Here is a 55,608-nt window from a genome sequence, read left to right as displayed (position 1 = left end):
GGCAAGCTCGACTGGATGTTTCCGGTGCAGACCGCGCGGCAGACCCAGGCGGCGCTGTCGGCCGCCGGCGCCGAAATCGTCTATCGCGAGATCGACGATCTCAGCCACACCTATCCGCGCGAGATCAATGCGGAGCTGGTGGCATGGCTGAACGGAGGATGAACGAGCCGTCCTTGCCTGCGCCGCACTGCCGCGGAACCATCGCTCCGGGCCGACGTTATCGCCGGTCATTGGAGGTTAGCCATGCGGATGTTTCTGGGAATGATTTTGGGCGCGCTGCTGCTCGGCTGCGGCGTTTATGTCTATGACTCCATGCAGACGTCGTCCGTTGCTAACGGCGAGGTCGCGACCGCCAATCGCACCATCGTGAACTGGGATGTCGCGAAGGCCGATTGGGATCTGCTGCGCGATCGCGCGCACAGGGACTGGGTGCGCATCTCGTCGAAGTAGTTCGATCGACCAAGTCTGAATCGACCAAGTCTGAACAAGGCGCCGTCGCGGATCCGCGGCGGCGCCTTTGTCTTGACTGCGAACGGCGCGGTACGCCTCAGTTCATCTTGGCCTTGCGGGCGTCTGCGATGACCTGCTCGAATTCCTTCATGCTGAGCACGCCCGGCACGCGGTACTTCCCGACGATGAACGCCGGTGTGCCACGGAAGCCGAAGGCTTCGGCCTGCTCGTTGTTGCGCTTGAGGACGGCATCGATGTCCGTGGCGTGATCGGTCAAGTCTCGCTTGAGGCGGTCCATGTCGACGCCGGCCGCCGCAAGCAGCTCGTTGATGCGTGGCTCGGTCAGACGCGAGCTGACGCCCATCATGGCGTCGTGGGCCTGATGGTACTTGTCCTGGAATTTGGCCGCGAGCGCGATCCGCGCCGCCGTGACCGAGACCGGCCCGAGGATCGGCCAATCCTTCATCACCAGCCTGACCTTGCCATCGTCCTGGACGACCTGGCGCAGCTCCGGCTCGAGCTTGCGGCAATAGGGGCAGTTGTAGTCGGACCATTCGATAATGCTGACGTTGCCGTCGGGATTACCGGCGACGGGAACGCCGGGATCGCGCAGCACTTTTGCTTCGGTCAACACTTCGTCATCGTCGGCGGCCGCACGTGCCAGGCTGATACTGCCCACCGCGAGAGCGCCCGCCCCGATCAACGTCAACGCCCTACGGCGCGTCCGCACAAGGCCCTTATTCCTGAATCCAGCCATATCTCGTCCCATTTCAGTCCCATCGCCGGACTTACAGCTCAGGACCGGGAATTGCTACGGTCTATATAGAGTGTCGCGGAGGTCATGTCATCGCACCAGCAGCGTGACCGCCAGCGGCACCAGAAACGAGGTCACCAAGGCGTTCAGACTCATGGCGATGCCGGAGAAAACGCCGGCGATCTCGTCGACCTGGAACGCACGCGCGGTGCCGATTCCGTGCGCGGCAAGGCCGGCGGCAAATCCACGAGCGCGGTAATCGGTAACGCCGGTGCGGTTCATCAGGGGCGTAACGATGATCGCACCCATGATGCCGGTGAAGATGACCGCGACCGCCGCCAGCGAGGGATCCGCATGCAGCGATCTCGGCGATGCCCATGGCAACGCCGGCCGTGACCGATTTCGGTGCCAGCGACAGCACCACCTCGCGCGGCAGGCCGGCGAGCTCGGCCAGCAGCACGACCGACACCACGGCCGTGACCGATCCCGCGATCAGCGCCACCAGCATCGGCACGATCGAGACCATGACGCGCTTGCGGTTCTCGTAGAGGGGAACGGCGAGCGCGACGGTGGCAGGCCCCAGCAGGAAGTGCACGAACTGCGCCCCGGCGAAATAGGTGGTGTAGGAGGTCCCGGTCAGGAGCAGGAACGCGCCGATGATCCACATCGCATGCAGCACGGGGTTGGCCAGCGGATGGCGACGCGTTCGCAGCGACACCGCGTCCGTGCTTGCATAGACCAGCAGCGTCACCGTCAGCCAGAGCAGCGGCGACTGGGAGAGATAGACCCAGAGCGAGAATGGATTGTCGCTCATCGCGCATCCTGTTGCTTCAACAGGCGGCTGACGAGACGGAAGGTCAGCACGGTCGCGAGCAGCGTGACGACCACGGAGACCGCGAGCACCAGGACGATCGCGATGCCGTGAGACGCGAGCAGGTCCAGCTTCTGCACCACACCGACGCCGGCCGGCACGAACAGGAGCGACAGATGCGCCAGCAAGCCTTTGCTTGCCGTCTCGACGCCGTTGTTGTCCAACGGACCGAGTGCGAGCCACTTGAAGCGGTCGCGGACGAGCAGCAGGATCAGGAGCAGCAGGAGGCCGAGCACGGGGCCCGGCAACGGCAGACCGAGACCGCGCGCGACGGCTTCACCGATCAACTGGCAGAGCAGGATGAGGCCGAGGCTGGCAAGCATGACCGGCGCATCAAGAGATGTGTCGGTGATGCTTGTCAATCGCCGTGCACCGCATGTCGTGCAGGCACTGCCACGGATAGACCGTGCCGCGACAGGTCGCCTTCTGAACTATCGCAAGGGCTGCCTGCGCTTGTCCGCCGTTTGATTTGCGTATCGGGCCTGCGCCGCGCTAGCAATACGGCACCGTATCAAGGGCCGGTGAGGTTTTCTTATGAGCGATGGCAAGGGCGACGTCTGGGTCGAGGCAGGGTTTGGCGAACTCGCACGCTCGGGGGTCGAGGGCGTGCGGGTCGAGGTGCTCGCCAAGAACCTCGGCGTCACCAAGGGTGGCTTCTACCGGCGCTTCGCCGATCGCGCCGCGCTGCTCGGCGCCATGCTGGAACGCTGGCGCGACGGGCGCGTAGCGGCGATCGCACATCAGACGAGCCTCGACGGACAGGAGCCCCGCGAGCGGCTGAAGGCGGTGATCCAGCTCTATTCCGAACGGCTGAATCCGGAGGCCATGGCGGTCGAGCTCGCGATCCGGCAATGGGCCCGCTCGGATGAGAACGCCGCCGCGGCGGTGGCGAGCGTGGATGCGGCACGGCTCAAGCACGTCGCCGAGCTCTATCGTGCGACCGGCCGTGCGGCCGAGGAGGCCGAGGCGCAGGCCTTCCTGTTCTACTGCTTCATCTTCGGCCAGAGCCTGCTGTTCGTCGAGCGCGGTCCGCGCAAGCGATCGCAGCTCGTGGCGAAATCGGCCGAGAAGCTGTTGGACTGAACGACAGGACTAAGAGAAATGGCCGGAGCTTTGCTCCGGCCATCGCATCAGGTCAAAGCTCAGGCGGCGCCCTTCAGCTTCTTGTTGCACTCGCTGTAATAGCCGCCGCCCTTTTCGATCCACTTCATCCCGCCATTGCCGTTGGTGGTCTTGTTGGCGTTGTACTGGTCGACGCAGGTGTGGAGACGCGCCTTGCCGGCGGTCTCCTTGGCGTATTTCGGATCGACCGCGTTCGGATAGACCGCGGGACCGGCCGGCAGGGTCGATGCCGGGGCAGCAGCGGGAGCCGCCTCCTTCTTCGCCTGCTTCGGCTCGGCGGGAGCAGCGGGCGCAGCCGCGGTCGACGCAGCAGCAGGCGTCGCGTCCGCGCCGCACTGGGCCTTGCGGAAGTCATTCCACTTCGTGGTGCCGAGCGAGCCGTCCTTCTTGGCGGCCTGATATTTCGCGCTGCACTCCTGCGAAGTCAGCGCCTGCGCCGGCGCGGTCGCCACCAGCGCGGCAAAGCCCGACAGCGCAACTGCACACAGCAATTTTGATTGGATGGTCATTCCTGGGTCTCCTCCTTGATCTTTCCTGACGAAAGTGAAACGAGGGTTGCTATCCTAGCGTGTCGCCTGCGCGCGACAAGGAAGCGATGGCGCCTACTGCCAAAATATAGTGATCCCACCTGCTCGGATTATTCATGTCGCGTTCAGCAACCCAAGCCGACGTTCCAGCCCTTCGCAATTCTCGCAAGACAGAGCGCAACATCATGACCTTCACGTCTCGCCTCGCCGCCGTCGCCCTCGCCTCCCTGCTTGCCACCGGCGCCGCCTACGCACAGACCGCCGCGCCGGCCGCCAAGACCGACACCAAGACCGACGCGGCAACCACCGCCGACAAGAGGGTCACGAAGGAACGCACGGCCGAGTCGCTCGGAGTGCTCCAAGCAGGCGGACGCAAAGGGACTGAAGGGCAAGGAGCGCAAGAAATTCCGCCGCGATTGCAAGAGGGACGCGAAGGCCGGTACCACCGCGCCCGCCGCCCCCGCTGCTCCCGCCGCCGACAAGAAGTAAATCCGTCACAGGCCGCTCGCGAACATCTGCGAGAGGCGCACGCATTGCGGCATGACAAGCCTGCAATTGTGCGCCTCTTGCTGATTTGCGATAAGGTGGCGTGAAGCAAATCGCCGCCTCCCTGACCTTCGAATGGCCGAGCCGTGCCGAGATTTTGAGCACGGCGGAAACGCTCGTCATCGGCACCGCTGGCGGCCTCGTGTTTCTCGTCGCCGGCCTCCCCGGCGGACTGATCTCGGGCTCGATGATCGCGGTCGGGATCGCCGCGATCGCCGGACGCAAGCTCGCGCTGCCGCCGATCCTGACCCAGACCGTGCTGGTGCTGCTCGGCATTTCACTGGGCTCCGTCGTCTCGCGTCACCTGATCCAGCAGGTCAGCGCCTATCCCGTCACGATCGGCCTGCTTGCGCTCGCCACCTTCTGCTCGACTTTCGGCTCGAGCTATTACCTGCAGCGCATCCATGGCTGGGACCGCACCTCCGCCTTCCTCGCCGGCAGCCCCGGCGCGCTGTCGCAGATCACGATCCTGGCGGTCGAGCGCGGCGCCGACCTGCCGGGTATCGCGGTGGTGCAGACCATGCGCGTCATTATCCTCACCGCGGCGCTGCCGATGGTGCTCGCGTTCGCGGGCGTCGCGCCCTCCGCGGCCCCGTCGCTGACGACGGCGACCGCCTCGCCGCTCGACCTCCTGGCGCTCGTCGCGGCCTCGGTGGCAGCGGCACTCATCCTGCGGCTGATCAGGTTTCCGGCGAGCTGGATGTTCGGCGCGATGATCGCCTCCAGCGTGCTGCACGGCGCGGACTGGGTCGAGGGCGGCCTGCCGAACTGGGTGCGCGGCGTGGCGCTGATCGGCATCGGCGCGCTGATCGGCAGCCGTTTCGCGCGGATGCGGATCAAGACGCTCGCCGGCCACATCAATGCGGCGCTGGGCTCGTTTGCGGTGGCGATCGCCGTCTCCGCCATCTTCGTCGGCATCGTGGCGCTCACCACGCAGGTGAAATTCTCCGACGTCGTCGTCGCCTTCGCGCCGGGCGCGATGGACGCGATGCTGGCGTTGGCACTGACCCTGCACATCGACCCGATCTTCGTCGGCGCCCATCATCTGTCGCGCTTCGTATTCGTGACGATCGCGACGCCGGGCATCGTGCACCTGTTCGGGCGCACGCAGGACGATGTGGATGATTGAGTCTTAGCGCCTCGCGGTCGCCACGAATCCCCAGGCGGCAATCGCGGCCATCAGCAGCGAGATCAGCACGTTGTAGCCGGCGAGCGAAAGGCCGAGAAAGCGCCACTGTACCTCGTCGCAGCGCACCACCTTCACGGTGTCGAGCCGCGACAGCAGGTCGGTGGCGCTGCCGAGGTTGACGACCGGGCCGGAGCAATCGGTCGGGCCTTTCCAGAGGCCCCATTCGACACCGGAATGGTAGGTGCCGAGCCCGGCATTGGCGAGCGTCGCCAGTGCGAGGATCGCGAGCCCTGCGAGCAGCAGCGGTCGCGGCGCGCCGCCCCGCGCCGCAAGCGCCACGAGCGCGCCAAGCGGGATCGCGAGGTAATAGGCGTAGCGCTGCTCGAGGCAAAGCGGACAGGGCACGATCCCCAGCACGAGCTGGAAGAACCAGGCGCCCGCGATGGTCGCTGCGGCGATCAGCGTGACGAGAAGCGCGGCGGTCAGCGCGGGGCTCGTGGCCGCCGGTTTGAACGCAGGTATTGCGGCACTCTGGGTCGTCACGGCAGCCTCTTCCGGTGGGTCGCTTCCCTAGCCTCTAACCCCGGCCCATGCGGCTGTCGAGAACGGCCGGGATCACTTTGGCGCGGGTTGACCCCGCTTTGCCCATGGCTATAGTCCGCCGGCTTCGCGACGCCCGCTTTGGGGGGCCGACCGGGGGCCCCTGTGGCGGAACTGGTAGACGCGCTCGACTCAAAATCGAGTTCCGCAAGGAGTGCTGGTTCGATTCCGGCCAGGGGCACCACGCTTCGCCCTTTGGGCTTCGCGTGGCGCGGCCACGCAAGACCGAAGGGCGAAGCGTGTCCGGCGAAGCCTCTTGGCGAAGACGGACTGTTTCAGCAAAGCTCCATCCCCCTCTCTTCCAATCGTCACATCCCGCCTGTATAAACCGGTAGCTTCTTCCATCACTCGAAGAGGCTCATATGAACGACCTGCACGCGTGGCTTTCAGAGCAGCACCACGGCCTGCGCACTTTCCGGACATTCCAGCAGAAGCTCGAGACGCTCGGCCGGGACGATCCCGCCCAGCGCGGCCTGTGCCGCCTGCTCAGCGGACTGGTCGGCAGCTATGTCGAGGCCTTTGACGAGGCCCCGCTGCCGGTCGAGGTCGCCGACGGCGCCTATCACCGCCTGCTGACGCTGGTCGAAAGCATCGACCTGAACGCCGACGCCCATCGCCGGCTCGCCGACATCAACCGGGTCGCGGCGAGCGAGCTCTGGCGGTGAGCGCCAGGGCGCGCAGGCTGAACTCGATTTTCAAACAGCTGGACGACACGCGATCATAGCCTCGCGGCGCGGGGCGCCCGAGTTGTGTGCTTCTCTTGACGCCCCTTCCTTGGAAAGGGCGCAGGGAAGACCGGGTGCCGGCTGGCACCCGCGGTCCACTGTGCGAAGGTTGCGCTACGAGAGGCTGCACAGCGGCATACAGGTGTAGCCAGGACATCCGGCCTTCCCTGCGCAGTGGTTTGACGGCTTATGTCGAGCTCTCCTCGGGGAGCGATGCACTCTTGCCCCCGTCGCCTTGCGGATGGCTGATGCGCGTACCCGGTCGGGCCGCGACATCACCGCAACGCTTGACGCCAGCCTGCGGGCGCCAGGACCACACGATTTTGCCGTACGCAGATCGCACCGGTCGTATGCGCGCCGCTCCATCGCTCACGGGCCAAACCCGCCCTGCGATCGCTTGCGCGCCGATGCGCTCCACGTCCACCGCCACCCGGCCCGCGTAACGTGACGATCGCGAAACGCCCTTATCCTTGGGCCGGAATGGCGCATACATACGACATTTCCGAATTTCGGTCAATCGGAATCTTTACATGAAGGCCTGGATCAACCGTTCAGGGTCTTTTCGGCCCGGCTACGACCGCCGCACGTAGGTCGTTTCCATCGTGTAGTCCTTGGCTGGACCCGACACGACATGCCGGACGACGAACGTTCCATCCGGCAGGAACATGTAAACCGACTGATACTCATCGCGCTTGCAGAGATGACGCGCACGTCCGCTCAGTGCTCCTCCTGAAGATGCGGACAGACAAATCTCGTGAAACAGCCGCGGCGGATCCTCCCTGAAGAAGACGTTGAATCCTCCGTCGCTGCTGCTGAAGACGTATTCGCGTTCGGCCTGCACGATGATGCCGTTCGCGAGCCTCAGATGTCCCTGCTCGCGATAGGCCAACCACCCGCTGTCCAGCGGCGTGAAGGTTGCGATGCCCTGCATCGTTGCCTGACTTTTGATGACCCGGTCGAGGGACCACGAGCCGATCAGCCTGTTCGCGACGTCCGATGCCTCACCCCAGCTGTCGATCATGCTTCGTTCATTATTCAGACCCGCACATTCCCAACCGGTCCGGCCTCCCCGGACCTGCGGCCGGGAGTTCGACTTCGGCAGGCTGATACCTATATCCTACCGCAACGGATGGTGAGGCAGCGAGCAGCTTGGATGGCCCGGAGACGCACGACCGAGGCGGACGCCGACGACCTCCCCCGCTATTTCGTCTGGGTCCGGGGCCTCGAAGGCCCGGAGCCGCAGAAATGGGTGGAGATAGATTTCGGTATCGGCGACTGGAAGCGGCCGCTGGTGCTGGCCTTCCTGGCGCTGCCGGAGGACGAGCGGCATCTGTCGTTGTCGATGCTGGCCCGGCGCTATCCACCGCCGCGGGCGGAGACATAGCGGCCGCTCATGTCCCGCGCGCCGCGGTTGGCGTCAGGCCGAACCTGCGACGATGCGCAAGGAGGTCGGCGGCCCTGCGCAGGCGCAATCCGGTGAGGCGGGTGGTGAAGCTGGCGCCGGCCTCAAGCAGCAGTTCGTTGACGTAGCGCTCGGACAGGCCGGCTGTGGCGGCTGCCCGCGCGGCTACCATATCGGCCCCGGCGGCGCCTGCCGCGGCAAGGGCAGGTCACAGCCGGCCCCGGACGAACGCTGCGCAGCCGCGACCGCCTTGCAGCACATCAGGACTCGAAGCCCGGCTTGCCCGGGCTTTTCTCTTGCCGATTGTGGCGGAGTTCATAGACGGCCGGGGCGAGACGGCTGTGAGATACATCCATTGATTCACGATGAAATCACGGATGATTTTCAAGGATGCGGCTCGGGCAGGCCATCGAGCATCCACCTGAATTTTCGGAGGGGTCCATGACGCACCAGGACGAGGCGCTGCGTGGCGGCCCGGTAAGGCCGGTTCAGACGCACGATGATCCAGGGACCGCGGCGAATGCACCCGATGCACGGGCGCCGCGCAAGCTGGTGCTGTTCGCCGACGGCACGGGCAATGCGTTCACGACCCAGGAATCCAGCGTCTGGCGCCTCTACGAGGCGCTCGACCATACCCAGCCCGACCAGATCGCGTATTACATCAAGGGCGTCGGCACCGCCGGCTGGGCGCCGCTCGCAGCCCTCGACGGCGCCACCGGCATCGGCGTTCCCTCCAACGTCCGCAAGCTCTACCGCTTCCTGTGCTGGAACTGGCGTCCCGGCGACGAGATCTACATCTTCGGCTTCAGCCGGGGCGCCTTCACGGCACGCACGCTGGCATCCATGATCGCCAGCCAGGGCCTCGTGCCGGCCGAAATCAACGGCGAGCCGGTCTCGCATGCCGAGATGGAGCGCAACGCCATGGCCGCGTGGCGGGAGTATCGCCGCGGCACCGTGCCGTTGAAGAAGAGCTTGCCGACGATCTGGATCGCGCGCCTCATCCGCGATGTCCTGCTCTATTTCTATCATTTGATCTGCCGGCACCGCTCCTACGCCGATGTCCGCGCGGCGATGCGCGGTCGCGAGGAGATCGACATCGAATTCCTCGGACTGTTCGACACGGTCGAAGCCTACGGTGTCCCCATCGAGGAGCTTCGCGTCGCCATCGACTGGGCGATCTGGCCGATCTCGTTCCGCAACCACCGGCCCTCGAAAAAGGTGAAGCACATCCGTCACGCACTCGCGCTGGATGACGAACGCACCACCTTCCATCCGTTGCGGATCGACCAGAGCCATCTTGCGGCCGACCAGACGGTCAAGGAGGTGTGGTTCGTCGGCGTCCACTCCGACATCGGCGGCGGCTATCCGGAATCGACGCTGTCCTTCGTGCCGCTGGTCTGGATGACCGACGAGCTCGAAGGAAGGCTTCGCTTCCAGGACGGCGAGATCGAGCACTTCAAGGACTATCAATCGGCGATAGGGCCGAGGCATGATTCACGCAGCGGCGCCGCCGTGTTCTATCGCTACGGGCCGCGCCCGGTTCTCGGCGGCGAGGTGAATGGCGGCCTGCCGGTCGTGCACTTCGCCGTCATCGAACGCATGCTGTTCGGCTGCGACGACTATGCACCGATCATGCTTCCGGCAGACACGCTGGTGCTGATGCCGGACGGCCGCAAGCTGAACCTCACCGAGGACGCCACACGCGAAGCGATGAAGCAGGCCTATCTGGCGAAGGCCCAGGGCCCGCGGCGCGAGAAGGAGGCCGAGGACTTCACCCGCATGAACACGCCCAGCGCCGAGATGGCCAGGCTGACACGCGACACCGTGTGGTGGCGGCGCGTCGCCTATTTCGCGCTGCTGGTCGCGGCCGGCGTGATCGCGGTCTGGCCGTGGATCGCGCGCTGGCTGATCGGGGTGTCGAAGGACAATGGGCTGCAAGGCACAATCGTGCTGCACGTCATCGCCACCTTCGACTGGCTCGCGGGCGCCGTGCTGGGTCCGCTGGCCAATCTGGTCAGAAATGTCATGCCATCCTATGCAGCGCCGTGGCTAGACATCACGCTGTATTACCCGTTCGCCACCTCGATCGTCCTGGCTGCCACCTACCTGATCTGGCGCAGGAACACGGTGCTGCGCGACATCATCCAGGAACGCGCGCGGCTGGCCTGGAGCAGACCACGCCGCATGACAAGCCAGAAGCGTGTCGACAAGCCCGGCAAGCTGCTCGGCTTCGCCCGGTGGATGCGGCTGAACGCGGGACCTGCCCGCTGGTTCTTCGCCAAGCTCGTGCTGCCGTTCGTCTTCCTCTTCATCATTTTCTATTCCGCGCTGCTGATTGGATCGACCAGCGTCTTCACGGCCCGGACCGCGACCGGAAACATCTGCACGGCCCCCATGGCCAAGGATTCGGTCCCGCCAAAGGCGGAGGTCGGAACGCCTGTGCCCGACGAGCCGATGGAAGCCCGCGGCCTGTTCGCGACAAAGGAATTCTGCTGGTGGAGCGGCCTTGCGGTCGAGAAGGGGCGCAAGTACCGCGTCTGGGTCCAGGTCGAAGATCCCTGGTTCGACCGCACCATCATGAGCGGGACGAACGGCTTCAAGACCTACTTCGTGCAGCATTATCTCGCGTTGCCGACGCTCCGACAGTTCGGCGCCGCCTGGTTCCAGCCCGTGGTGCGCGTCGGCGCCAAGGGCATGAGTGACATTCCGCTGCAGGCCGTCGACGTCATGCCGGCCGAGGAATTGCCGCGCCGGATGCATCCGACCATTCCGCCCGAGGAGGATACGGACAAGACCGTGGGCGTGGGCAGGTATCCGACCCGGCTCGACGAGACTAGTGAATACGCGGCGCTTCCCGCCGACCATCCGCTCAAGCTGGCGCTGAGCAAGCTCGGCACTTTCGATCCGTTGCCGAACGACAGCACGGCGCGCGCGATCTGGGAGGGCCAGAAGCTGTCGGGACGACTGGTCGCCGAATTCGTCGCGCCCGACGCGGGTGATCTGTTCTTCTACGTCAACGACGCCGTACAGATCTACCCGGTCCTGCTTCCAGCAGCGCTGCGCCCGGCGAAGCTCGACTTGATCCAGGGGCCGTACGAACAGTTCTACAAGAACAATGCCGGCACCGCACGCATCGTCGTGCAGCGACTGCCGAGCCCGCCCATGCCGTCGGACAAACCGGCCGCCGCGAAACAATAGGCACCGCGTCCGGGGGGCGCTGGACCGGCTCATCCGCCCCCATGATTATGGGTGTCGCGGCGTCGGCGCCGCGGCTAAACCTGGTCCTGCGCCGCGGGGACACGCGGTGCGGGACGATGGACATGAGCGAACAGGGCGAGACGGGTGAGGCCATCACCATCCTCCTCGTCGAGGACGACGCGCCGACCTGCTGGCGGCTCCAGGATGCACTGGTGAAGGCCGGCTACGAGGTGCGCAGCGCGGGCACCCTCGGTGAGGCGCGCCAGGCCCTGAACCGCGGCGCGCCGCGCGTGCTGCTGACCGATTTGCGGCTGCCCGACGGCCACGGCGTCGAGCTGATCCGCGAGACGAGGCAGCGGTTTCCCGACACCGAGATCATGGTGATCTCCGCGCTCGGCGACGAGGAAAGCGTGATCTCGGCGATCACGGTCGGCGCCACCGGCTATCTCCTCAAGGATGCCTTCCCGACCGACATCGCCACCACCGTGCGCGATCTGGTCGCCGGCCATTCGCCGATCTCGGCCTCGATCGCCCGTTTCATCGTGCGCAGAACGCAAGGCGCGGCACAAAACCCGGCCGATCCGCCGCCCGGCCCCGCGCTCAACACCGCACGACTCACGCCCCGCGAAATCGACATCCTCTGGGGCATCGCGAAAGGCTTCAGCTATGCCGAGATCGCGAGCCATCTCGGCCTGTCCAGGCAGACCGTGCCGGGCCACATCAAGAACATCTATCGCAAGCTCGAAGTCCACACCCGGAGCGAAGCCGTGTTCGAGGCCGTGCAGCAGGGCCTGATCAAGCTGTGAGCGAGATCGCGGTGAAGACGCGCGGGCGGCACCGGCGGCTTCTGTCGCGCCTGACGCCCTATCTGCTGCTCCAGGCGCTGATCCTGATCGCGACGATCCTCGGGCTGCGGCTGCTCCAGCCGAGCGACCCTGAAGACTTTGCCCTGAGCGGATTTTCGCTGCGGGAGGACGGCGCGACGCGTCCCGTGTCGCTGCCGCATTTCACGTCGTCGCGTGACTCGCTGGCCGATCCTCCGCCTCTACACCGGCACCTTCGTCTTTCATGACGGCGATGCCGTGCCGGGATGGTCGGTGTTCCTGCCGCGCTTCAGCAACGCGGTGGAGGTCGCCGTCAACGGAGTCGTCGTGCTCGACTCCCGCCGCGATGCCAACGCCAACCGGCCGGACCGCAACACACCGCAAATCGCGCCGATCCCGGCCTCGCTGCTGCATGACGGCAGCAACGAGATCACGGTGCGGCTGTTCGTATGGGGCCCGTTGAAGGGCTTCCTCGACACCGTCTATATCGGACCGGACGCTGCCCTGCGTCCGGCATTCGAGACGCGCACGCTGCTGTTCGTCACGCTGCCGGTGGTATTCTCGGCATGGCAGTCGATCCTCGCCGTCATTCTCGCGATCATGTGGTTGATGCGGCGGCGCGAGCCGGTCTATGGCGTGCTGGCGGCGGCGATGGTGCTCGGCGTGGTACAGGCATTCGTGCCGCCGCCGGTGCCGCCCGCCACCACGTCGCGGCTCGCCGCAGTGCTGCTGGCATCGGCGCCGACCGAAAGCGCGCTGATCGTCGTCTTCGCCCTGCTGTTCTTCGGCTGGCGCTGGCCGCGCTACGGCGCGCTGCTGTTCGTGCCGGGCATCGTGGTGTTCGTCGTCGGACTGGTGGGGGGCCCGCCGCTGCCGCGCATTCTGTTCCTGGTTCTCGGCATTCCCATGGTGGGCATCTGTCTGCTGCTGATGGCCAGCATCACGGCGACAGAGGTGATGCGGAGGCAGGACGCCGCAAGCTTCACGCTCGGCTGCGCCGTGACCATCGTGCTGACCTGCTGGATCCACGACATGCTGTCGGTGTTCGAGATCGTGACCAACGAACGCACATTCGTCTCCCGCCTCTCCTATTCGGCGATGCTGGTCGCGATCGGCGCCGGCCTGACCTGGCGTTTCGCCCGCGCGCTGAACCAGGTCGACAGCTTTGCCGGCCAGCTCGTGACGCGCGTGCGCGAGACCGAGGAGCGGCTGAAGGCGAGCTTCGTGCGCGAGGAGGCGCGCGCCCGTGCCGCCGCGCTCGCCAACGAGCGCACGCGATTGATGCGCGACCTGCATGACGGCCTCGGCGGCCAGCTCGTCAGCATCGTCGCACTCTCCGAGCGCGGCCAGGAGGGCGCGAGCATCACGGACGCGGCGCGCGCCGCGCTGAAGGATCTGCGCCTCGTCATCGACTCCATGGACGACATCGGCGGCGACCTGATGCTTGCACTCGGCTCCTGGCGCGAGCGCGCAGCGATGCAATTGCGGCCGCACGACATCGCGCTCGACTGGCGCGTGGCGACGCCGCAGGGCCTGCCGCTGCATCCGGAGCTGCGGCCATGGCACGTCATCCAGATCGTGCGCATTCTCGACGAGGCCGTGACCAACGCCGTCAAGCACGCGCAGGCGCGCAATATCGCCCTCAGCATCGAGACGCTCGACGATGGGAAGGGGCCGTACGGCGTGATCAGCGTCGCAGACGACGGCAAGGGCTTTGCGCTGGCCTGCAACGGCGAAGCCGCGAGCGCGAGCCAGACCACCCGAGGCCTGCGCAACATGAGAAGTCGCGCAGCGCGCTGCGGGGCAGTGCTCGATCTGAGATCGGATGAATCGGGGACGCGGGTACGGCTGCAATTGCCGCAAATCTTCCCCGACAGCGACGCGGCCACCGGCTGAAAAGCCCCCTCTCCGAACGTGTGGGACGCACGGAGAGAGGGAACGGGCCGGATTTTTTATCTGCGGAGGACGGGGGGTTCATCCGCAAGCAATCCCTTTGCCCGAAGCAATGCAATCAACTCAATCGAACGAGACCGTCAGCGCCTGCCAACGCGATTGACGGGACCGCCGCGATTCATCGGCGTCCCGGCACGTACGCCGACGCCGGGCGCGCCGACACCGGGCGTTGCGACCGCTGCCGCGGCAACCGGCGCCACGGGCGCAACCACCACCGCTGCGGTCGGCCGCACCACGCAGCCCTTGGGCACGCCGACCGTCTTGCAATAGACCACCGCCTGCGCCGGGCTCGTGCCCAGCGACACAACCGCTGCGCCGGCCAGCATCATGACCGTCACCCCGGCGCTCAGCGCTCCCACTTTCTTCGACATCTTGCTCTCCTGCTTCCCGTTCGGCGTCCCGGTGCAATCACCGGGTCTCGCAGCCGACGTGCAGCCTGAATGGCAAAAGACGGCGCGCGGATACATGCCATGAAGATGGGGGTGCGGCGGCCGGGAGGGCGGGCCGATGCCATGAACATGGCATGGACCGGCCGCAGCCCTCCGCGAGATGGTCCGGCCCGCTGATCTCAAACGAGACCACCGACAATCCCAAAGAGGTGCTTCATGAAGACTTTGGTTTCTGCCGCGCTGCTGCTCGCTGCCGCTGCCCTGCCCGCCGTAGCGCAATCCGGTCCGACACTGCAGGAGCAGATGGCCTGCCGCAGCGACGCCAGCAAATTCTGCGCCGAGCATGTCGGCAAGCCACCGCAGATGAATGCGTGCCTGCGCGAGAACAAGACGAAACTGTCCGACGGCTGTCGCAAGGTGGTGGAGTCGCGCGGGGGCTGAGCCAGCTGCACGAATCTTGCACGCACTCCGCGACATGAATGTCTTCGGAGTGCCTTTCAATGTACGACACCATCATCGTGGGCGCCGGCTCGGCCGGCTGCGTATTGGCCAACCGGCTATCGGCCGATCCGCATCGCAAGGTGCTGGTGCTGGAGGCGGGCCGGGCTGCACCGGTCGCCTCCGACATTCCGTCGGATTGGCCGACGATGTTCAACACGGCGGTGGACTGGAGCTACTATACGGAACCGCAAGCGGGTTGCCGCGGCCGGCGGATCTTCTGGCCGCGCGGCAAGATGGTCGGCGGTTCCGGCGCGATGAATGCGATGATCTATATCCGCGGCCTGCCCTCCGACTATGACGGCTGGGCAAAGGCGGGCTGCGAAGGCTGGGCCTGGCGCGATGTGTTGCCGAAATTCATCGCCTTCGAGAACAACACGCGCTTCGGCAATGATCCCTTCCACGGCACAGGCGGCCCGCTGCACGTCGCCGACGTTCCCCATGTCGACCCGAACGAGCTGAAATGGCTGGAGGCCGCGCAGGCCGCGGGGCTGCGGCACAATCCCGATTTCAACGGGGCCACGCAGGAAGGCGCCGGCTTCTTCCAGTTCGTCATCAAGAACGGCGAGCGGTTCGGCACCGGCAAGGCCTATTTGCGTCCGGCACTGGCGCGCACCAATCTCACGCTGAAGACGGGCGTGCACGTCACCCGCATCATCATCGAACGTTCCCGCGCGGTCGGCGTCGAATATCTCGAGAACGGGCAACCGAAGAGCGCCTTCGCCGCCAGCGAGGTGGTGCTCGCCTCCGGGGCCATCGGTTCGGCACAGCAGCTCCTGCTGTCAGGCGTGGGCCCGGCCGACGAATTGAAGGCGGTCGGCGTCGACGTCGTGCACGATCTGCCGGGCGTCGGCAGGGATCTCCAGGATCACATCAACATTCCCATCACCTTCCACACCAAGGAGAAGATCGGCGTCGGCGCCTGGACAGAGGAGAGTCTGGCCGCGAGCCTTGCCGAGTGGGAAACCAGCCGCAGCGGCCCGCGCAGCTCGCCCTGGGTCGCGGCCGGCGCGCATGTGCGGAGCCGCCCCGACGTCGAACCCGACCTCCAGCTCTACGGCGCGATCAGCCCGCACCGCGACTATGTCCGCTTTCTATCGTCCAAACCGGGCATCACCCTGCATGCGACGTTGCAGCGGCCGAACAGCCGCGGCCGGATCACGCTGCGCTCAGCCGATCCGATCGAACATCCCGCAATCGACCCGTGCTATTTCAGCTCGGACACGACCGGTAACGACATCGCGACCCTCGTCGAAGGCGTCCGCATCAACCGCCGCATTGCCGCGCAGTCGCCGCTGAGGGAAATGATCGAAGGTGAGATCACGCCGAGCGCAGAGGCCGCGAGCGACGCCGAGATCGCCGATTATATTCGGGGGCATTGCACCACGCTCTACCACGCCGCCGCGACCTGCCGGATGGGCACGGACGATCTGGCCGTCGTCGATCCCAAGCGGCTACAGGTGCGCGGCATCGATGGCGTGCATGTCGCCGACGCCTCGGTGATCCCGATCATGATCTCGGGGAATATCCAGACGCCGACCATCCTGATTGCCGAATGCGCGGCCGCCGCGATCCTGGGCTAGGCGCTAGTCGTCGTCGGGTCCAAACAGCATGATCCGCGGGCCGCGCGAGCGGCCGGCGACATCGCGAGCGTCGGAATCTGCGCGGACGTTGCGCGCGACGTCGTCCCAATCGGTGTGATCGCGCGTTCCGCGTTGCTCGCGGGAATCATATCGCGGGCGCTCGGCCCAGCGTTGGCGGCGATCGATCCGGCGCCGTTCCGATGCGGTGCGCTTCACGTCGGAATCCCTGGCCTTGGCATAGGCGTTTTCGGGAGACGAGGGCGGCTCTGTCGCTGCCTGCTGCACGGTGGGCTTTGCGTTTTGCGGCGGTGGCGTCGGCATCGGCGGCTCGACTGCGGCCGCCTGCGAGGGCTGCGGCGCCGGCGGCTCGGCATTCGCCTGAGTGGTCTGCGTATCGGGCTTTGCCTCAGGCCTGGCTTCGTCCAACGCCTGCGCGGGTGTAGCGATCATCGCGCCGAACGTTTGCGAGCCGGTGATATATTGCACGCGCTCGGACGGAGCGTTCGTCATCGCCGGCCTGGCGGCGGCCTCGGCGCGTTGCGCCATCTTGCTGTTATCAGGTCCCTGCTTGGGCGCGATCGGATTCATGATGTTGCCGGCGACGATACCGCCGCCGAGACCAATGGCGATGGCGGCGACAATCGTTCCGGCACCGACGAAATAAGCTGTCGAAGCGCGCATTGGCTCACTCCCTGTTTGGAGCGAGCAACGCCTGAGGATTGCCGGACGTTCCCGACGGCAGCAAGGTTCCCTGAGGGACCGCGGGAACGCGCGTCAGATTTGCTGGGCGACCTTTTCCAGCCCGATGATGCGGGCGAGCTTGCGCACTTCTTCCTTCTGGTCGTCACGCAGCTGGAACAGCAGCGGCATCGCCGCCGACTTCAGCTGCTGGACCTCGTCGCAATTCGGATCGATCGGCACGCCCGGCGCGTTCGGATTGGAGAGCTTGTTCGCCGAGATCTTGCGGACGACATTGCGCAGCGCGGTCTCGACCGAGGGCCAGTAATATTCCTGCGACGACGACAGTTTCAGGCGATCCCTGATGCCCGAGATCTGGACGTCGGACAGCAGCGAATAGTGTTTCTGGGGTTGCGGCCTGGCGGCGACCTTCGGCTTGGCGGGCGCTTCGACAACAGGGGGCTCCGCAGCGGCAGGCGCCTCATTCACACTTGCCTTGGGCATCGGGAAATCGGCCGGCGTGGCGGCGGCAAAGGCCTGGCGCAGCGGCTCGGTCAGCACCGGCGTCTGCGAAAGCTTGTCAGCCGATACCTGCACCAAGGGCTCGATCGCGGCCGAGGCCAGTGCCAGCGTCGGAACCAGACGGTCTGCCTTGGCGGCGCGGTTGGTCGCGAGAGGCGACTTGGGTGAGTCCTGTGAGATCATCTCGGCGCTGACGCTGGGCACGCTGTCACGGCCGAGAATGGCGGTGGTGGCGGCACCAAGGACGAGGAAACAGGTCAGCACGACGATGGTGATGGCTTTGGACAAACGTCCCTCCGCGTCCGGCTTCAAGTCCACGTGATCACTGCCCGTAAACTGGGCGATAATTAAGGCTTAACCGTGCCATTGCGGCGGCAATCGCGCGGACTGCGGCGACACGCCCAGAAAAACTCAGGAAAATCAGGCAGCTAGCGCCAGATCGTAAGCGTCCTGGATGTCGGCGACGATCTCGGAGGCTTCCCAGACCGCGCGCGGCTCGACCGATTGCAGCGTCACCGTCCAGTTGCCGCCCCGGCGGGTGCGTGGAACGCTGAGGATGTCGAAACGCACGTTGCGGCAGAGCGGATGACGGGCCAGCGCATGGGCCACGCGAACGCGGATTTCATCGAGCGACGCCGCCGTCTTGGAGTTGAGAAAATCGAAGTCCATCGCCGGTCCCCCTCCGTCCTGATTGACGGCCGTAAGAGGGGATTCTTGGCTGGCGTTGGTTAATCTGCCGTTAAGTGAGGCCGGTTGGAGGAGCGCTCGATTAACCGTGATCGCGACGACGGCAGAGGTCTCCGCATTTTTACGGGGAAACCGAGCGCTCTAACGCCCGCCCGCCTTACGATATTCCGCCAGCGTTCGCGCAACGAGATCATCGACCGCGAGCACGTCGGTCACGCCCGATGCCGAATGTCCGCCGCTCCAGATATCGCGCCAGCGTTTTGGCCGGCTCTCGCGTGCGGCGACATCGATGTCCTTGCCGATGTCGATCGCGCCGCGTGCCGGCAGATCATCGGGATCAAGGCCCGCAGCCACGATGGACGGCTTCAGCATGCTGGTCTGCAGGCCCGTGAATGCGGTGGTGAGCAGGATGTCGTCGGCACTGCTGTCGACCAGCATCCGCTTGTGACGCTCGTCCGCCATGCTCTCGCGCGTGGCGATGAACTTCGTGCCCATGTAGGCAAGATCGCAGCCGAGCACTTCGGCGGCGTGCAGCGCGCAGCCGTCGCTGATGCCGCCCGCGAGCACGATGATTCCATCGTAGAACGCACGCACCGCGCGGACGAAGGCAAACGGATTGAGCCAGCCGGTCTGCCCGCCGGCGCCCGCGGTGAGCAGGACCAGCCCGTCGGCACCTGCTGCCGCCGCGCGCTCGGCGTGGCGGATCGATGCGACGTCCGCCAGCACCAGCGCGCCGGCGTCGTGCAACGGCTTCAAGACCGGTGCCGGCGAGCCGACCGAGGTGATGACGACCTCCGGTCTGTGCCGCAGCAGCACGGCGAGATCCTGTTCCAGCCGCACATTGGAGCGGTGCACGATCAGGTTCGGACAGAGCGGCGCTGGCTTGCGGCCCGATCGATCCTCGTGCTGCCGCAGCCGCATGTCGATCTCGCTAAGCCACGCCTCGAGTTGTTCCGTGTTGCGGCAATTCACGGTGGGGAAGCTGCCGATCACGCCGTTGCGGCAGGCAGCGACCATGAGCTCGACGCCCGACACCAGAAACATCGGCGCCGCGATCAACGGTAGACCGAGACGATCGCGGAAACGTTGCAGTCGATCCGACATCACGCGAACCTCCCTGTCACCCTTGCCTCCCTCCGCGGGCTTTGTCGTTCCATCCCGCCGTCGCTGTGCTAGCGTTGCGCTCAAACATTGGCACGACACAAGCCGATGACAAAGCAACGAGGAAACATATGTTTGACCCGCTCCACGCATCGTCCCCGAGTTGCGCGCAGACGCTACGGGCACTGTCGCGCTATCCCGGCCGCACTGCCTTTGCCTGGCCCGGCGGGTCGCTGAGCTATCAGGGCACCATCGACCTGATCGGACGCATCCAGGGCGTCTTCATGCGGCTCGGATTGCAACCCGGCGCGCGCGTCGCCTTCCTTACGGCGAACCGCGCCGACACATGGTGCGCCGGCGTCGCGGCGCAATTGTCGCGGCTTTGCATCACCTGGCTGCATCCGCTGGGATCGCAGGCAGACCAGCTGTTCCAGTTGGAGGATTCCGAGGCCGAAGTGCTGGTGGTCGATGCGGCCGCCTTCCGCGATCGCGGCGGCGAGCTCGCCACGCAGGCGGGCCGGCTCAAGGCGGTCTTCACCATGGGACCGGCCGGCTATGGCATCGACCTGTTGCAGGCGATCGAGATCGAAGGCCATGCCAGCGCGCTGTGCCTCGCCGGTCCCGACGATCTCTCCACGCTGAACTACACCGGCGGCACGACCGGCAAATCCAAGGGCGCGCTGCGTTATCACCGCGAAAATGCCGGAGCCGCCGCCGCGATCCTCGCCGACTTCGAAATCCCGGACGCTGCGCGCTATCTCACGGTCGCACCGATCAGCCACGTTGCCGGCACCAAGGTGCTGCCGACCCTGATGCGCGGCGGCACCGTGCACATGCTGAAGGGTTTCGATCCCGAAGCCGTACTGGCGACGATCGCACGCGAGCGCATCAACTTCACGCTGTTCGTGCCGACCATGATCTATGTGCTGCTCGATCACCCCGCATTGAGCAAGACCGATCTCTCCTCGCTCGAACTGGTGCTCTACGGCGCCTCCGCGATGTCACCGAGCCGGCTGGTCGAAGGCATCGAGCGGATCGGGCCGGTGTTCTCGCAGCTCTACGGCCAGACCGAATGCTATCCGGTCTCGGTGCTGCGCAAGGCGGATCACGATCCTAGGACGCCGGAGCTGTTCCTGTCCTGCGGCTTCCCGATCGCGGCCTGCGAGGTCCGGATCCTCGACGACAACGACGAGGACGTGAAGACGGGCGAAGCCGGCGAGATCTGCGTGCGTGCCCCGCATGTGATGGCGGAATACTGGAAGCGGCCTGACATCACTGCCGAGACATTGAAGAATGGCTGGGTCCACACCGGCGACATCGCGCGCAGGGACGAGCGCGGCTATATGTTCATCCTCGACCGCAAGAAGGACATGATCGTCACCGGCGGCTTCAACATCTTCCCGCGCGAGATCGAGGACGTGCTGTCGCAACACGCTGACGTCGCGATGGTCGCGGTCGTCGGCATCCCCGACGAGAAATGGGGCGAAGCCGTCACCGCCATCGTCGTGCCGCGCGAGGGCGCAAGGCCAGATGCGGACGAGCTGATCAACCTGGTGAAGACCCGAAAAGGCTCGGCGCATGCGCCCAAGCAGATCCAGTTCGTCAAGCAACTCCCGATGACCGGCGTCGGCAAGGTCGACAAGAAGGTTTTGCGCGCGGGTTTCTGGAGCGGGCGGGACCGGATGGTGGGGTAACCGTTGAGCCGCCGCCAGCCGTCAGCCAAGCATCTGATCGAGGCGATCGCGAAGCTGATCCTGATGATAGGGCTTGGCAAGTCGCGGCAGATCGAGTTGAGACCCCTCTGGCAGCTCGGCATATCCAGTGGCCAGCAGAATCGGCAGTGACGGTCGCAATTGACGCGACGCTGCAGCCAGTTCGACACCGGTCATGCCGGGCATGACGTGATCGGTCACCATGGAGATCGATCGGCTGCTCGCTTCGAATGACATCGAGGGCGTGACGCGCCGAGTTGACGCCGATGACGCGATGACCGAGATCCTCGAGCATTTCCGTGGTCGACATCGCGATCAGCGGATCGTCGTCGACGAACAGGATGACGGCGGATCGACCGGCCCGTTGCTGCACCGGCATCGGCTCCTCCGCTTTCGGAAGTTGGGTGGCGACCGGGAGGATCAAGGTCGCTGTAGTGCCAACTCCGACCTCACTGGAGAGCTGAAGGGCACCGCCGAGTTGCACGGCAAGACCATGCACCATCGAGAGGCCAAGTCCGGTTCCTTTGCCAAGGGGCTTGGAGGAAAAGAACGGCTCCACGGCCCGCTTCAACGTCTCTGACGACATGCCTGCGCCATTGTCGATCACGGATAGCGCCAGATAGCGTCCAGGCGGCAGCCGCGCCTCTTCGTCAGCCGCATTGTCGCGAATACGGATTTCGATCGAGCCTCCGTCGGGCATCGCGTCGCGCGCATTGATGGCGAGGTTCAGGATCGCGAGTTCAAGCTGGTTGGAATCGACTCGTGCCGGCGGCACGCGATCCGGCACGTCCAGGCGCAGCTCGACCCGGGGACCGAGCGAGCGCTCGAGCAGGTCGCTCATCCCCTGATCAACGTGCCGAGATCGACCGCCTCCGCCCGCAGATCCTGCTGACGGGCGAACGCCAGCAGGCGTTGCGTCAACGATGCGCCTCGTTCCGCGCCCTGCAACGCGCCATCGATCAGCCGGCGCAGGCGCGGGTCGTCCGGTATGCGCTTGCGCAGCAGATCGAGATTGCCCATGACGGCCATCAACAGATTGTTGAAGTCGTGCGCGACGCCGCCGGTCAACTGACCGATTGTCTCCATTTTCTGGGCCTGCCGCAATTGATCCTGGGCCTTTTCGCGCGCGGCGACCTCGTTCATCAGATCCGCGGTCCGTTGCTCGACGCGCTGCTCGAGCGTGGCCGTGAGTTCGGCGAGCGCGGTCCGTTCTGCAGCAAGCTGGGCCAGCAGGTTTTCACGCTCGATCTCGGCGACCTTTCGCGCGGTGATGTCGGAGCACACCCCCACCAGCGATTGCACGCTGCCGTCGGGCCGAAACACCGGCCGGGCCCTGACATCGACCCAGTGCTGGGAGCCGTCAGGCCAGATGTTTCGATATTCCATGCTGTAATCGCCACCGCTCGCGACCGCGCGGTCAAACGCCGCCTGCCGCCTGGCGCGATCGTCCGGGTGCACGGAATCGACCAAATCCTGGTAGGAGAATTCCTGTTCGGATCGTCGCCCGAAGAAGAGCTTGCAGGTGTGCGAGGCTTGGAGCGTCATCGACGGGAGTTGCAGCTCCAGCGCGCCGAGTTGACCCGCGCTCAATGCCGTTTGCAGCAGGCCTTCGCTCTCGGTGAGGGTCTCCAGGATCGCGCGCGACTGGTACTGGCGGCGGCGCCCTCTGAGGGCGGATCCCACCACGCTCACCAGCGTGGTCGGGTGAAATGGACGCTCGATGAAGGTGACGTTGCCCAGCGCCAGACCAAGCCGCATGGCGTCGGGATTCCGCTCCGGCCCACCGCCCTGGCGTGTCAGCAGCACGATCGGAAAGTCCGACCATGAGGGCTGTTCGTTCAGCCACCTGACCAGACTGCGCAAGTCGGCGGTCTTCACGGCTTCGTTGGCGATGATGGCGAGCCCAGCGCCGGCTGCCATCTCGCGCACGAGCGCATCGAGGTCGACGCAGACGTCGACTGCAAAGCCTGCCTCACGGATCAGGCTCGCGGCGACATGTGCGTCGCGGCCCGTCGGAGCGAGCACAATAGCACGTTCGGACGTGTCGCCCGGTCTCACGCACCGGGCTCCCGCAGCAGGGGTCTCGTGTCGCCCATGTAAACGGGGACGCCGCGCAACACGCCCTGGAATTCCTCCAGCGGCTCACCGATGGCCAGACCGCGGCTGCTGATGCGGAACTCGCGAATGGTCGATTCGTGCTGACCCATCCGCTTCTTGATCACGGATATCGCACGCCGCACGCTGCCCAGCGCTTCGAAATAGCGCAGCAGGATGACGGTATCGGCGAGATAGGTGACATCGACCGGCGCCCTCATGTCACCGACGAGGCCGTGCTGGGCCACAGTCATGAATGTCGCGGCACCGCGGCGATTGAGGTACTGCAACAGCTCGTGCATGTGGAGGATGAGCGAGTTTTCCTCGGGCATGGCGGCCTGATAGCCGTTGAGACTGTCGATCACGACGGCCTTGATCCCCTCCTCGTCCACCCGTTTGCGGACCATATGAGCGAATTCCCCTGGCGAGAGTTCGGCTGCGTCGACCTGTTCGATCGCAAGGCTGCCGTTCCGTCGCAGCGCGTCGAGATCGATCCCGATGCCCTTCATGCGCGAGAACAGCAGACCGAGCTCCTCGTCGAACACGAACAGCGCCGCTTTCTCTCCCCGCGCCACCGCCGCGACGGCGAACACGATCGCGATCAGCGATTTGCCCGTACCGGATGGTCCGAGAACGAGCGTGCTCGAGCCAGATTCCACACCGCCGCCCAGCAACCGGTCGAAGCCCGCAATGCCGCTGGAGAACGTGGTGCGCCGCAGATCGGCGCGGTGCTCGGAAGCAACCAGCCTCGGAAACACGTTCAGGCCGCCGGTGGTGATGGTGGCATCGTGGTATCCGCCGCGAAACTTGGTGCCGCGATACTTGATGACGCGCACGCGGCGACGCTCCGCGCCATAGTCCGGAGCGAGCTCTTCGAGGCGCAGAACCGCATGCGCAACGCTGTGGACGGTCTTGTCGGCGACATCAGCCGTGAGATCGTCGAGCAGCATCACCGTGGTGTTGAACCTCGAGAAAAAGTGCTTGATGGCAAGTATCTGGCGGCGATACCGCAGCGAACTTTGGGCAAGAAGCCGGATTTCGGACAGACTGTCGAGCACGACGCGGTGCGGCTTGATCCGATCGACTGCCTCGAAGATCTGCTTGGTCGTCTCGCCGAGTTCGAGATCGGAGGAATAGAGAAGGCTCTGCTGCTGTTCGGAATCGAGCAGGCTCTCAGGGGGCAGCAGCTCGAAGACAGTTATCCCCTCGTCCAGCGTCCAGCCGTGCGAAGCCGCGCCATCGCGCAACTCGCGCTCGGTCTCAGACAAGGTGATGTACAGGCATCGCTCGCCGGCCTTGGTGCCTTCCCGCAGGAATTGCAGCGCCACCGTCGTCTTGCCCGTCCCGGGCGCGCCTTCCACAAGGAACACGTGCCCGCGCGACAATCCGCCGGACAGGATGTTGTCCAGGCCCCAAACACCGGTCTGGGCCCTTCCCGAAAATTCCTTAATCGAAGCCATATTTTCCCTCTAGGGGAAATAAAACCGGGAAGGGAACAATCGGTTCCGGGCCGGGCCGTCGCGATCCATGCAGGGCGGACAGAGGGCATTTCCGAATGGTGGCCCGACAAGGTGGAACCCATACGGCTCCGCGCCAGCAAAGACGGCGTCCGGCAAGAATGGCGCTATCGCTTCTCGATGACGAGGCTCTGCACTGCGCGGCCAAAGTAGCCCTGCCGATCCGCCAGCCGCGACATCGCAAGTCCGGCACCGTCGGGGCCGATCCAGGATTCGCCGTCGAGCAGGATCCACTCGCCGACCGGCTGACGCGCAAAGTTCACGGTGAGATCGGCGTTGATGTAGGTCCAGGCGCGGAAATCGAGCGTCGAGGCCGTGCCGTTGGAAAAGTCGGCGGCGACCACGGCGCGCATCGCCTGCGAGAGCGCCTCGCCCTCGATCAGCGGGTGATCGACGCGAAACCAGATCGCACCGGCACCGGCCTTGCCGAAGCGGCCGCGCGCGGCGCGCATCGAAACCGATCGCACGAACGGACTGGTGGCGGCGTGACCGTCCTCGACGAGCGAGTCCTCCGGCAAGGGCAGCGTCACCGGCAACTCCGCGACGTCGTCGGGCAGACTCAAGGTCTGGCGCTTGATCTTCAGCACGATGGCACCGACCACCTGCACGCCGTCGGCGAGCAGCTTGATTTCACAGAGCTGAATCTTGCGGCCCTCGCGCAAGACATTCGTCTCGATCGTGAGGGGCGCTACCGGGACCGGGCGCATCAGGTCGATGGTGACGCGCGCAATGTTCATCGGCACCGGTGTCGGAATGCGCTCGGCCGCCCACGTCACCAGCGAGGCCGGCGCCGAGCCGTGCTGCATACGCCGGTCCCAGGGTCCCGCGGCATCGGGGCTGGTGAGGACGTTGTTTCCGTCGACACGGTAGATGGCAGTCATGTTTTGCTCGGTTCTCCCGGCTGGCGTTCCCCCGGACGCAGCTCAGCAGCGCGTCCGGGACACCTAGACTACAATGGCGGATCAATCGCCTCGTCGTATTCCTTCTTGAAGCGCGCGATCAGCTCGGCAGCCGGCACGACACCGTCGATGCTGCCGATGCCCTGGCCGCTGCCCCAGATCTCCTTCCACGCCTTCGGCTTGGCACGTTCGCCGGAGGCGTCGGTGCCGAAGTTCATCTTGGAGGGATCCGAGGTCGGCAGGTTCTCGGGGTCCATGCCAGCGGCAAGGATCGAGGGCTTCAGATAGTTGCCGTGCACGCCGGTGAAGAGGTTGGAGTAGACGATGTCGTCGGCCGTCGAGCCCGCGATCATCTCCTTGTAGGTCTCGACCGCGTTGGCTTCCTTGGTGGCGATGAAGGCCGAGCCGATATAGGCGAAGTCGGCGCCGAGAACGCGTGCGGCGCGGATCGCCCTGCCGTTGCCGATGGCGCCCGACAGCGCGATCGGACCGTCGAACCACTTTCGTGTTTCGGCAACGAAAGCCAGCGGCGAGATGGTGCCGGCATGGCCGCCGGCGCCGGCCGCGACCAGAATCAGGCCGTCGGCGCCCTTCTCGATCGCCTTGTGCGCGAATTTCTGGTTGATCACGTCGTGGAAGACGATGCCGCCCCAGCCGTGCACCGCCTGGTTCAGCTCTTCGCGTGCGCCGAGCGAGGAGATCACCATCGGCACCTTGTACTTGGCACAGAGCTGCATGTCGTGATCGAGCCGGTTGTTCGACTTGTGCACGATCTGGTTGACCGCGAACGGCGCCGACGGCTTGTCGGGATGGGCACGGTCATAAGCCGCAAGCTCCTCGGTGATCCGCGCCAGCCACTCGTCGAGCAGCTCCGGCGGCCGCGCGTTCAGCGAGGGGAACGAGCCGACCACACCCGCCTTGCACTGCGCGATCACCAGATCGGGCACCGAGATGATGAAGAGCGGCGAGCCGATCACCGGGATCGACAGGCGCCCCTTGAACAGGGCAGGCATGGACATTGCGGAACGATCCTCTATGGGCGGTCAAACTGAAGTTGGGAGTCATACCAACAAGGCAATCTTTCCACTGTCAAGTATTGCGTTTTGACGCCGGGATGAAAGCCGTGACCGCAATTCCAAGCAGCGGAATTCGACCGGACCCAACCCATCCGGCTTCTCCGTCATTGCGAGGAGCGAAGCGACGAAGCAATCCAGAGTCCCTCCGCGGAAGGATTCTGGATTGCTTCGCTACGCTCGCAAGGACGAGGCAAGCGCTACGGGCGACGATCGTCTACCCAATCAGATCCGGATTGATCAGCCGCTCGAACGAGAACATCTCGTCCCATTTCTCCTGCGTCAGCAGCTTGCGCTCGACCACCACGATCTGGTGCAGCGACTTGCCGCTCTTGTAGCCCTCGCGCGCGATCTCGGCGCATTGCTTGTAGCCGAGCAGCGGCTTCAGCACGGTGACGATGCCGAGCGAGTTCAGCACCATGTTGCGGGTGTGCTCCTCGTTGGCGGTGATGCCGACCACACAGTTCTCGCGCAGGCTGTCGACCGCGCGCTCCATGGTGCGGATCGAGAAGAACAGCGCGAACGAGATCACCGGCTCCATCACGTTGAGCTGGAGCTGGCCGGCGCTGGCCGCCAGCGTCACCGTGGTGTCGAGCCCGATGACGAGGAAGCTGGTCTGGTTGACGACCTCGGGGATCACGGGGTTGACCTTGCCCGGCATGATCGACGAGCCCGGCTGCAATTGCGGCAGGTTGATCTCGTTGAAGCCGGCGCGCGGGCCGGAGGCGAGCAGGCGGATGTCGTTGCAGATCTTGGTCAGCTTGCTCGCGGTGCGCTTGAGCACGCCGGAGAGCTGCACATAGGCGCCGGTGTCCGAGGTCGCCTCCACGAGATCTCCGGCGAGAATGAACTCGACGCCGGTCAGCGCGGTCAAATGCCGGACAGCGAGTTCGGGATAACCATGTGCCGCCGTGACGGACGTACCGATCGCGGTGGCGCCGAGATTGATCTCGCGCAGCAGCGCCCGTGCCTCGGAGATGCGATCGACCTCCTCGCCCATAGTGGTGCCCCATCCCCGGAATTCGGCGCCGAGCGACATCGGCACGGCGTCCTGGAGATGCGTACGGCCCATCTTCAGCACGCGATCGAACTCGCGGCCCTTGGCGAAGAACGCCTCCTGCAGCCGCCGCAACGCCGTCATGTAGCTTTCAAGCCGCAGGATCAGCGCGAGCCGAAAGGCGGTCGGGTAGGTGTCGTTGGTGGACTGGCCGTAGTTCACATGATCGTTCGGGCTGACGTGCTGGTAGTCGCCCTTGCTAAAGCCGAGCGATTCCAGCGCGAGATTGGCGATCACCTCGTTGGCGTTCATGTTGGTGGAGGTGCCGGCACCGCCCTGGATGAAGTCGGTGACGAACTGATCCATCATGTCGCCGGCAATGACGCGGTCGCAGCCGAGGATGATCGCGTCCGCCACCCTGGCGTCGACCGCGCCGAGGTCGCGGTTGGCCATCGCCGCGGCCTTCTTGACGTAACCGAGCGCCTTCACGAAGTAAGGCTCCTGGTTCATCGGAATGCCGGTGATGTGGAAGTTCTCCTTCCCGCGGATGGTCTGGACGCCGTAATAGATGTCGTCGGCGATCTCACGCTGTCCGAGGAAGTCCTGCTCCGTACGGCTCATGGGCGCTCCTTGTTGCTGACGCGCTGCGTCGTCGCATCAATTCTGGCACAGCGCGCTTGTCACGAAAGTGTCGGTGCGGCAGTCGTCCGGCTTGCGTTGCCTGCCCGGAATGAGAACCTTGGGCGAGCATTTTTCCGCGGAGTCGGCGTTCAGGCTCTTGCCTTCCTTGTAGCCCTTGCTCTGGCAAAGCTGATCGGCGGCCTGCTTGCAATCGGGCGCACCGTTGGACGACGCCGGGCAGGCGATGCGTCCCGACACCATGGAGGACGGCTTCGCCAGGCGCGACAGGTCGTTCATGGTCTCGCTCGGGCTTTTGATCGGCGGCAGGATCGAGGGCAGCTTGTCGAACAGCTTGCCCATTTCGTGGATCAGCCCGGGATTTTCCTCGCGCGCCGGCGGGGCAGGCGTCGAGGGCGGCGGCGGCGCCTGCGGTCCCTGCTCCTGCACGCCGAGCGACGGCGGCGCGGATTGCGGCCATGCCGTCCCGCCAGCACCGAGCAGGAGCGAAAGCACCGCGAATATCAGCGTCCCCGGTCGCAGGACCGGACTGCTGGATCGAACCATCATGACGGCAACCGTAGCCGAAGCGGGCGCCGCGGCAAAGCCGCAGCAAGCGCTAGATCAATTTGATTGCAATCACAAAGCCCAGCACCAGAACGGCGGCGCCGAGCGCGACCCACAATCCGAGATGCTTCTCGATCCTGACCCGGATCCAGTCGCCATAGCGATTGAGCAGGATCGCCACGATGAAGAAACGTCCGCCGCGCGCAACGATGGAGCAGAGGATGAACAGCCAGATATTGTAGCCGGCAAATCCCGACGTGATGGTGACGAGCTTGTAGGGGATCGGCGTCAACCCCTTGAGCAGGATGATCACCGCGCCCCACTCCGCGTAGGAGGCGCGGAATGCGTCGACCTTGTCGCCGAGGCCATAGACCTGGATCAGCCAGTGGCCCACCGAGTCGAACAGCAACGCGCCGATCGCATATCCGAGCAGGCCGCCCACGACGGACGTCGCGGTGCAGATTGCAGCATAGAGCCAGGCGCGCTGCGGGCGCGCCAGCGACATCGGAATCAGCATCACGTCCGGCGGGACCGGGAAGAAGGAGCTTTCAGCGAAAGCCACGGCGCCCATGATCCAGAGCGCGTAAGGCTTGTGAGCGGCGTCGATGCACCAGTCGTAGATACGTTTCAGCATGGCGCCGCGATGAAGCACCATGGGGCGGATTTGTCCATCGCCAGTTTTGTGACGGTCCGGTGGCGCCTAGTGGCGCTTGCGCGCCACGCGGCCTTCGAGCGCGGCAATTGGCCGCCCGGCGGCCACGCGCGGTGACGCAACTTTGGGCAGCTTCATCGGCGACTTCGGCAGCTTCTCGGCGATGCCCAGCATGTCTTCCCGCCGTGCCATCTCGCGCCAGACGTCCTCGGGGCGCACGCCGGCCGAGGCCCAAAGCACGGTGAGATTGTAGAGCAGATCGGCGCTTTCCCGGACCACGGCCTCGGTGTCGCCGTTGACCGCATCGATGACGACTTCGATGGCCTCCTCGGCCAGCTTCTTCGCCATTTTGGAGGGGCCGCGCTGAAACAGCCGCGCGGTGCGCGATGTTGCCGGATCGAGATCTTTGGCCGCGAGCACAGCCAGATATAGCCGCTCAAGCGAATCACTCATGGTACTGAAAACTACTCTAAACCAATGGCGAGCGCGTTAACGCGCGACGATAAAAGCAAAAACAGGCTGCCGCGGCAGGCGCGACAGCCCGTTGTGGTCAATCCTCGGTAGCCGGGCCTAGTAGCAGGACCCAATGTTTCCCTGCCCGCCCTGCGCGGACTGATAGGGACCGCCGCAACGGTGGAAAGGACGCGGGCCGTAATAGGAGCCGCCACCATAATAGGCCGGGCTTTCATCGTAATACACCGGGCCGCCACCATAGTAAGCCGGGGCATCATAGGCGTAAGCGTCGCGGGTCGCGGCAATCGCAAGCCCGGTACCGATGGCGCCGGCGATCGCCGCGCCGGCAAAGGCCGCACCGCCACCACCATGCCAATGACGGCCGCCTGCGTAAGAGGCAGTCGGGGCGACCGCGGTCAGCGTCAGCACAGCGGCAGTAGCCATAACGGCCTTGCGGCCGGCAAATCTCGAAAATCTGTCAAACATGTCCTGGACCCTCCTTGGGACCTCGAATGGTGCCTGATGACAGGCTCATGTCCTTCAAACACCCGGATGCCATGTTGGGTTCCCCAACCCCAACACAAGCTGAACGGGGTTGCGTAATCATGACGCAACCGGCGCTCATCCCCCGTTCATGTTGGCGCGCGCAGGCTTAACGCCGGCCGGCGCTGCGAGCGTCACGAAATCACAACAATGCGGGACCGGCGCAACTGATGTCGGGATTCAAGACGATCGTCCTTCGCGGCCTGCTGGCCCTTGCAATCTCGCTGGCCGCGCTGACGACGCGCGACGTCATGGCGGCCGAGACCGCCGTCCCCTCTACTGCGATCCACTTCACTTTCGATCGTCCGATCGACGCGAGCATGGCGCCGTTTTTCCTGGCCGCAAAGGATGGCGGGTTCGGCACCGAGCGTCTCAACGTGACCTTCAACACCGCGGCCGGATCGCCGGAAACGCTCGCACGTGTCGCCAAGGGCGACAGCGAGCTCGCGCTCGTCGACATCAACGAACTCATTCGTTTTCGCGGCAGGGACGATGCCGCACCGCTCAAGGCTGTGTTCGTGCTGTTCAACCGTGCGCCCTACGCCATCATCGCCCGCAGGAGCCGCGGCGTCCATCTCCTGCCCGACCTCGACGGCAAGACTGTCGGTGTTGTCGACGGCGATCTGTCGATGCGGCTATGGCCGGCGCTGGCGCAGCAGAACGGCATCAGCACCCAGAATGTGAAATTCCACAAGATGAGCGCGGCGGTGCGCGAGCCGATCCTGTCCGCAGGACAGGTCGATGCCGTCGCCGGCTTCAGTTATCTCTCAGCGGTGAACCTGCGCGATCGCGGCGTACCCGGAGCCGATCTCGTCGTGCTGCGCTTTGCTGATTATGGCTGCGAGGCCTACGGCTTTGCCGTGGTGGCCAATCCCGCCTTCGCTGCGGCGAAGCCCGACGCGGTGAGGGGCTTTGTTCGCGCCTTGATCGGCGGCATCCATGCCACCGTGAAGGAGCCCGCGCGCGCCGCAAACGAGGCCGCAAGCCGCATCGACGGCGGCGACCGCGATCTGGAGCTTGAACGCCTGCGCACCGTGCTCGTCGACAACGTCGTGACCGACGAGGTCAAGCGCAACGGGCTCGGCGGCATCGATCCGTTGCGGCTGGAGCGTTCGATCGACAAGTCGCGCAGGACTTCAAGTTCGGCAAGAAGCCGGCTGCGGGTGATATATTCGACGGCGGGTTCTTGCCCCCGGTCGAAAGCCGGTTGATCAACTGAGCAAAACCGCAAGCTTCCGCTGTATCTCGCGAGCGATCCCTGCTTAGAATATGGGCTCACTTCGTTCGATCCTCGAGTCCCCTCGCCCGCATGTCCATTTTCAGCCTCTACACCCGCGTTCTCGAGCTCCTCGGCAAGGAGGCGCGGCTGGGCTGGCTGCTGGCGTTTGCCAATCTCCTGCTGGCCGCCTCGCAGTTCGCCGAGCCCGTACTGTTCGGCCGGATCGTCGACGTGCTCTCGGGCAAGACGGTCGCCGGGTCGACCTCGGCCTGGCCGTTCCTGATCGCCTGGGTCGCGTTCGGGCTGTTCACCATCGGCTGCAGCGCACTCGTGGCCCTGCAGGCCGACCGGCTCTCCCACCGCCAGCGCCAGGCGGTGCTGACCGACTATTTCGAGCACATCCTGCAACTGCCGCTGACCTTCCACTCCGGCACCCATTCCGGCCGGCTGATGAAGGTGATGCTCAACGGCACCGACGCGTTGTGGCGGCTGTGGCTCGGCTTCTTCCGCGAACACTTCGCCGCGATCCTGTCAGTCGTGGTGCTGCTGCCGCTGTCGCTTTACCTGAACTGGCGGCTCGCGATCCTGCTGTTCGTGCTCTGCGTCGTCTTCACGGCGCTGACGACCTTCGTCGTGCGCAAGACATTCGGCATGCAGATGCAAGTCGAGGAGCAGTATAGCGAGCTCTCCGCGCGCGCTTCGGATGCGCTCGGCAATGTCGCGCTGGTGCAGAGCTTCGTCCGCGTCGAATCCGAAGTGAAGGGACTGCGCTCCATCGCCGACGAGTTGCTGGCCGCGCAGATGCCGGTGCTGTCCTGGTGGGCGCTCGTCACCGTGATCACGCGCGCCTCCACCACCATTACCGTGCTCGCGATCTTCTCGCTCGGCATCACCCTGCACGACCAGGGGCTCACCTCGGTCGGAGAGATCGTGATGTTCGTGAGCTTCGCGACGATGCTGATCCAGAAGCTCGAGCAGGTCGTGAGCTTCATCAACAACGTATTCATGGAAGCCCCGCGCCTGCGCGAGTTCTTCAACGTGCTCGACGCCGTACCCGCTGTCCACGACCGCACCGACGCAATCGATGCGGGCCGGCTCTCCGGTCTCGTCGAGTTCAACGACGTGACCTTTTCCTATGACGGCAAGCGGCCGGCGATCGAAGACCTCTCTTTCACTGCATTGCCCGGCCAGACCATCGCGCTGGTCGGCCCGACCGGCGCCGGCAAATCCACCGCGATCGCGCTGTTGCATCGCGCCTTCGATCCACAATCCGGCTTCATCAGGATCGACGGCATGGATGTGCGCGGCATTACGCTGACCTCGCTCCGCCGGAACATCGGCGTCGTGTTCCAGGAAGCACTCTTGTTCAATCGCTCGATCGAAGAGAACCTGCGCGTCGGCAAGCCGGATGCGACCGAGGCCGAGATGCGCAAGGCCGCGGAGCGCGCACAGGCGCTCGAATTCATCGAGCGCAGCGGCGGATTCGAGACCAATGCGGGCGAGCGTGGCCGCATGCTCTCCGGCGGCGAGCGGCAGCGGTTGTCAATCGCCCGCGCGCTGCTGAAGGATCCGCCGATCCTGATCCTGGACGAGGCCACCAGCGCTCTTGATGCCGTGACCGAGGCCAAGGTGAACGCGGCTCTCGACGAAGTGATGAAGGGCCGCACCACGTTCGTGATTGCCCACCGCCTCTCCACCATCCGCAATGCCACGCGAATCCTGGTGTTCGAGAACGGGCGCGTGATCGAAAGCGGAACTTTCGATGAACTCGTCGCCAAAGCCGGCCATTTCGCCGAACTCGCGAAAGCCCAGTTCATGGTGCAGGAACAATCACAAGCGAATGCACGGGCCAGCGTGACGGCCGCCGAGGCTGCTGCGACAGCCACCCAAGCCCCCTAGCAAGCCCCCATGGTACCGTCGAAATTCGGCCTACTTCATCGCTGAATACCCCGCCGAACCCCTGTTCTCGACGCACGAGCCGGTATAGGTTTGCGACGCCGCAAGCGGCGGCGCCGGATTCAGAACCGAACATCAGATCACGAGAGCCGTCCGGGAACCGGCGGGTCTCCAAGGACCGGAAATCGGATAGTGCACGCCCTTCGCCCGCTGCTTCGCAAGTCCTTGTTCAACCTGTTCGCTGCGACCCTCGCATGCGCCGCGCTGCTTGCGCCACGCGCGGCGATCGCCGAAGCGCTGCTCCTGATCGAAGCCGACAGCGGCAAGGTGTTGCAGGCGGATAACGCGACCATCCCGTGGTATCCGGCCTCCGTCACCAAGATCATGACCGCCTATGTGACGCTGAAGGCGGTGAAGGACGGCAGGCTCACGCTCGACACGCTGCTCACGGTGTCGCCGACGGCCGCTTCGCAGTCTCCCTCGAAGATGGGCTTCCGTCCGGGAACGCAGCTCACCGTCGACAACGCGCTGAAGATGATGATGGTCAAGTCGGCGAACGACATGGCCGTTGTGCTCGCCGAAGGCGTGGGCGGCTCGATCGACGGTTTCTCCGCGATGATGAACGACACCGCGCAGAGGCTCGGCATGACGCAGACGAGCTACGTCAATCCGAACGGACTGCCGGCCGATGGTCAGATCACCTCGGCGCGCGACCTCGGCATTCTCGCGCGCTCGTTCCTGCGCGACCTGCCGGAATACGAATACTTCGTGCACATCCCGGCGATCCGCTTCGGCAAGCGCGTCACTGGCAATTTCAACAAGCTGATCGGCCGCTATCCCGGCGCCGACGGTTTCAAGACCGGCTTCATCTGCGCCTCGGGCTACAATCTCGTGGCGTCTGCCACGCGTAACGGCCGCCGGCTGATCGCCGTCGTGCTCGGCGCCAGCTCCGGCACCGCGCGCGCGGTGAAGGCGGCGCAATTGCTCGAGCGCGGCTTCAGCCAGGACAATCTCACCTGGCTCCGCCCCTCGCTCGGCACCGTCGACAAGCTGGTGCCGGTCGACGCCTCGCCGCCGAACCTGCGCGACGACATGTGCGGCGGCCATCGCAAGCGGCCGGCGAGCGACGACGACGATGCCCTGATCGCGACCAATGGCGGCATGTCCGGATCGGCCTCCGCAACCGGTGGCGAAGCCCAGGTGACGTTCTTCACGGCCGGGCTGCAGCCGCCCCTGATGAAGGCCTCCGAGCTGATGGCGTCGGCTCCAGCGGCAGCCGAGCCCGTGCTGGTCTATACCGGCCCGACCCGCACCGGCACCGCCCTGATCGCGGCGGTTGCGGCTGACGCGGACCAACAAACGGTTGCGAAGCCGCGTGGCAAGAAGTCGCGCGTTGCCAAGAAGCCTGATGCCGCAGACAAGCCGAAAGACGCAGCGCCCAAGATCGCGGCCACGAAGCCGGCGGTGAAGCCTGAGCCGAAGGCCGACACTAAGCAGGCGGCCAAGCCGGCTGGCGCCAAGCATGCCGCGGCCAAGCCCGATGCGGCGGCGAAACCTGCGGCAAGCGCTGATCAGCCCGCCAAACCCTCCAAGCCCAAAGCCGCGACAAAGCCTGCCGCCGCCAAGCCGGCCAACAACAGTTAACGCCCCTCGGAATTAAACCGCAGCCTGCGCTTCGCACTTGCGGCAGTGCGGTTTGCGACGATTCCAGTAGCCACTCCCCGGCCTTTGTCTTAAGCCTCCACGACTTGCCACCCGTTCCGGCAGGCTCGATACTGCCGGCAATGGGGCAAGCCCGAGACACAACGGGCTCTGGTGTAGGAGAGGGGAGTTTCCATGGAGCGCATCTGGCTCAAGCAATATCCGCCCGGCGTGCCCGCTGATATCGATCCGGCGCAATACGCATCGCTGGTCGACCTGCTGGAGGAGAGCTTTACCAAGTTCGCCGACCGCAAGGCGTTCATCTGCATGGACAAGTCGATCAGCTATCGCGACCTCGACCAGATGTCGCTGGCGCTCGCCGCCTATCTGCAGGGACGCGGCCTCCAGCGCGGCGCCCGCGTCGCGATCATGATGCCGAACGTGCTGCAGTACCCGGTTGCGACCGCGGCCGTGCTGCGCGCCGGATATGCGGTGGTCAACGTCAACCCGCTCTACACCCCGCGCGAGCTCGAGCATCAGCTCAAGGATTCCGGCGCCGAAGCCATCATCGTGCTGGAGAATTTTGCCCACACCGTCGAGCAGGTGATCGCGAAGACCGCGGTGAAGCATGTCATCGTCGGCAGCATGGGCGACTTGCTCGGCTTCAAGGGCGTGATCGTCAATCTCGTCGTTCGCCGCGTCAAGAAGATGGTGCCGGCCTGGTCGCTGCCGGGGGCGGTCTCCTTCAACGACGCGGTGTCCGCCGGCCGCTCTCTCGCCTTCAACAAGCCGAAGCTGTCGCCCGGCGACGTCGCCTTCCTGCAATATACCGGCGGCACCACCGGCGTCTCCAAGGGCGCCACCCTGCTCCATCGCAACATCGTCGCCAACGTCTTGCAGAACGATGCCTGGCTGCAGCCGGCGCTCGCGGCACCACCGCATGTTGACCAGCTCATGGTCGTCTGCGCGCTGCCGCTCTATCACATCTTCGCGCTGACGGCCTGTTACCTGCTCGCGGTGCGGGCCGGCGGCTGCAATCTGCTGATTCCCAATCCGCGCGACATTCCCGGCTTCGTCAAGGAGCTGGCGAAGTACCAGGTCAACAGCTTCCCGGCCGTCAACACGCTCTATAACGGCCTGATGCATCATCCCGACTTCAAGAAACTGGATTTCTCCAAGCTGAAGATCTCCAACGGCGGCGGCATGGCCGTGCAGCGTCCCGTGGCCGAACAGTGGAAGGCCGTGACCGGCTGCTCGATCGCGGAGGGCTACGGCCTGTCGGAGACGTCGCCGACGCTGACTTGCAACACCGCGACCAACTCCGAGTTCAACGGCACCATCGGAATCCCCGTGCCTTCGACTTACATCTCGATCCGCGACGACGACGGCAACGAGGTGCCGCTCGGCCAGCCCGGCGAGATCTGCGCCAAGGGCCCACAGGTGATGTCGGGTTACTGGAACCGGCCGGAGGATACCGCCAAGGTGATGACGGCGGACGGCTATTTCCGCACCGGCGACATCGGCGTGATGGACGAGACCGGCTACACCAAGATCGTCGATCGCAAGAAGGACATGATCCTGGTCTCGGGCTTCAACGTCTATCCGAACGAGATCGAGGAAGTGATCGCGAGCCACCCGGGCGTGCTCGAATGCGCCGTGATCGGCGTTCCTGATAGTGGGTCCGGCGAAGCGGTGAAGGCTTTCGTGGTGAAGAAGGATCCGACTCTCACGGCCGAGGACGTGACCAGATTCTGCCGCGAGCAACTCACCGGCTACAAGGTGCCCAAGCAGATCGAATTCCGCACCGACCTGCCGAAGACCAATGTCGGCAAGATTCTGCGGCGGCAGCTCCGCGACGAGAAGAAGGCCGAGGCGGCGTAAGGCAAGTCTCGGTTCATGACTGAAGCCGGTGACATCACGCCGGACTGCATTCTCGCCTTCTGGCGCGAGGCCGGCAGCGAGCGCTGGTACAAGCGCGACGATGCGTTCGACGCGGAGGTCCGGCGCCGCTTCCTCGCGCTATGGCAGACGGCGGCCGCCGGCGAGCTGGCATCATGGGAAGACAATGATGACGGCGCGCTCGCGCTCGTCATCGTGCTCGACCAGTTTCCCCGCAACATGTTTCGTGGCACGCCGCAGGCCTTTGCCAGCGACGCGCCGGCGCGGGATGTCGCCCGCCGCGCGATCGGACGAGGCTCGGATCGCAGGATCGACCCTGGCTTGCTCGAGTTCCTCTATATGCCCTTCATGCATTCCGAGCATTTGGCCGACCAGCTTCATTGCGTCGCGCTGTTTCAGGACACCGACAATGCCGAGAACCTGAAGTTCGCCCGGGAGCATGCCGAGATCATCCGCCGATTCGGCCGATTTCCTCACCGCAACCGCCTGCTTGGTCGCGCGACCACGCAGGACGAGCAGGCTTTCCTCGACAATGGCGGTTTTGCGGGTTGATCGCATCACGGTGAGCGGCCCCGGCCCTCGCGGCTTGTTCCGCCGGCAATATTGTGCAGGCCGGCAGCACGGTCTACAAAGCGGGACCGAATTCCAGGGAGACTGATGATGGCGATCCAGATTGGCGAGAAGCTGCCCGAAGCGAAATTCCGCGTGATGACGGCGGAAGGTCCGCAGGTGAAGACCACCGACGAAATCTTCAAGGGCAAGAAGGTGGCCCTGTTCGCGGTGCCGGGCGCCTACACCGGCACCTGCCACAAGATGCATCTGCCGAGCATCTTCCTCAATGCCTACGCCATCAAGGACAAGGGCGTCGACACCATCGCCATCGTTTCCGTCAACGACGCCTTCGTCATGAACGCCTGGAAGCGCGACACCGACCAGCGCGACGAGGCGACCTTCCTCGCCGACGGCAATGCCGACTTCACCAAGGCGATCGGCATGGAGCTGGACGCTTCCGGCAACGGCCTCGGCATCCGCTCCAAGCGCTATTCGATGCTGGTCGAGGACGGCGTGGTGAAGAAGCTGAACCTCGAGGCGATGCCGGGCAAGGTCGAAGTGTCCGGCGGCGATACGCTGCTGGGGCAGCTGTAAGGTTCGCCTCGTCTCTACCAAGGATGACGTCATGCCCGGGCTTGTCCCGGGCATCCACGTTCTTGGTCACGTGCCGCAAGGCGTGGATGGCCGGGTCAGGCCCGGCCATGACGCGTGGAGGGATCGCGCCCTCGCTATTCGCTGATGCGGGCCTGCGTCCTCGCCATCGCGACGCCATCCCGCGCCAGTTGATCCGCGCGCTCGTTCTCGGGATGGCCGGCGTGGCCCTTGACCCAGTGCCAGCGCACCTCATGCGCTTTCAGCGCCGCGTCGAGGCGCTGCCATAGCTCGACATTCTTGACCGGCTTCTTGTCGGCGGTGCGCCAGCCGTTGCGCTTCCAGCCGTGAATCCACCCGGTGATGCCCTGCCGCACATACTGACTGTCGGTGTAGAGATCGACGGTGCACGGCTTCTTCAGCGCTTCCAGCGCGGAGATCGCCGCCATCAATTCCATCTGGTTGTTGGTGGTATGACGCTCGCCGCCGTTCAGCTCTTTTTCCTTGTCGCCGAACTTCAGGATCGCGCCCCAGCCGCCGGGCCCGGGATTTCCAGAGCAGGCGCCGTCGGTATAAATCGTGACCGTGGGACGCTCGCTCACGCGACCAGTCCCGAGGGCATCAGCCCGTAATCGCGCGCACTGGAAACGCTCTGGTGGAAGCGCAGCTTGCGGACATATTCGAGCGGATCCTTCGGCTTGACCAGTGCACCCTTGGGCACGTTGAGCCAGTCGACCAGGCGCGTCAGCAGGAAACGGATCGCGGCACCACGCGCCAAGAGCGGCAGCGCGGCTTCCTCGGCCTCGCTCAGCTTGCGCACCCGTCCGTAGGCATTGAGAAAGGCGCGCGCCTTGGTGACGTTGAAGGAGTGATCCGGCTCGAAGCACCAGGCGTTGAGGCAGATCGCGACGTCATAGGCCAGCATGTCGTTGCAGGCGAAGGTGAAGTCGATGATGCCCGAGAGCTTGTCGCCGAGAAAGAAGACGTTGTCGTTGAAGAGATCGGCGTGGATCACGCCCTCGGGCAGATGGGTCGGCCAGATGCCGCTCGAGAGATGATCGAGCTCCTGGCTCAGGAACACGCGCAGGCCCGGCTGTACCTCGTCGGCGCGAAGTGAAGCTGCATCGAACAGCGGTCGCCAGCCCGCGACCGAAAGCGCATTGGCGCGCTTGATCGCGAAATTGGCGCCGGCCAGATGCAGCCTGGCCAGCCCTTCGCCAACGCCGGCGCAGTGAGCCGCGTTCGGCTTGCGCGGCCAGACGCCTTCCAGAAAGGTGATGATCACGGCCGGCCGGCCCGACAATTCGCGCAGTGCCTCGCCGTCTTTCGCCTTCACCGGCAGCGGACAATTGACGCCGTGCTCGGCCAGATGCGTCATCAGCGCGAGGAAGAACGGCAGATCGTTCTTCGCCACGCGCTTCTCGTAGAGCGTGAGAATGAACGATCCCGCGGTGGTGTGCAGCAGGAAGTTGGAATTCTCGACGCCCTCGGCGATGCCCTTGTAGGAGAGCAGTTCGCCGAGATCGTATTGCTTCAGGAAATCCGCAAGCTCGTCGGCGGCAACGTCGGTGTAGACCGCCATCAAAGTCTACTCGGCGGCGGCTTCGGGGCGCACCTGGCGGGGCAGCGGGAAGAACTCGTTCTCTTCCGCGGCCGAGACCGTCTCCACATGCAGCGTGTAGCGCTCGGCGAACGCGTCCATGATCTCCTCGACGATCACTTCCGGCGCCGATGCGCCTGCGGTGATGCCGAGGCTCGAGATGTTGCTGAACCGTTCCCAGTCGAGATCGGCGGCGCGCTGCGCCAGCACCGCGATCTTGCAGCCTTCACGCTCGGCGACTTCGCGCAGGCGCTGCGAGTTCGACGAGTTCGGCGCGCCGACCACGATTAAGGCATCGACCACCGGCGCCACCTTCTTCACCGCGAGCTGGCGGTTGGTGGTGGCGTAGCAGATGTCTTCCTTGTGCGGACCGTTGATGTTCGGGAAGCGCTCCTTGAGCAGCGCCACGATCTCCGCGGTGTCGTCGATCGACAGCGTGGTCTGGGTCACGAAGGCGAGGTTGTTCGGATCCTTCGGCGAGATCGTCTTGGCGTCCTCGGCGGTCTCGATCAGGGTCACGGCGCCGACCGGAAGCTGGCCGAGCGTGCCGACCACCTCGGGATGATGGGAGTGGCCGATCAGGAAGATCTCGCGGCCGCGCTTGAAGTGGATGGCGGCTTCGCGGTGCACCTTGGTCACCAGCGGGCAGGTCGCATCCAACGAAAACAGGTTGCGGGACGAGGCGTCGGCCGGGACGGATTTCGGCACGCCATGGGCCGAGAACACCACCGGTGCCGTGGTATTTTCCGGGATTTCGGCGAGTTCCTCGACGAAGATCGCGCCCTTCTTCTTCAACCCGTCGACGACGTATTTGTTGTGTACAATCTCATGGCGAACATAGACGGGAGCGCCGTATTTATCGAGCGCCCGTTCCACGGTGTCGATCGCCCGGACCACCCCGGCGCAGAAGCCGCGAGGAGAACAAAGCACGATCTTGAGGTCTGGTTTGGCTGACATTGAGCGATCTCGGGACCGAATCACCTCGCCAAATGGGCGGGAAGCGGCCTTTGGATGAACAGGAGCTTAGGTACGGGCTTACAGCGACTTCAGAGGGAATTGGGCTCCCTTTCGGGCGCTGTCAAGGCACTATCTATAGCAGAACCATTGCGTGGCTACCCCCTCCGGGCTTATATAGCGCGAATTCCCAGTCATCGCTGATGACCACCGGCTTCGCCTCCAAAAGGGGTGGGCGAAGCACAAAGGAGATTTGCCATGAGCAACGCACCTCTGATGCCCAAGGCGACCGCCGTCTGGCTGCTCGACAACACCGCGCTGACCTTCGACCAGGTCGCCGACTTCACCAAGATGCACCCCCTCGAGGTGCGCGCGATCGCCGACGGCGACGCCGCCCAGGGCATCAAGGGCATGGACCCCCTCTCCAACGGCCAGTTGACCCGCGAGGAAATCGAGAAGGGCGAGAAGAACCCTGACTACCGGCTCCGCCTGCAGGAGAGCAAGGTGGTGCTGCCGCCCCAGCCCAAGCGCAAGGGCCCGCGTTACACCCCGGTGTCGCGCCGGCACGAGCGCCCGAGCGCCATCCTCTGGCTGCTGCGCAGCCACCCGGAGCTCAAGGACGCCCAGGTGATGCGCCTGGTCGGCACCACCAAGAGCACGATCGCGAGTGTGCGCGACCGCACCCACTGGAACACCTCCCAGCTGACCCCGATCGACCCGGTCACCCTCGGTCTCTGCTCGCAGATCGAGCTCGATTTCGAGGTCGCGCGCGCGGCCAAGGAGAAGCCGATCGACACGGCCTATGGCGGCGCCACCCTGCTGCCGGCTTCCGAGACCACCAAGAAGGATGAATACGAGCCGGCCGAGCGCTCGAGCGACGACCTCAACGTCGACGCCGTGTTCGCCAAGCTCAAGACCCTCGGCGGCAAGAAGCACGAGAAGGAAGAGGAATAAGGCTCCTCTCTCCATTCGTCATCGAAAGCAAAACGCGGCAGGACGAACCTGCCGCGTTTTTGTTTTGTAGTCGGTGTCGCGGAGACGACACCAAGCGCGATCAGAACTTGTACGTCACACCGGCGCCGACCAGCCAGGGATCGATATGCGCATTGCCGGTGACCGGCAGGCCGCTGACGATCGCGCTGTAATCCGGACGCAACCAGAGCTTCTTGACGTCGACGTTGAGGCCCCAGTGCCGGTCGATCATGTAATCGAAGCCGAACTGCACGGCGCCGCCCCAGGCGTTGCTGACGTGCAGATTGGTTGTGGTCGCAACAATCGCCGGCGGTCCGACGATGGCGGCCGGCGCATTGGCGGCGGAGTTGTTGAAGAACACCGTGTAGTTCACGCCCGCGCCGATATACGGCTTGAACGCACCGAAATTGTCGAAGTGATATTGCAGGGTCAGCGTCGGCGGCAGCAGCGTGGTCTTGCCGATCGGCAGGTTCGCCAGCGAGCCGGTGCCGCTGATCGAATGCCTGGTCACGCCGAGGATCAATTCGGCCGCGATGTTCTTGGTGAAGAAATAGCTGATGTCGAGCTCGGGCACGACCTGGTCGCTGATCGACAGGCCTGAATTCGGCGACGACAGCGAGGGCACGCCGGCGACATTGACGGCTCGAGCCGCCTGCATCCGGCAACACGCCGAGCACACGCAGACGCACCATCCAGGGATTGAAGCTCTCGACCGGCGGCGGCGCCTTCTTGTAAACCGGCAGATCGGCGGCCTGCGCCGCGGCAAAGTCCCAGCGAGCATCGCGCCAACCGTCGCAAGCCGCGCCAGGTTTCTCATCGTTACGTTCATTGCATTCCCCTTCAGCCATCTCTCGCGCGTCGTCGCGCAACATCAGCGTCAGAGCAGAAAGGGGGCGATGAAGGATTTGATGCCGATCAAATCAGGACTGACGCGACACGATTTGGCTGCGGCGTTGCAGATGTGTCACGAGATGTACGAATGAATGCGCAGAATGATACCGCAGCCGGTGTCAGGGACGCTCGGGATGGTTCAACATGTACTCGCCGAGGTCGCGCTGGCGGCGGTCGGCGCGGGCAGTGGCGGCATTGCGCTGGACGTCGCGGTCCTTGCGGCAGGCCGCATATTCAGGCGAGCCCTGCGCATAGCCACGGCTCTGGCATACCGCATCGTCATCGTCACCGCCCACCGCCACCGGCGTCTGGTAGCGCGGGGTGCAGGCGGAGAGAGCGAGGCCCGCAAAAACAATCGCAAGAAACCGCTTCGAATTCATCAGCCAGACCTTCATCCTTATGGTGAGGAACCCGCGCGGCGGGCGTCTCGAACCATGCAGGCCCGGCCGCGACAGCGGGGCCTTTCATCCTTCGAGACGCGCGCAAAAGCGCGCTCCTCAGGATGAGGGTTGAGCGGAAAAATGCGGCCACTTCAAGCCCCATGACGCTCACTCACACCCGCCCCTTCAGCGCGTCGCCGATCTCGTCCAGCGCCTTGGGGTCCTCGATCGTGGCCGGCATGGTCCAGGTGTCGCCGTCGGCGATCTTCTTGATGGTGCCGCGCAGGATCTTGCCGGAGCGCGTCTTGGGCAGGCGGCCGACGGTGATGGCGAGCTTGAAGGCAGCGACCGGGCCGAGCTTGTCGCGCACCAGCGCGACGATCTCCTTCTCGATCTCGGCGGGCGCACGCTTCACGCCGGCCTTGAGCACCAGGAAACCGCAGGGCACCTCGCCCTTGATGGCATCCTTGACGCCGAGCACGGCGCATTCCGCGACATCAGGATGCGAGGCCAAAATCTCCTCCATGCCGCCGGTGGAGAGACGATGGCCGGCGACATTGATGATGTCGTCGGTGCGGCCCATGACGAAGACATAGCCGTCCTCGTCCTTGTAGCCGGCGTCCGACGTCTTGTAGTAGCCGGGGAATTCGCTGAGATAGGCGTCCTTGAAGCGATCGTCCTGATTCCACAGCGTGGGCAGGCAGCCCGGCGGCATCGGCAGCTTGATGACGATCGAGCCCATGGTGTTGGGGCCGACGGGCTTTGCCGCTTCATCCACCACATCGACCTGGTAACCCGGCATCGGCACCGTCGGCGAGCCGTGCTTGACCGGAAGCAGGCCCAGGCCGACCGGATTGCCGGCGATGCACCAGCCCGTCTCGGTCTGCCACCAATGGTCGATCACCGGCACCTTCAACTGCTGCTCCGCCCATTCCACCGTCGGCGGATCGGCGCGTTCGCCGGCGAGGAACAGCGTGCGGAATTTCGACAGGTCATACTGCCGGATGAATTGTCCTTCCGGATCCTCTTTCCGGATCGCGCGGAACGCGGTCGGCGCGGTGAACAAGGCCACCGCCTTGTGCTCGCTGATCACGCGCCAGAACGCGCCTGCATCGGGCGTGCCGACCGGTTTGCCCTCGTACATGATCGAGGTCGCACCGTGCAGCAGCGGGCCGTAGATGATGTAGCTGTGCCCGACCACCCAACCGATGTCGGAGCCGCACCACCAGACTTCGCCGGGCTTGATGCCATAGAGGTTGAACATCGACCACTTCAACGCGACCAGATGGCCGCCATTGTCGCGCACGACGCCCTTGGGAATGCCCGTGGTGCCCGACGTGTAGAGGATGTAGAGCGGGTCGGTGGCAGCGACCGGCACGCAAGGGGCCTTCTTGCCGTCGTTCATCGCCTTGCGGCGCAGGCCCGCCCAATCATAGTCGCGGCCGGGCGAGAGGTCGCAGATGAGCTCCGGACGCTGCAGCACGATGCAGGCCTTCGGCTTCACGCTCGCGAGCTTGATCGCCTCGTCGAGCAGCGGCTTGTATTGCACGATGCGACCGGGCTCGATGCCGCAGCTCGCGGACAGGATCAGTTTCGGCTGGGCATCGTCGATGCGGGTGGCGAGCTCCTTGGCGGCAAAGCCGCCGAACACCACGGAATGCACCGCGCCGATGCGCGCGCAGGCGAGCATCGCCACCACGGCTTCCGGCACCATCGGCATGTAAAGGACGACGCGGTCACCCTTGGCGACGCCGAAATCCTGCATGATGGCGCCAAGCGCCTGCACCTCGGCCAGCAGCTCGGCATAGGTGAATTTGGTGACCGAATTGGTCAGCGGCGAATCGTGGATCAGCGCGACCTGGTCGGCGCGGCCGCGTTCGACGTGGCGGTCGAGCGCGTTATAGCAGGTGTTGACCACGCCACCCGTGAACCAGCGACCATAGACGCCCTGCGTGGCATCGAAGACCTTTTTCGGCGGCTCGATCCAGTCGATCTCCCTGGCCGCCTCGGCCCAAAACCCTTCCGGATCGGCGAGCGAACGCGCATGGACCTCGTGATAGGCACTCTTACCGTCGACGTTTCCCCGGACGTTCATGCCAGCGCTCCCGTTTTCCTTATTTGGCTGCCTTGACCTGACGGCAGGACAGGCGCCCCGCCATGACCCGGATCAAGTGCCAGCCTTGTTTGGGAGCTATTTTCCCGGGAACGGGCCGCGGTTCAAGCTGAAAAGGAGGGGCATGTCCCCCTCCCAGTCCTTTCGGGGGAGAGGCGAAGACGAGCGACTAGCTCTCCAGCGCGTTCAACCGCTGCAACCGGTCCTGCATGACTTTCCTCAGATCATAGCCCGGCCGGCCGAAGCTGGCGTTCCGTGTCGTGAGGAAATCGCGCTGGGTCTTGCGCAGGTCGCCAGCCGAGCGCTTGCCCATGGTCTTCAACACGCGCTCATAGGTCTCGGCGATCTGGCGGTCGAGCACACCTAACTGCGGATCGGCGCAAATCACTTTTTCGACCTCTCGCCTGGCGGTGGCGCAATCGAACGACGGGCCGCTGCCGGAAACGGCATTCAGCGGACGCAGCGGCTCGGCGCCGAATTTCGCGATCTCCGCGATCATGGCGCGACGACCATTGGCCGCATTGTCGTTGCCGGGATCGAGCCGCAGCGCCGTCTCGTAATCGGCCAGCGCCTTCCTGCGCTCGCCCATCTTCTTGTAGAGCACGGCGCGGTTGTTGTAGGTCTGCGCGAAATTCGGATCGAGCTTCAGCGCAGCCTCGTAGTCGCTGAGCGCCGCGCCGAGTTCGCCCTTGAGATGGTAGGAATCGCCACGGTTGGTGAAGAAGTTCGGCCGCGGCGCCAGCCGCAGCGCCTGGTCGTAATCCGCGATCGCCTTGTCGTACTCGCCCATCGCGGCCAGCGACAGGCCGCGATTGTCGTAATATTCGGGGATCTTCGGATCGAGCCTGATCGCCTCGCCGTCATCGGCGACCGCCTTGTCGAGCTGGCCGAGTTTCTTGTAGGCGGCACCGCGATTGGTGTAGCTGCGCGGCCGGTTTGGATCGAGCCGCAGCGCCTCGCTGAGATCGCGGATCGCCTTCTCGTTGTCGCCGCCGAGATAGTAGGTCACACCGCGGTCGGACCATGCCTGCGCATCATCCGGCTTCAGCTTGATCGCCTGGTCGTAATCGGCGAGCGCGCGATCGAGCCGGCGCTGATTGGTGTAGACGACCCCGCGCAGCTCGTAGGACTCGGCATCCTGCGGGTCGAGCTCGATCGCCTTGCTGAGATCCGCCGCAGCGCGGTTGAGATCGCCACCGGCCTCGCGCAGCAGATCACCGCGCAGACGCCAGGCCTTTGCATTCCTGCCGTCGAGTGCGATGGCGCGGTCGATGTCCCGCAGCGCCTGCGTCAGACCGCCCGAGGTCCGCGCATTGGCGTCGGCGCGCACCAGCAGCGCGGCAGCGCGATCGGAGGACGGATTTGAGGCCTGATCGATGATGGCGCCGCACGCCGGGATCAGCTCGCCGGGAGCAGCCTTGCTGCCCATCACGCAATCGACGCCGGCCGAGGCCGGGGCGACGAGGACGAGGCTGATCGCCGCGCCGAGCAGGACGGCACGAAACGGGATTTTGGCAAACGGGAAGGTTTGCGCGGAAGAACGCGTACCGCACATGGCGTAAGGCTCCGTGACGTCGGGCTTTCACCATTGTCGCGGCGGGCAAGGATCGGGTTCAATTCGGGCCTGTTACGGACGAGAGGCGAGCATCGTCGCTAGTAGCCGTCCGCCCCGTTCAGCCGCTTCAATCGGTCCTGCATCGCCTTCTTCAGATCATACCCGGGCCGTCCATATCCGGCATTGCGGCGCGCGATGAAATCGTCCTGCTCGCGCTGGAGCGCCCGCGCCTCCCCGCGCCTTGCGCTTCCCGGATCACGCGCGCATTCGATGCAAATATCTCGCGGTCGAGATTGGCGAGCTCACGATTGGCGCAGATCACCTTCTCCACGGCCCGGGTCGCACTCCGGCAATTGAAGCTCGGCTTGCCGGCTACCGCCATCTGCGCCCCAATCCGCTCCAGCTCGCGCGCCATCGCCTTGTGATTGGCCTTGGCCTTCTCGTGATTCGGGTCGATCTTCAGCGCCGCGCCGAAATCCTGCACGGCTTTCGGCTTGTCACCCTTCTTCAGCCAGAGCTCGCCGCGGGCGTTGAAGATGTCGGCAAGCGCAGGGTCGAGCTGCAAGGCACGGCTGTCGTCGGCGATCGCGCGGTCGATCAGGTCGTGCCGGGCCAGCAGCGCCCCGCGCGCGATCAGGGCCTTGATCAGGTCGGCCTTCGCCGTCTTCTCGTTGTCGATCACTGCTGCGCAGGCGGAACTTGCCCTGTCCAGGTCATCGGCCGAGGTCGCGGCAAGGCACGGAGCGACGTCGACCTGCACGACGGCCGCCGGCTCGCCGCCGGTCGCGGCATAAACGGTGTCATGGGTCGCGCTGAGCGAAAGCACGCAGACCACCATGGCACCGGACAAGTGAATGAAATTCTGAAAACGCATGCTTATTGCAGTCGGAGCTCTTGCCTTAAGGCTTGCCTTGGGGGCGCACTATCCATCATACGGCCGGACTGGTGCCAGCTTGTTGCACAGCTCAATTCGGTTTCGGGGACACTCGTGTCGACATTCGAATGGATCATCGCGCTTCTGCTCGGCGCCGTTGCATTATCGGCGCTGGCGCGGCGGATCAAGGTCCCGTACCCGACCTTTCTCGCCATCGGCGGTGCGCTGGTGGCCTTCGTGCCGAACAGCCCGTCCTGGACCCTCGAACCGGACCTGGCATTGGCGCTTTTTGTCGCACCGGTGCTGCTGGATGCCGCTTTCGACACATCGCTGCGGGACTTGCGCAACAACTGGGTTCCAGTCTCGACCCTGGTGGTGGCCGCGGTCGGCCTGACCACCGTCGGCGTCGCCTACGTCGCGCACCGGATGATGCCGGACATGCCCTGGGCCGCCGCGATCGCGCTCGGCGCCATCGTGGCACCGCCGGATGCCGCAGCCGCGGTTGCGATCCTGAGCCAGGTCAAGCTGCCCCACCGCATGGTGAAGGTGCTGGAGGGCGAGAGCCTGCTCAACGACGCCAGCGCGCTGCTGATCTATCGCATCGCCGTCGGCGCGGTCGTCATTGAGCATCTAAAATGGAGCGAAGTCGCGCCGACGATTGCGCTCGCGCTGGTCGGCAGCGTCCTCGCCGGTCTCCTGGCCGGACGGATCGTTCCGCTGTTGCTGGAGCGCGTGAAGGAAGCGCCGAGCGCGATCATCGTGCAGTTCGCCACCACCTTCATGGTCTGGATCGCTGCCGAGCATCTCGGTCTCTCCGGCATTCTCACCATCGTTGTCTACGCCATCACCATGGCGCGCACGGCGGGCGCACGGATGCCGGCACGGCTGCGGGTGACCTCCTATGCAGTGTGGGAGACGATGGTGTTCGTGCTCAACGTACTCGCCTTCATGCTGATCGGCATGCAGATGCGCCCGATCTGGACACGGCTGGATGCCGACGTGCGCTGGGAGTATTGCGTGGTAGCGGGCTGGATCCTGCTCACGGTGGTTCTGGTCCGGCTGCTGTGGATCACCTTCTATCGCACCATATTGCGCGTGCTGATCGCACGCGGGATCTATCATCCCACGGATCCCAAGGCGGTGGCCTCGCCGAAGGGCGGCCTCATCATCTCCTGGTGCGGCATGCGTGGGCTTGTCACCCTCGCCACTGCCTTTGCCCTGCCCGAGAACTTTCCCTATCGCGACTTCATCGTCTTCATCGCCTTCGCAGTGGTGCTGGGGTCGCTGGTGATCCAGGGCCTGACGCTGCGGCCGTTGATTCTGGCGTTCGGCCTCAAGGACGACGATCCCGTCGGCATCGAGGTCGCGCGAGCCCGCGCCGTCGTTTATCGCGCCGCTCTCGATGCCATCGAGGACGACGCGTCGGAGGAAGCGGAAATCCTTCGCCTTGAATATCGCGCCATTCTGATGCGGGCGGACGACGACCCGAATGGCGGCATTGTGGACGGCCGGTTGCCCGCCGACGCCCTGCGCCTCCGCGCCATCGAGGCCGCCCGAAAATCGATCTTCGACCTGCGCGCAACCGAGGTGATCGGCGACGATGCGTTTCATCGGCTCGAGGAAGAACTCGATCGTGCGGAATTGAGCGCGGGGGATGATGTTTGAGAGCAGCAAACTCCGCTGTCGTCTGGACAGGCGCGCCTGAAGCGCGCGCCGATCCGGCACCCGTAGTCACAGGGAGAAGTTTGGCGGAGACCCGGAGTCGCCGATCTCGTGCCGCAACCACGTCCTGTGGCTATCGATCCCGGATCTGCGCTTACGCTTGTCCGGGATGACGGCGGAAGGTGAACGCGGGGTTTGAACCAAATGCCGTCTCCCCAGACTCATCCCTCATGACGACATTGACCGACGACCGTCGTGTACGCGCGCGTGATGCGTCGCCTGCACGATATTTTTATCTCCATATGGCCCTGGCCTGTGCGGCCACCGCATTTCTCGGCTTCGCGCCGACCTATTGGATGCCGCTCGCCAGCCGGACGTTGTCCACGAGCCCCGTGATCCATTTTCACGGATTTTTGTTCTTCACCTGGTCTCTTTATTTCGTGATCCAGTCCTGGCTCGCGGCCTCGGGCCGCGTGGTCAATCACCGCGCGCTCGGCATCGCCGGCGTCTCGCTCGCCACCGCGATGACGATCTTCGGCTTCCTCGCCTCTGTGACGTCGATGAAGCACGCGGCCTCGCTCGGGCAGACCGACGCAGGCATCGCCTTCTCGATCGTGCCGATGAGCGGCATCGCGTTCTTCGCGTCGGTGTTCGTGCTCGCGATCGTCAACACGCGCAGGCCCGAGATTCACAAGCGCCTGATGCTGCTCGCCGCCGTCTCGATCCTCGATGCCGCGATCGCGCGCTGGTTTCTCACCTTCCTCGCGCCTCCCGGACCACCCGGCCCGCCGCCGGTGCCGGTGACCATCGCGCCGGCCGTGGTCGCCTCGCTTCTGCTCGTCGTCGCCATGGTGCGCGACTGGCGCACCGAAGGCCGCGTGCACCCGGTCTACGTCACCGGCACGCTCGCGATGCTGGCGATGAAGGTGTTGAACTGGCCGGTCAGCGAGACCGCGGCCTGGCATTCGTTCGCCGGCGGGATTCTGGCGCTGGCGCATTAACATGTAACTCCGTCAGCCTGAGGTGGCCGCTTCTTTAGCGGCCCTCGAAGGGCGACGGCCCGGCTGCTACATCTCGGCCGCTCATCCTTCGAGGCTCCCAGCGCAGTGCGATGCACTGCGCTACTCGCACCTCAGGATGACGGGGTTAGCTGACGTTCGCTACGCCCCCGCCTTGCATGTAATCCCGCCGTCCACCACCAGCTCGATCCCCGTCACATATTTCGATTCGTCCGATGCCAGGAACAGCGCCGCGTTGGCGACGTCCCAGGCCTCGCCCATGTGGCCCATCGGCACCTGCGCATCGCGCGCGCGCCACATCGCTTCGACGTCGCCCTTGGCGTAGCTGTTGGCAAGACCCGCCGAGTGCTCCACCATCGGCGTCTTCATCAGGCCCGGCAGGATTGCATTCACCCGCACATGGCTCTTCGCGAACTCGACCGCAGTGGAGCGCGTCAGCTGGTTCATCGCTGCTTTACTGGCATTGTAGCTGACATAGGAAATCCCGACATGGCGGATCGAGGCGATCGAGGAGATGTTGATGATCGAACCGCCGCCCTGCTTCACCATCACGGGAATGACGTGCTTCATGGCGAGATAGGCGCTCTTGAGGTTGACGGTGAAGACGCGGTCCCAGCTCTCCTCGGCGAGGTCGACCACGCTGCCCATCTCGGCGATGCCGACATTGTTGTCGAGCACGTCGATGCGGCCGAAGGTCTTGAGGCAAGCCGCGACCATCGCCTCGATCTCGCTTGCGCGCGAGACGTCGGCCGTGAACGCCGTCGCCTTGCCGCCTTCGCCGGTGATGATTTTCGCGGTCTCTTCGGCCGCCGCGCCGTTGCGATCGACGCAGAACACCTGAGCGCCCTCGCGCGCAAAGGTCACCGCGGTCGCCTTCCCGTTGCCCCAGCCCGGGCCAATCGAGCCGGCGCCCACCACCATCGCCACCTTGCCCTTGAGCCGATCCATCGCGTGTCTCCCGTGTTGTTGTTTTGTTGTAGCCTCGACTCCATCCAGGCTACGGATCCTTACAGACCTTCATCGTCGTGACGTTAGCACCGATGGGATGCCCGACAATCTCCGACAGCGTCCGGCACTTGCCCTCGTGGCACAACCGCCATTCTCCCGCCGCGCCGGAATTGCCCAGCACCACCTCGGGCATCGGGGCGCGCTGCAGCTGCCATTGAAACCAGCCGTCGACGAGGCGCGCCTCGGGCGGCGGCTCCATGCCGGGGCCGGTGCCCTTGACGCGGGCCTGCACCAGTTCGAGGCCGGCGGGCGTGACGCGCCAGTCTTCCTGCCAGTCGACCTTCGCGATCGAATGCGTCCACACCAGCGTGAAGGCGGACAGCGCGAGCGCCTTGACGCCTGACGCTGTTGCGAAGCAGAGGCTCACGCGGCTTCGACGGTGGCCGGTGGACGCTGCCGCCACTGCCACAGCACCAGCACGGCGGCGAGCACGAAGCCCGCGGTATCGCTGAAAGCGAATTCGCCGAGCAGGCACATCGCGGCGCCGAGCGCCACCAGACGTTCGAGCAGCGTCAGCCGCGTGAACAGGAAGCCGATCGCGACCATGCCGAACAGCGCGATCGCCACCAGCGCCTTGAAACTCGCCAGCGCCACCGCGCCGTAGAAGCCGAGCTTGGCCGCCATGGGATCTCCGGCCTGCAGCATCAGCGCCGGCGAATAGACGAAGATGAAGGGGATGACGTAGCCCGCGAGCGCGATGCGCATCGCCTCCCAGCCGATCTTGTCCGGGTTCTCCTTGGCGATCGGCGCCGCCGCGAGCGCCGCGAGCGCGACCGGCGGCGAGAGGTCGGCCATGATGCCGTAATAGAATGCGAACATGTGGCTCGCGATCAGCGGCACGCCGAGTTTCGCCAGCGCAGGTGCCGCGAGCGCGGCAGTGATGATGTAGGTCGGGATGGTCGGAATGCCGGTGCCGAGCAGGATCGACAGCAGCATGGTCATGATCAGCGCCAGGAACAGGCTCTTCTCGCCGAGGCCGATCACCCAGCCGCCGAAGATGGTGCCGACGCCGGTCTGCGACATCATGCCGATGATGACGCCGACGATGGCGCAGGCCATGCCGACGGTGATCGCGGATTTGGCGCTCTCCGCCAGCGAGTCACGGCAGGAGCGCAGCGCGGACATCCCGCCGCGGACGAAGGCGGCGATGAGGATCAGCCCGACGACGACGCAACCGACCGGCACGATCTGGAGGCCGTCGCGCGACAGTGCGGCGACGACGAGCGCAAGCCCGATCCAGAAGACGTAACGAATGGCGGTCGTGGAAACGCCCATCATAATGCTGGTGCCGAGGATCAGCGCCACCGTCAGCGCGAGGCCCATGCTGCCGGCATAGAGTGGCGTAAATCCCTCGAACAGCATGTAGACGAGCGCCGCGAGCGGCAGCACGAGATACCAGCCCTTCACCAGCGCGTTCCAGGCGTTCGGAACCTCCGAGCGCTTCATGCCGACGAGGCCGTGCTTGCCGGCTTCCAGATGCACCATCCAGAAGGCGGAGGCGAAGTAGAGCATCGCGGGGATCGCCGCCGCCTTGACGACCTCCGAATACTGGACGCCGAGCGTCTCCGCCATGATGAAGGCGACCGCGCCCATCACCGGCGGCATGATCTGGCCGCCCATCGACGCCGTGGCCTCGACCCCGGCGGCAAACGCGCGGCGGTAGCCGAACCTGATCATCAGGGGAATCGTGAACTGGCCGACGGTGACAACGTTGGCGACGCCGGAGCCCGAGATCGTGCCCATCATGCCCGATGCGAACACCGCGACTTTCGCCGGACCGCCGCGGGTCCTGCCGAACAGGCCGAGCGAGACGTCGGTGAACAGCTGGATCATGCCGGCGCGCTCCAGGAACGAGCCGAACAGGATGAACAGGAAGATGTAGGTCGCCGAGACGTAGATCGGCACGCCGTAGAAGCCTTCGGTGCCGAACGACAGATGCGTGACGATCTGGTCGAAATCATAGCCGCGATGGTTGAGCGGCGACGGCAGATACTGCCCGAAGAACCAGTAGAGCAGACACGCGCCGCACATCAGCGGCAGCGCCGCGCCCATCAGCCGCCTTGTGCCCTCGAAGATCAGCACCGCCAGCAGCGTGCCGACGACGAGATCGAGCTTCGTCGGATCGCCGTCGCGCGCGATCAAATCGGCATAGAAGATCCACTGATAGAGTCCGCAGAAGAAGCCGGCGCCACCGATCACCCAGCCAAGCGCGCGGCCGGCGGCGCTCTTCGCAGTGAAATTGGCGATCAGGCCGAAGGTGAGCAGGACCAGGAAGCCGACATGGACGCCGCGCACCACCTGGCTCGGCAGATAGTTGAAGGCGGCGACATAGAGCTGGAAGGTCGCAAAGGCGATGCCGATCCAGTAGGCGAGACGGCCCCACCAGCCCGGACCGAAGCCTTCAGGAAAACCGTGCTCGAAATTGTCGAACTCGACCTTGATGGGCTCTGCGGAGCCCTCTGCCTGCAACATCGATATGTCCCCGCGCCCAACGTCTGTAGCGCTTATAACATTGAGCCCAAGGCTCGCCACATCGTCATGGCCGGGCTTGTCCCGGCCATCCACGACCTGCGATGCCTCCAGGAACGTGGATGCCCGGGACATCCACGCGAAGACGCGCTTCGCACGAATGCCCGGGCATGACGTCCGTGGATGAGGCTGATTACTTGATCAACCCTTTTTCCTTGTAGAAGCGGATCGCGCCAGGATGCAGCGGAACCGGGCTGCCGGTGGCGGCGGTCTCGAGCTTGATCTCCTTGCCCGCCGCATGCGCGTTGGCGAGTTCCGGCAGCGACTCGTAGATCAGCTTGGTCATCTGGTAGGCGAGATCGTCCGACACCGTGGAGTTGGTCACGAGGTAGTTGACCACGGCCGCGGTCGGCACGTCCTTGTCCTGACCGGAATAGGTGTTCGCGGGAATGATCGTCGAGATGAAGGGCGGACCGATCTTGTCGACGGTCTCCTTCGGCACCGCCACCACCGTGATCGGGCTCGAGCTCGACAGATCCTTCAGCGAGGCCACGCCAAGGCCGGCCGACTGAAGCGTCGCACTCAGCTGGCGGTTCTTCATGAGGTCGACGGATTCGGCAAACGGCAGATATTCGACCTTGCCGAGGTCCTTGTAGGTCATGCCGGCGGCGCTGAGGATCGCGCGGGAGTTGAGCTCGGTGCCGGACTTCGGCGCGCCGACCGACAGGCTCTTGCCCTTGAGATCCGCGAGCGTCTTGATGCCGGATTCGGCGGTCGCGACGATCTGGATGTAGTTCGGATAGATCGCGCCGATGGTCCTGAGCTTGTCGAGCTTGGTCTTGAAGCCCGCCTCCTCGTCGCCCTCCCAGGCGGCTTTGAGTGAGTCGCCCAGCGTGAACGCCAGCTCGCCGCGGCCCTGCTGAAGCAGGATCAGATTTTCGACCGACGCCTTGGTGGCCTGCACCTGCGTCTTCACGTTCGGAATCTTGTCGCCGTAGATCTTCCCGATCGCGACCCCGAGCGGGTAGTAGACGCCGGAGGTGCCCCCGGTCAGCACGTTGATGAAGGATTGCGCATGTGCGCAAGGTGCCGACGCCGCCAGAGCAAGAGCCGCGGTGGCGGCAAGAATCGTCCGTTTCATGGTTGTTGTACTCCCCAAACCGGCCGGGAAGTTGGCCGGATGAGAGGGGCGGGTCAACCCATCCGAAAGACAAAACAGGACTGCGGTAAACGGCCGATCCGGCTCGATTTTTCGGGAACCCGGCGGCTGCGACGACGTGGCGCGGCCAAACCTCTGGAAGCGGCCGGACACTTCAGGTCCGGGCGCGCAATACCTCACCGGCAGAGCCTCACCGGCAGAGTCTCACTGGCAAAGTCTCACTGGAACGTCATGTCCAGGCACTTGGAGATGTCGGAGCCGAGGCCGGAGGAGATGGTGATGCAGCCGCGGATCTTCTGCGCGGTCATGTCGGCGGCCCAGATCGAGTAACCGCCGGGTCCGAAGAACGAGTTGGTGTTCGGCGGCTCGGTCTCGGTCGCGTCGAAATCATACTTGCCGTCGGCCTCGAAGATGCGCGGCTTCTTGGTGCAGCCGCCGTCGGTCTGGACGTTGATGACTTCCTTGTTGTC

Annotated in this window: 52 protein-coding genes, 1 tRNA gene and 7 pseudogenes (2 of these 60 only partly in view); 24 read left to right on the top strand and 36 right to left on the bottom strand. The window is 65.0% G+C overall.

Annotated features, from left to right (window positions below; genetic code table 11):
* Together ACQ86E_RS17195 and ACQ86E_RS17190 are read left to right on the top strand one after the other, a co-directional pair.
* Window positions 1-162 carry the end of a phospholipase gene (locus tag ACQ86E_RS17195; RefSeq protein WP_431201004.1) on the top strand. It extends 909 nt beyond the left edge of the window, so only the last 162 of its 1,071 coding nucleotides appear in the window; its start codon lies off the left edge, out of view; the stop codon is at window positions 160-162.
* Window positions 163-243: 81 nt separating this feature from the next.
* Window positions 244-450, top strand: coding sequence for a hypothetical protein (locus tag ACQ86E_RS17190; RefSeq protein WP_151644728.1), 207 nt, complete (start codon window positions 244-246; stop codon window positions 448-450).
* A 97-nt stretch (window positions 451-547) separates the two neighbouring features.
* Here the strand turns inward: ACQ86E_RS17190 and ACQ86E_RS17185 are convergent, their stop codons facing one another.
* From ACQ86E_RS17185 to ACQ86E_RS17175, 3 genes and pseudogenes are all read right to left on the bottom strand, one after another.
* Window positions 548-1,207, bottom strand: coding sequence for a DsbA family protein (locus ACQ86E_RS17185; RefSeq protein WP_431201003.1), 660 nt, complete (start codon window positions 1,205-1,207; stop codon window positions 548-550).
* 87 nt (window positions 1,208-1,294) lie between these two features.
* A pseudogene (locus ACQ86E_RS17180) lies at window positions 1,295-2,018 on the bottom strand (LrgB family protein).
* A complete protein-coding gene (locus tag ACQ86E_RS17175; RefSeq protein ID WP_431201002.1) occupies window positions 2,015-2,398 on the bottom strand; it encodes a CidA/LrgA family protein in 384 nt (127 codons plus the stop codon). Before ACQ86E_RS17175 ends, ACQ86E_RS17180 begins: the two are co-directional and overlap by 4 nt.
* Before the next feature lie 211 nt (window positions 2,399-2,609).
* Here ACQ86E_RS17175 and ACQ86E_RS17170 point away from each other — a divergent pair, with 211 nt between their 5' ends.
* Window positions 2,610-3,158, top strand: a complete 549-nt coding sequence (locus ACQ86E_RS17170; protein WP_431201001.1) for a TetR/AcrR family transcriptional regulator — start codon at window positions 2,610-2,612, stop codon at window positions 3,156-3,158.
* A gap of 59 nt (window positions 3,159-3,217) precedes the next feature.
* Here ACQ86E_RS17170 and ACQ86E_RS17165 read toward each other — a convergent pair whose 3' ends face one another.
* Entirely contained in the window at window positions 3,218-3,706 is a 489-nt protein-coding gene (locus ACQ86E_RS17165) for a hypothetical protein (protein WP_431201000.1), read from the bottom strand.
* A gap of 203 nt (window positions 3,707-3,909) precedes the next feature.
* On the opposite strand from ACQ86E_RS17165, the pseudogene ACQ86E_RS17160 reads away from it, so the two are divergent.
* Together ACQ86E_RS17160 and ACQ86E_RS17155 are read left to right on the top strand one after the other, a co-directional pair.
* A pseudogene (locus tag ACQ86E_RS17160) lies at window positions 3,910-4,213 on the top strand (PsiF family protein).
* A 100-nt stretch (window positions 4,214-4,313) separates the two neighbouring features.
* Window positions 4,314-5,399 (top strand): AbrB family transcriptional regulator, encoded by a 1,086-nt coding sequence (locus ACQ86E_RS17155; protein WP_431200999.1) that lies wholly within the window; start codon window positions 4,314-4,316, stop codon window positions 5,397-5,399.
* A 3-nt stretch (window positions 5,400-5,402) separates the two neighbouring features.
* Here the strand turns inward: ACQ86E_RS17155 and ACQ86E_RS17150 are convergent, their stop codons facing one another.
* Window positions 5,403-5,942 carry a disulfide bond formation protein B gene (locus tag ACQ86E_RS17150; RefSeq protein ID WP_431200998.1) on the bottom strand — a complete coding sequence of 180 codons (540 nt, stop codon included), beginning with the start codon at window positions 5,940-5,942 and terminating at the stop codon, window positions 5,403-5,405.
* A gap of 156 nt (window positions 5,943-6,098) precedes the next feature.
* On the opposite strand from ACQ86E_RS17150, the gene ACQ86E_RS17145 reads away from it, so the two are divergent.
* Together ACQ86E_RS17145 and ACQ86E_RS17140 are read left to right on the top strand one after the other, a co-directional pair.
* A tRNA-Leu gene (locus ACQ86E_RS17145) sits at window positions 6,099-6,183 on the top strand.
* Window positions 6,184-6,361: 178 nt separating this feature from the next.
* The gene (locus ACQ86E_RS17140; RefSeq protein ID WP_431200997.1) at window positions 6,362-6,664 is read left to right on the top strand and encodes a hypothetical protein; all 303 of its coding nucleotides are present in this window, start codon (window positions 6,362-6,364) and stop codon (window positions 6,662-6,664) included.
* A gap of 631 nt (window positions 6,665-7,295) precedes the next feature.
* Here ACQ86E_RS17140 and ACQ86E_RS17135 read toward each other — a convergent pair.
* Window positions 7,296-7,745, bottom strand: coding sequence for a DUF6314 family protein (locus tag ACQ86E_RS17135; RefSeq protein ID WP_431200996.1), 450 nt, complete (start codon window positions 7,743-7,745; stop codon window positions 7,296-7,298).
* Window positions 7,746-7,877: 132 nt separating this feature from the next.
* Between ACQ86E_RS17135 and ACQ86E_RS17130 the strand changes: the two genes are divergently transcribed.
* On the top strand, window positions 7,878-8,108 hold the full coding sequence (locus tag ACQ86E_RS17130) for a hypothetical protein (RefSeq protein WP_431200995.1): 231 nt from the start codon (window positions 7,878-7,880) through the stop codon (window positions 8,106-8,108).
* Between the two features lie 7 nt (window positions 8,109-8,115).
* Here ACQ86E_RS17130 and ACQ86E_RS17125 read toward each other — a convergent pair whose 3' ends face one another.
* On the bottom strand, window positions 8,116-8,298 hold the full coding sequence (locus ACQ86E_RS17125) for a hypothetical protein (protein ID WP_431200994.1): 183 nt from the start codon (window positions 8,296-8,298) through the stop codon (window positions 8,116-8,118).
* Window positions 8,299-8,567: 269 nt separating this feature from the next.
* Here ACQ86E_RS17125 and ACQ86E_RS17120 point away from each other — a divergent pair, with 269 nt between their 5' ends.
* From ACQ86E_RS17120 to ACQ86E_RS17110, 3 genes and pseudogenes are all read left to right on the top strand, one after another.
* The gene (locus ACQ86E_RS17120; protein WP_431206367.1) at window positions 8,568-11,324 is read left to right on the top strand and encodes a DUF2235 domain-containing protein; all 2,757 of its coding nucleotides are present in this window, start codon (window positions 8,568-8,570) and stop codon (window positions 11,322-11,324) included.
* Window positions 11,325-11,446: 122 nt separating this feature from the next.
* Entirely contained in the window at window positions 11,447-12,130 is a 684-nt protein-coding gene (locus ACQ86E_RS17115) for a response regulator (RefSeq protein WP_431206366.1), read from the top strand.
* A pseudogene (locus ACQ86E_RS17110) lies at window positions 12,127-14,044 on the top strand (sensor histidine kinase). The gene ACQ86E_RS17115 and the pseudogene ACQ86E_RS17110 overlap by 4 nt, the downstream one beginning before the upstream one ends.
* 137 nt (window positions 14,045-14,181) lie before the next feature.
* Here the strand turns inward: ACQ86E_RS17110 and ACQ86E_RS17105 are convergent.
* Complete coding sequence (locus ACQ86E_RS17105) at window positions 14,182-14,472, bottom strand: hypothetical protein (protein WP_431206365.1); 291 nt, start codon at window positions 14,470-14,472, stop codon at window positions 14,182-14,184.
* 234 nt (window positions 14,473-14,706) lie between these two features.
* On the opposite strand from ACQ86E_RS17105, the gene ACQ86E_RS17100 reads away from it, so the two are divergent.
* Window positions 14,707-14,931 (top strand): cysteine rich repeat-containing protein, encoded by a 225-nt coding sequence (locus ACQ86E_RS17100; protein ID WP_431206364.1) that lies wholly within the window; start codon window positions 14,707-14,709, stop codon window positions 14,929-14,931.
* Between the two features lie 59 nt (window positions 14,932-14,990).
* Window positions 14,991-16,571 (top strand): GMC family oxidoreductase, encoded by a 1,581-nt coding sequence (locus ACQ86E_RS17095; protein ID WP_431206363.1) that lies wholly within the window; start codon window positions 14,991-14,993, stop codon window positions 16,569-16,571.
* A gap of 3 nt (window positions 16,572-16,574) precedes the next feature.
* On the opposite strand, the gene ACQ86E_RS17090 is transcribed toward ACQ86E_RS17095, so the two are convergent.
* From ACQ86E_RS17090 to ACQ86E_RS17075, 4 genes are all read right to left on the bottom strand, one after another.
* Window positions 16,575-17,252, bottom strand: a complete 678-nt coding sequence (locus ACQ86E_RS17090; RefSeq protein ID WP_431206362.1) for a hypothetical protein — start codon at window positions 17,250-17,252, stop codon at window positions 16,575-16,577.
* A gap of 93 nt (window positions 17,253-17,345) precedes the next feature.
* A complete protein-coding gene (locus ACQ86E_RS17085; protein WP_431206361.1) occupies window positions 17,346-18,059 on the bottom strand; it encodes a hypothetical protein in 714 nt (237 codons plus the stop codon).
* 132 nt (window positions 18,060-18,191) lie between these two features.
* Window positions 18,192-18,440: a hypothetical protein gene (locus ACQ86E_RS17080; RefSeq protein WP_151644773.1), complete on the bottom strand. Its 249-nt coding sequence runs from the start codon at window positions 18,438-18,440 to the stop codon at window positions 18,192-18,194.
* A gap of 159 nt (window positions 18,441-18,599) precedes the next feature.
* The gene (locus ACQ86E_RS17075) at window positions 18,600-19,565 is read right to left on the bottom strand and encodes an NAD(P)H-dependent flavin oxidoreductase (protein WP_431206360.1); all 966 of its coding nucleotides are present in this window, start codon (window positions 19,563-19,565) and stop codon (window positions 18,600-18,602) included.
* A 125-nt stretch (window positions 19,566-19,690) separates the two neighbouring features.
* On the opposite strand from ACQ86E_RS17075, the gene ACQ86E_RS17070 reads away from it, so the two are divergent.
* A complete protein-coding gene (locus tag ACQ86E_RS17070; protein ID WP_431206359.1) occupies window positions 19,691-21,253 on the top strand; it encodes an AMP-binding protein in 1,563 nt (520 codons plus the stop codon).
* Window positions 21,254-21,274: 21 nt separating this feature from the next.
* On the opposite strand, the gene ACQ86E_RS17065 is transcribed toward ACQ86E_RS17070, so the two are convergent.
* On the bottom strand, window positions 21,275-21,475 hold the full coding sequence (locus ACQ86E_RS17065) for a hypothetical protein (RefSeq protein ID WP_431206668.1): 201 nt from the start codon (window positions 21,473-21,475) through the stop codon (window positions 21,275-21,277).
* Between ACQ86E_RS17065 and ACQ86E_RS17060 the strand changes: the two genes are divergently transcribed.
* On the top strand, window positions 21,474-21,851 hold the full coding sequence (locus ACQ86E_RS17060; protein ID WP_431206667.1) for a hypothetical protein: 378 nt from the start codon (window positions 21,474-21,476) through the stop codon (window positions 21,849-21,851). The genes ACQ86E_RS17065 and ACQ86E_RS17060 overlap by 2 nt on opposite strands.
* Here the strand turns inward: ACQ86E_RS17060 and ACQ86E_RS17055 are convergent.
* From ACQ86E_RS17055 to ACQ86E_RS17010, 10 genes and pseudogenes are all read right to left on the bottom strand, one after another.
* Window positions 21,738-21,971, bottom strand: a pseudogene (locus ACQ86E_RS17055) (ATP-binding protein); the annotation flags it as partial. The gene ACQ86E_RS17060 and the pseudogene ACQ86E_RS17055 sit on opposite strands and share 114 nt — an antisense overlap.
* A gap of 137 nt (window positions 21,972-22,108) precedes the next feature.
* Window positions 22,109-23,077 carry a PAS domain-containing protein gene (locus ACQ86E_RS17050; protein ID WP_431206358.1) on the bottom strand — a complete coding sequence of 323 codons (969 nt, stop codon included), beginning with the start codon at window positions 23,075-23,077 and terminating at the stop codon, window positions 22,109-22,111.
* A 248-nt stretch (window positions 23,078-23,325) separates the two neighbouring features.
* On the bottom strand, window positions 23,326-24,825 hold the full coding sequence (locus ACQ86E_RS17045; protein ID WP_431206357.1) for an ATPase domain-containing protein: 1,500 nt from the start codon (window positions 24,823-24,825) through the stop codon (window positions 23,326-23,328).
* Between the two features lie 164 nt (window positions 24,826-24,989).
* The gene (locus ACQ86E_RS17040) at window positions 24,990-25,763 is read right to left on the bottom strand and encodes a thioesterase family protein (RefSeq protein WP_431206356.1); all 774 of its coding nucleotides are present in this window, start codon (window positions 25,761-25,763) and stop codon (window positions 24,990-24,992) included.
* Window positions 25,764-25,831: 68 nt separating this feature from the next.
* Window positions 25,832-26,800 (bottom strand): NAD(P)H-dependent flavin oxidoreductase, encoded by a 969-nt coding sequence (locus ACQ86E_RS17035; protein ID WP_431206355.1) that lies wholly within the window; start codon window positions 26,798-26,800, stop codon window positions 25,832-25,834.
* 271 nt (window positions 26,801-27,071) lie between these two features.
* Window positions 27,072-28,472, bottom strand: coding sequence for an aspartate ammonia-lyase (locus ACQ86E_RS17030; protein ID WP_431206354.1), 1,401 nt, complete (start codon window positions 28,470-28,472; stop codon window positions 27,072-27,074).
* 36 nt (window positions 28,473-28,508) lie between these two features.
* The gene (locus ACQ86E_RS17025) at window positions 28,509-29,039 is read right to left on the bottom strand and encodes a hypothetical protein (RefSeq protein ID WP_431206353.1); all 531 of its coding nucleotides are present in this window, start codon (window positions 29,037-29,039) and stop codon (window positions 28,509-28,511) included.
* A 49-nt stretch (window positions 29,040-29,088) separates the two neighbouring features.
* Entirely contained in the window at window positions 29,089-29,691 is a 603-nt protein-coding gene (locus ACQ86E_RS17020) for a YqaA family protein (RefSeq protein WP_431206352.1), read from the bottom strand.
* Window positions 29,692-29,736: 45 nt separating this feature from the next.
* Entirely contained in the window at window positions 29,737-30,141 is a 405-nt protein-coding gene (hisE, locus tag ACQ86E_RS17015) for a phosphoribosyl-ATP diphosphatase (RefSeq protein ID WP_431206351.1), read from the bottom strand.
* A gap of 117 nt (window positions 30,142-30,258) precedes the next feature.
* Complete coding sequence (locus tag ACQ86E_RS17010; RefSeq protein WP_431206350.1) at window positions 30,259-30,627, bottom strand: hypothetical protein; 369 nt, start codon at window positions 30,625-30,627, stop codon at window positions 30,259-30,261.
* A gap of 227 nt (window positions 30,628-30,854) precedes the next feature.
* Here ACQ86E_RS17010 and ACQ86E_RS17005 point away from each other — a divergent pair.
* From ACQ86E_RS17005 to ACQ86E_RS16980, 6 genes and pseudogenes are all read left to right on the top strand, one after another.
* Window positions 30,855-31,903, top strand: a pseudogene (locus ACQ86E_RS17005) (ABC transporter substrate-binding protein).
* 90 nt (window positions 31,904-31,993) lie between these two features.
* On the top strand, window positions 31,994-33,802 hold the full coding sequence (locus ACQ86E_RS17000; RefSeq protein ID WP_431206349.1) for a glucan ABC transporter ATP-binding protein/ permease: 1,809 nt from the start codon (window positions 31,994-31,996) through the stop codon (window positions 33,800-33,802).
* 189 nt (window positions 33,803-33,991) lie between these two features.
* Window positions 33,992-35,443, top strand: a complete 1,452-nt coding sequence (locus ACQ86E_RS16995) for a D-alanyl-D-alanine carboxypeptidase family protein (protein ID WP_431206348.1) — start codon at window positions 33,992-33,994, stop codon at window positions 35,441-35,443.
* Window positions 35,444-35,635: 192 nt separating this feature from the next.
* Entirely contained in the window at window positions 35,636-37,321 is a 1,686-nt protein-coding gene (locus tag ACQ86E_RS16990) for a long-chain fatty acid--CoA ligase (protein WP_431206347.1), read from the top strand.
* A gap of 15 nt (window positions 37,322-37,336) precedes the next feature.
* A complete protein-coding gene (locus ACQ86E_RS16985; RefSeq protein ID WP_431206346.1) occupies window positions 37,337-37,891 on the top strand; it encodes a DUF924 family protein in 555 nt (184 codons plus the stop codon).
* Window positions 37,892-37,999: 108 nt separating this feature from the next.
* Window positions 38,000-38,485 carry a peroxiredoxin gene (locus ACQ86E_RS16980; protein ID WP_431206495.1) on the top strand — a complete coding sequence of 162 codons (486 nt, stop codon included), beginning with the start codon at window positions 38,000-38,002 and terminating at the stop codon, window positions 38,483-38,485.
* Window positions 38,486-38,619: 134 nt separating this feature from the next.
* Here the strand turns inward: ACQ86E_RS16980 and rnhA are convergent, their stop codons facing one another.
* The 3 genes from rnhA to ispH are packed head-to-tail and all read right to left on the bottom strand — an operon-like array spanning window position 38,620 to window position 41,039.
* Window positions 38,620-39,084, bottom strand: coding sequence for a ribonuclease HI (rnhA, locus tag ACQ86E_RS16975; RefSeq protein ID WP_431206345.1), 465 nt, complete (start codon window positions 39,082-39,084; stop codon window positions 38,620-38,622).
* Window positions 39,081-40,064, bottom strand: coding sequence for a homoserine kinase (locus ACQ86E_RS16970; RefSeq protein WP_431206344.1), 984 nt, complete (start codon window positions 40,062-40,064; stop codon window positions 39,081-39,083). Before ACQ86E_RS16970 ends, rnhA begins: the two co-directional genes overlap by 4 nt.
* 6 nt (window positions 40,065-40,070) lie before the next feature.
* A complete protein-coding gene (ispH, locus tag ACQ86E_RS16965) occupies window positions 40,071-41,039 on the bottom strand; it encodes a 4-hydroxy-3-methylbut-2-enyl diphosphate reductase (protein ID WP_143843069.1) in 969 nt (322 codons plus the stop codon).
* A 255-nt stretch (window positions 41,040-41,294) separates the two neighbouring features.
* Between ispH and ACQ86E_RS16960 the strand changes: the two genes are divergently transcribed.
* The gene (locus ACQ86E_RS16960) at window positions 41,295-41,990 is read left to right on the top strand and encodes a DUF1013 domain-containing protein (protein WP_431206343.1); all 696 of its coding nucleotides are present in this window, start codon (window positions 41,295-41,297) and stop codon (window positions 41,988-41,990) included.
* 100 nt (window positions 41,991-42,090) lie between these two features.
* On the opposite strand, the pseudogene ACQ86E_RS16955 reads toward ACQ86E_RS16960, so the two are convergent.
* The 5 genes and pseudogenes from ACQ86E_RS16955 to ACQ86E_RS16935 all read right to left on the bottom strand — a co-directional run bounded on the left by ACQ86E_RS16955 (window position 42,091) and on the right by ACQ86E_RS16935 (window position 47,821).
* Window positions 42,091-42,825 (bottom strand): annotated as a pseudogene (locus ACQ86E_RS16955) (OmpW/AlkL family protein).
* 193 nt (window positions 42,826-43,018) lie between these two features.
* Window positions 43,019-43,279 (bottom strand): hypothetical protein, encoded by a 261-nt coding sequence (locus ACQ86E_RS16950; RefSeq protein WP_431206342.1) that lies wholly within the window; start codon window positions 43,277-43,279, stop codon window positions 43,019-43,021.
* Between the two features lie 172 nt (window positions 43,280-43,451).
* Complete coding sequence (locus ACQ86E_RS16945; RefSeq protein WP_431206341.1) at window positions 43,452-45,374, bottom strand: propionyl-CoA synthetase; 1,923 nt, start codon at window positions 45,372-45,374, stop codon at window positions 43,452-43,454.
* Between the two features lie 187 nt (window positions 45,375-45,561).
* Window positions 45,562-46,947, bottom strand: coding sequence for a tetratricopeptide repeat protein (locus ACQ86E_RS16940; protein ID WP_431206340.1), 1,386 nt, complete (start codon window positions 46,945-46,947; stop codon window positions 45,562-45,564).
* Window positions 46,948-47,045: 98 nt separating this feature from the next.
* Window positions 47,046-47,821: pseudogene (locus ACQ86E_RS16935) on the bottom strand (tetratricopeptide repeat protein).
* Window positions 47,822-47,935: 114 nt separating this feature from the next.
* Between ACQ86E_RS16935 and ACQ86E_RS16930 the strand changes: the two are divergent.
* Both ACQ86E_RS16930 and ACQ86E_RS16925 read left to right on the top strand, forming a co-directional pair.
* Window positions 47,936-49,486 (top strand): cation:proton antiporter, encoded by a 1,551-nt coding sequence (locus ACQ86E_RS16930; protein ID WP_431206339.1) that lies wholly within the window; start codon window positions 47,936-47,938, stop codon window positions 49,484-49,486.
* A gap of 227 nt (window positions 49,487-49,713) precedes the next feature.
* Complete coding sequence (locus ACQ86E_RS16925) at window positions 49,714-50,484, top strand: hypothetical protein (protein ID WP_431206338.1); 771 nt, start codon at window positions 49,714-49,716, stop codon at window positions 50,482-50,484.
* Between the two features lie 159 nt (window positions 50,485-50,643).
* On the opposite strand, the gene ACQ86E_RS16920 is transcribed toward ACQ86E_RS16925, so the two are convergent.
* From ACQ86E_RS16920 to ACQ86E_RS16900, 5 genes are all read right to left on the bottom strand, one after another.
* Window positions 50,644-51,450 carry an SDR family NAD(P)-dependent oxidoreductase gene (locus ACQ86E_RS16920; protein ID WP_431206337.1) on the bottom strand — a complete coding sequence of 269 codons (807 nt, stop codon included), beginning with the start codon at window positions 51,448-51,450 and terminating at the stop codon, window positions 50,644-50,646.
* Window positions 51,451-51,499: 49 nt separating this feature from the next.
* On the bottom strand, window positions 51,500-51,877 hold the full coding sequence (locus ACQ86E_RS16915) for a DUF1850 domain-containing protein (RefSeq protein WP_431206336.1): 378 nt from the start codon (window positions 51,875-51,877) through the stop codon (window positions 51,500-51,502).
* The gene (locus tag ACQ86E_RS16910; protein WP_431206335.1) at window positions 51,874-53,982 is read right to left on the bottom strand and encodes a TRAP transporter permease; all 2,109 of its coding nucleotides are present in this window, start codon (window positions 53,980-53,982) and stop codon (window positions 51,874-51,876) included. The genes ACQ86E_RS16915 and ACQ86E_RS16910 overlap by 4 nt, the downstream gene beginning before the upstream one ends.
* A 190-nt stretch (window positions 53,983-54,172) precedes the next feature.
* Entirely contained in the window at window positions 54,173-55,120 is a 948-nt protein-coding gene (locus tag ACQ86E_RS16905; RefSeq protein ID WP_431206334.1) for a TAXI family TRAP transporter solute-binding subunit, read from the bottom strand.
* A 236-nt stretch (window positions 55,121-55,356) separates the two neighbouring features.
* Window positions 55,357-55,608: the 3' portion of a hypothetical protein gene (locus tag ACQ86E_RS16900; protein WP_431206333.1), read on the bottom strand. 228 nt of this gene lie beyond the right edge of the window; the window shows 252 of its 480 coding nt (coding positions 229-480); its start codon lies off the right edge, out of view; the stop codon is at window positions 55,357-55,359.

Source organism: Bradyrhizobium betae, assembly GCF_050632175.1.
Classification (GTDB): domain Bacteria; phylum Pseudomonadota; class Alphaproteobacteria; order Rhizobiales; family Xanthobacteraceae; genus Bradyrhizobium; species Bradyrhizobium betae_B.
Note: the sequence above shows the minus strand (reverse complement) of the source record. Positions and strands in the feature narration are given on the sequence as shown.

What these genes read in the sequence shown, in the direction of transcription:
- ACQ86E_RS17060 (WP_431206667.1), top strand. Translation starts at nt 21,474, where the DNA reads ATGGAGATCGATCGGCTGCTCGCTTCGAATGACATCGAGGGCGTGACG.
- ACQ86E_RS16990 (WP_431206347.1), top strand. Translation starts at nt 35,636, where the DNA reads ATGGAGCGCATCTGGCTCAAGCAATATCCGCCCGGCGTGCCCGCTGAT.
- ACQ86E_RS16920 (WP_431206337.1), bottom strand. Translation starts at nt 51,450, where the DNA reads ATGGATCGGCTCAAGGGCAAGGTGGCGATGGTGGTGGGCGCCGGCTCG.
- ACQ86E_RS17045 (WP_431206357.1), bottom strand. Translation starts at nt 24,825, where the DNA reads ATGGCTTCGATTAAGGAATTTTCGGGAAGGGCCCAGACCGGTGTTTGG.
- ACQ86E_RS17030 (WP_431206354.1), bottom strand. Translation starts at nt 28,472, where the DNA reads ATGAGCCGTACGGAGCAGGACTTCCTCGGACAGCGTGAGATCGCCGAC.
- ACQ86E_RS17125 (WP_431200994.1), bottom strand. Translation starts at nt 8,298, where the DNA reads ATGGTAGCCGCGCGGGCAGCCGCCACAGCCGGCCTGTCCGAGCGCTAC.
- ACQ86E_RS17135 (WP_431200996.1), bottom strand. Translation starts at nt 7,745, where the DNA reads ATGATCGACAGCTGGGGTGAGGCATCGGACGTCGCGAACAGGCTGATC.
- ACQ86E_RS17140 (WP_431200997.1), top strand. Translation starts at nt 6,362, where the DNA reads ATGAACGACCTGCACGCGTGGCTTTCAGAGCAGCACCACGGCCTGCGC.
- ACQ86E_RS16985 (WP_431206346.1), top strand. Translation starts at nt 37,337, where the DNA reads ATGACTGAAGCCGGTGACATCACGCCGGACTGCATTCTCGCCTTCTGG.
- ACQ86E_RS17170 (WP_431201001.1), top strand. Translation starts at nt 2,610, where the DNA reads ATGAGCGATGGCAAGGGCGACGTCTGGGTCGAGGCAGGGTTTGGCGAA.
- ACQ86E_RS17130 (WP_431200995.1), top strand. Translation starts at nt 7,878, where the DNA reads ATGGCCCGGAGACGCACGACCGAGGCGGACGCCGACGACCTCCCCCGC.
- ACQ86E_RS17100 (WP_431206364.1), top strand. Translation starts at nt 14,707, where the DNA reads ATGAAGACTTTGGTTTCTGCCGCGCTGCTGCTCGCTGCCGCTGCCCTG.
- ACQ86E_RS17020 (WP_431206352.1), bottom strand. Translation starts at nt 29,691, where the DNA reads ATGGTGCTTCATCGCGGCGCCATGCTGAAACGTATCTACGACTGGTGC.
- ACQ86E_RS17025 (WP_431206353.1), bottom strand. Translation starts at nt 29,039, where the DNA reads ATGATGGTTCGATCCAGCAGTCCGGTCCTGCGACCGGGGACGCTGATA.
- ACQ86E_RS17165 (WP_431201000.1), bottom strand. Translation starts at nt 3,706, where the DNA reads ATGACCATCCAATCAAAATTGCTGTGTGCAGTTGCGCTGTCGGGCTTT.
- ACQ86E_RS16910 (WP_431206335.1), bottom strand. Translation starts at nt 53,982, where the DNA reads ATGTTGCAGGCAGAGGGCTCCGCAGAGCCCATCAAGGTCGAGTTCGAC.
- ispH (WP_143843069.1), bottom strand. Translation starts at nt 41,039, where the DNA reads ATGTCAGCCAAACCAGACCTCAAGATCGTGCTTTGTTCTCCTCGCGGC.
- hisE (WP_431206351.1), bottom strand. Translation starts at nt 30,141, where the DNA reads ATGAGTGATTCGCTTGAGCGGCTATATCTGGCTGTGCTCGCGGCCAAA.
- ACQ86E_RS17010 (WP_431206350.1), bottom strand. Translation starts at nt 30,627, where the DNA reads ATGTTTGACAGATTTTCGAGATTTGCCGGCCGCAAGGCCGTTATGGCT.
- ACQ86E_RS16905 (WP_431206334.1), bottom strand. Translation starts at nt 55,120, where the DNA reads ATGAAACGGACGATTCTTGCCGCCACCGCGGCTCTTGCTCTGGCGGCG.
- ACQ86E_RS16940 (WP_431206340.1), bottom strand. Translation starts at nt 46,947, where the DNA reads ATGTGCGGTACGCGTTCTTCCGCGCAAACCTTCCCGTTTGCCAAAATC.
- ACQ86E_RS16925 (WP_431206338.1), top strand. Translation starts at nt 49,714, where the DNA reads ATGACGACATTGACCGACGACCGTCGTGTACGCGCGCGTGATGCGTCG.
- ACQ86E_RS17080 (WP_151644773.1), bottom strand. Translation starts at nt 18,440, where the DNA reads ATGGACTTCGATTTTCTCAACTCCAAGACGGCGGCGTCGCTCGATGAA.
- ACQ86E_RS16945 (WP_431206341.1), bottom strand. Translation starts at nt 45,374, where the DNA reads ATGAACGTCCGGGGAAACGTCGACGGTAAGAGTGCCTATCACGAGGTC.
- ACQ86E_RS17090 (WP_431206362.1), bottom strand. Translation starts at nt 17,252, where the DNA reads ATGCGCGCTTCGACAGCTTATTTCGTCGGTGCCGGAACGATTGTCGCC.
- ACQ86E_RS17000 (WP_431206349.1), top strand. Translation starts at nt 31,994, where the DNA reads ATGTCCATTTTCAGCCTCTACACCCGCGTTCTCGAGCTCCTCGGCAAG.
- ACQ86E_RS17040 (WP_431206356.1), bottom strand. Translation starts at nt 25,763, where the DNA reads ATGACTGCCATCTACCGTGTCGACGGAAACAACGTCCTCACCAGCCCC.
- ACQ86E_RS17065 (WP_431206668.1), bottom strand. Translation starts at nt 21,475, where the DNA reads ATGGTGACCGATCACGTCATGCCCGGCATGACCGGTGTCGAACTGGCT.
- ACQ86E_RS17120 (WP_431206367.1), top strand. Translation starts at nt 8,568, where the DNA reads ATGACGCACCAGGACGAGGCGCTGCGTGGCGGCCCGGTAAGGCCGGTT.
- ACQ86E_RS16980 (WP_431206495.1), top strand. Translation starts at nt 38,000, where the DNA reads ATGGCGATCCAGATTGGCGAGAAGCTGCCCGAAGCGAAATTCCGCGTG.
- ACQ86E_RS17095 (WP_431206363.1), top strand. Translation starts at nt 14,991, where the DNA reads ATGTACGACACCATCATCGTGGGCGCCGGCTCGGCCGGCTGCGTATTG.
- ACQ86E_RS17185 (WP_431201003.1), bottom strand. Translation starts at nt 1,207, where the DNA reads ATGGCTGGATTCAGGAATAAGGGCCTTGTGCGGACGCGCCGTAGGGCG.
- ACQ86E_RS17175 (WP_431201002.1), bottom strand. Translation starts at nt 2,398, where the DNA reads ATGCTTGCCAGCCTCGGCCTCATCCTGCTCTGCCAGTTGATCGGTGAA.
- ACQ86E_RS16970 (WP_431206344.1), bottom strand. Translation starts at nt 40,064, where the DNA reads ATGGCGGTCTACACCGACGTTGCCGCCGACGAGCTTGCGGATTTCCTG.
- ACQ86E_RS17190 (WP_151644728.1), top strand. Translation starts at nt 244, where the DNA reads ATGCGGATGTTTCTGGGAATGATTTTGGGCGCGCTGCTGCTCGGCTGC.
- ACQ86E_RS17105 (WP_431206365.1), bottom strand. Translation starts at nt 14,472, where the DNA reads ATGTCGAAGAAAGTGGGAGCGCTGAGCGCCGGGGTGACGGTCATGATG.
- ACQ86E_RS16960 (WP_431206343.1), top strand. Translation starts at nt 41,295, where the DNA reads ATGAGCAACGCACCTCTGATGCCCAAGGCGACCGCCGTCTGGCTGCTC.
- ACQ86E_RS17035 (WP_431206355.1), bottom strand. Translation starts at nt 26,800, where the DNA reads ATGTCCATGCCTGCCCTGTTCAAGGGGCGCCTGTCGATCCCGGTGATC.
- ACQ86E_RS17115 (WP_431206366.1), top strand. Translation starts at nt 11,447, where the DNA reads ATGAGCGAACAGGGCGAGACGGGTGAGGCCATCACCATCCTCCTCGTC.
- ACQ86E_RS17070 (WP_431206359.1), top strand. Translation starts at nt 19,691, where the DNA reads ATGTTTGACCCGCTCCACGCATCGTCCCCGAGTTGCGCGCAGACGCTA.
- ACQ86E_RS16950 (WP_431206342.1), bottom strand. Translation starts at nt 43,279, where the DNA reads ATGAATTCGAAGCGGTTTCTTGCGATTGTTTTTGCGGGCCTCGCTCTC.